The organism is Paenibacillus sp. OSY-SE, from assembly GCF_000283315.1.
Classification (GTDB): Bacteria; Bacillota; Bacilli; order Paenibacillales; family Paenibacillaceae; genus Paenibacillus_B; species Paenibacillus_B profundus.
In genome coordinates this window covers 115,343-171,609 of record NZ_ALKF01000201.1, presented here as the reverse complement: position 1 = coordinate 171,609, position 56,267 = coordinate 115,343, and the positions used below count along the sequence as shown (strand labels likewise).

Genomic DNA, 56,267 nt, shown 5'->3' with positions numbered 1-56,267 from the left:
AAGCTGAGCAAGTCGGCGTTATCAATCATTGGAAAGAGGCGGACGTCTCGTTCCGCAAGAATGAACATCTTATGATTTTTCCGGTAGGCGAAGCACAGGCGCATATTTTCGAAAAGATAAGAGACAAGGTCGAACAGTGGATTACGGTGACCTTTCACACCAATCATGATGAACGGCTCAGGCCGATTACGGTCGTTATTCATCCGGGCAGCGGGGAGGTCGTCGGATACGTAGCACGTTTTTGACCACTCAAAGTGCATGTTCAAAAAGGACTTGTTGAACAATCATCGGAGGTTGACGGAGATGCATGTCATATTGGAAGCATTGGCAAAGGACATGGAATTTACAGGGGATACGGAGCGCGATATGCGTCTTTTTCTAGAGCTGCATGGCTGCCTGCAGACAGCTGACCATTGCTTCGACGTGGCGCAGGAAGCACAGCGGATTGCGCACTTATATGGCGCGGACCCACAGGCCGCCCTGCTGTCAGGTTATTTGCACGATATTAGTGCGGTCATTCCCAACCACGAACGCATCGCTGTGTCGCGCAGCTTAGGTCTTGAAGTGCTGCCAGAGGAAGAGACGTTCCCAATGATTATTCATCAGAAGCTGTCACGGGTTATAGCGGAGGAGCTATTCGGCATTCGTGACGTGAACGTATTAAGTGCCATCGAATGTCATACGACGTTGAAGTCGGGCGCCTCCTTGATGGATAAAATCTTGTTCGTTGCGGATAAGCTGGCGTGGGATCAACCTGGAGCTCCACCGTATCGGGAGGCAATGCTCAACCAGCTTGATGTATCATTGGATGATGCGGCCTTCGCATATATTCATCATCTATGGCAGCAGCGAGAGCAGTTAAAGGTTGTTCATCCATGGCTTAAAGCTGCTTACGATGATCTGGCACATCAATTTAAGGCTACTGGAAGCCTGGAAAGCTTCAATTTATAGGGAGTGAAGGTATGAACAGTATGGACAGCGTCATTACGATTGTTCCTTTTCACGAGGAAGCGCAGATTCAACAGCTTCAAGATGCGTTTGCGGGCAGAGGCATAAGCCGGCCGGAAGGATATTTCGAGAAGTGCTTCCGCGAAAATCAGAACGAAACCCGTTACTCTTTCATCGGTTATGTGGACGGACAGGTGGCTGGGTGCGCGCACTTGAAGATTCAGTCCGATTACCCGCCTTTTCAGGAGCGGGAGATTCCCGAAATCAACGACTTAAATGTGTTCCCGGACTATCAGAGAAGGGGCATAGCAAGCAAGCTGTTCGATGAATTCGAATCTGTCGCTGCCTCTCGCACGGGACGCATCGGCGTCGGTGTAGGATTATTCCAGGATTACGGGAAAGCGCAGATCATGTACTGCAAGCGCGGATATGTGCTGGACGGCAATGGCGTCCATTATGATAATGTTCGGGTCGAGCCGGGGGAGATGGTGCGGGTGGATGATGATTTGGTGCTTTATTTAGTGAAGGAATTGAATAAAGATTAACATAGGAGGATCTGAGCCTAATGAAGCCGATTCAAGCGGTATTCCTTGACAGAGACGGTACGATTGGCGGAACGGGTCATTTCGTTCACCCGAATGACTTTCAGCTATACCCGAATTCAGCCGCAGCGCTCCGGCTGCTGCGGGAAGCGGGGCTGCTTGTGTTTGCGTTTACGAATCAACACCGAATAGCGCAAGGACAGGCCAGCGTGGAGCAATTCGAGCAGCAGTTCGCTTCCTACGGGTTCCACCAAGCTTATATTTGCCCCCACGAGGCAAATGATGAATGTGAGTGCCGCAAACCGCTCCCGGGTATGCTGCTGCAAGCGGCCGCCGACTATAGGGTGGATTTGACCCGTTGCGTCGTTATCGGCGATGTGGGGGATAGTGATTGGAAAGGCCGAATGGATAGAATAGCGTCTCTCCAACCTCTCCAATATTCTGGGGGAAGTAACGAAGCCGTATCAAACTCGAATTAAGAAATTCAATAGTTCACGAGACGGCTTTAATTCTGCTGTCTGCGCCCGAGGCGACGCAGTTCTATCCGAAGCTGGGATTCGAACGGTAAGAACGCGCCTATATCATTCCGCGTAAACGATAAATACCGATGTGCATGTACACGAAGGAGGGGGAGTATGTCTTTTTCCTATTCAGGCATCCACCATGTCCAATTGGCGGCGCCTGCAAATTGCGAAGACACAGCACGGCATTTCTATGGGCATGTGCTGTGCATGACGGAGATCGAGAAGCCTAGTAATTTGAAAAAACGGGGCGGCGTCTGGTTCGTTTGCGGCAGCCAGCAGGTCCATATCGGTGTGCAGGAGCCATTCGTGCCTGCGAAGAAAGCGCATCCCGCTTTTGAAGTGAAGGGGTTGAGGGCGCTGCGCGAGCATGTGCTTGCGAACACTATCGGCATTGTAGAAGATGAGCCTCTGGAGGGATACCATCGCTTCTACTTGCTGGATCCGTTCGGAAATCGGTTGGAATTTCTCGAAAGAGCGTGATGCTATGAGATTGTGACGGATCTTGAAGTCCGCAACCGGGGATTTGGAGAACATGTCGTGCTCAACCTGCTGCACTGAGTCTGAGGCAAGCGGCACGGCGCCGAATATAGCTATTTGCTCGTCGTGCTGGGTAATGCGCCGGCTATCAAACTATATGACAAGATCGGTTATGAAGAGATTTATCAGTATTGGTATCGTGTGTAGGATTGAAATCGGTGAAATCGGGATAAATAGCTACTCACATCATGGAAAGCATTGTAGAGGGATGGGACATGAGAATTATTTATTGCAGCGATCCGCTGGATAGCAATCGAGTGGATGCAGACTATGAAACGGAATACGAGGCGGCGCGCAAGCTTGGCTTTTCTGTCGGGCTCATGTCATTGGAGCTGTTGCTTGCCGATGAACCTGAACAGGCTATACGCAAAGTGAATTGGGCTTCCGATACAGAAGTCGCCATTTACCGGGGATGGATGATCAAGCCTCGTTATTACGCGATGCTGTACGATGCGCTGAAGCAGAAAGGCATCACATTAATTAACACGCCGGAGCAATATAGGCATTGCCATCACTTTCCTTGTTCCTATGACATTATTAAGGAGCATACACCAGCAAGCATCTGGTTTCCAGAGGAACAGGTACGTGATCAATTCGACAGTGTGCTTGAAGGGCTGCAGGTGTTCGGCGATCAGCCCGTCATTGTCAAGGATTATGTCAAGTCGCGCAAGCATGAATGGGAGGACGCCTGTTATATTCCCAATGCGGCTGACAAGGATCATGCTCGGCAAGTCGTCAGCAATTTCGTGACCAGACAGGGTGATGACCTGAATGAAGGCATCGTGTTCCGAAAATTTGTGCGGCTCGAATTTCTGAACCATCACCCGAAAAGTGATATGCCGCTGTCGAAAGAATACCGGGTGTTTTTCCTGGATCATCAGCCTGTTCTAGTGCTTCATTATTGGGATGAGGCGGAGTATGACGAGGACCGGCCGGATATGGAGTTCTTCATGGAAATTGCACGACGGGTGGAGAGCCGCTTTTTCACGATGGATATCGCGAAGCTGGAAGCAGGAAGTTGGACCATCGTGGAACTGGGTGACGGACAAGTGTCGGGATTACCGGATCTGGCTGATATCGAAGGATTTTATCGTTCGCTCCATCGCGATGATACAATGGCTGGAAAGGAGATGGATTGAACAATGAGTATACCCAAATTGAAACGGGGAGACGAAATCCGGGTTATCGCTCCTTCTAGAAGCTTGTCGCTCATCTCTGTGCCACAGCGAGAGTTGGCGAAGAGCCGCTTGGAACAGATGGGGTTTACTGTGACATATTCTACGCATGTGGAAGAGACGGATGATTTTTGTTCTTCGTCGATTGTATCCAGAGTGGAGGATGTGCATGAAGCATTCCGCGACCCGAACGTGAAAGCCATCTTGACGGTAATTGGCGGCTATAACAGCAATCAGTTGCTCCGTTATTTGGATTATGAACTGATTGGGCGCAATCCGAAATTGTTCTGCGGATATTCGGACATCACCGCGTTAAGCAACGCGATGTATGCCAAGGCAGGGCTTGTCACTTATTCCGGAGCTCATTTTTCCACCTTTGGCATGGAGCACGGCATCGAATATACGGCGGAACATTTCCGCAAAATGGTGACGACGAACGAGATTATGACGGTCACGCCGTCGGCACAATGGAGCGACGACGCGTGGTATCTCGATCAGGAACGGCGGGAATTCATTCCGAACGAAGGCTGGTCGATTATTCACGCAGGCACTTGTGAAGGAACGATAATCGGCGGCAATTTGTGCACATTGAATTTACTGCAAGGCACGGAGTATATGCCGGATCTGCGCGGGGCCGTTTTGTTTCTAGAGGATGACGAGTTAACTAGTCCAGAAACGTTCGACAGAGATTTGCAGTCGCTTCTTCACCAACCTGGCGCCGATGAGGTGCGCGGATTGGTCATCGGCCGTTTCCAGAAGTCGTCCCGTATGACGTTGGCATTGTTGACAAAGATCATTGCCACCAAGCAGGAGCTGCAAGGGATGGCGGTCATTGCCAACGTCGATTTCGGCCACACGACGCCGATATTCACGTTTCCGATCGGAGGATATGCCAAGCTGGATGCCAATCGAGAGGCTCCGCCGCAGCTGCAGTTCCGGGAAGAGCCGTTTTAGGAGCAGCAGGGTGAAGTTGCTAGGTTGATATAGAAGGCCGTGTTGCAAGCTCGTAAAGCAGCTTGCGGCAGGGTCCTTTTCTGTGGCTACGCAGCCAACTCTGATGCGGCAACTGCAAAAGTGCATCTAAAATCGCGATTTCAGCCGATTTTTGAGTTGCGACAGGTCCATCGCGGACACACATCCCCGTTAATTAAAGCTCTTTTCGCAAAAATTGCTGCTTTATCTTTCGGTATCCAACCAGCATCTCTGTTTCTTAAACAAAAGGTTGAATCTGTCCGCCTTAGAAAATTAATCGAACAACAAGGCGCAGTTAAGGAAAAGGCAAAATGGCTTATAGATTATTGGGGCAGTAAAACCATTGCCGGTTTAGTGCTAATGCCTGCTACAAGACACAATTACCTTCACTTGAATCGATCCATACGTATAAAAAATAAGTGCCAGAAATAATATACGATGGGTGCTTGCCCTCAACTAGCGGAAAACGATAGTACAATAAGCTCTTATCATGGCGATTTTTCTTTTGTTCAAAAATCAACAATAAACGATAACAAAGCCCGGCTGAGTGATTCAGATGTCCATTGAATGATTAAAAAACAGCATTGGAGTGGTGTAGAAGGAAGATCGTGGTGAGCGCCATTGGATAATATGCAGTCAAATGTACGGACTCGGCTGCAAATCGGCATGTAGACTGTAAATTGTCCAATGGATTGGGCTGTTTTCAGCCATTAGAGCGGATGGAGTGTCAAACTATTGGATGAAATCCAATAGAATCGGCCGTAAAGAGATATACTCTACTGTTTCATTGGAGCAAATCCAATGGATTAGACAATTGTGAGCTCGAATGCTTGCGAGGAGAACGGAAGCAGTAATCGTAAGAGAGTAGGGGAACGGGACGGGCTAATAATGCATTCAGTCAGGAACGATTGAACCGGAGCAAAAGGTGCGATATTCGTTATTCTTGCTCATCTTCTAATCTTCTGAATAATTGGGATAGTGGGCAAAAGGGCTATTTGGCGTACCTGCCGTAGAGGAGAAAGCGAATTCGCACGATGGTTGGAGCCGAACTCCTTAACATTGGTGTGCAGGAATAGTATGGTATAAGGACAAGAGACATCTAATCGGAGGGGATTCATCTTATGGAACATGATTCAAAGTTTGGGGAAATGATCACATCGGAGGCCGAGATCCGCACGCTGATTGGAAATCCAAGCGAATTGGTCAAGCGCAAGGTCATCGCAAGGCTTGACGACAATTGCATCCGATTCCTATCGCAATCGCCGCTGTTGTTCCTTGCGACATCCGACGAGACGGGACATTGCGACGTGTCGCCGCGGGGTGATGCTCCCGGCTTCGTGCACGTGCTGGACGCGCGCCGCTTCATCATTCCGGAACGTCCGGGTAACCGCCGCATCGATTCGTTGCGCAACATACTGGCGAACGGTCATGCGGGAGTAATCTTCATCATTCCCGGGTTAGAGGAGACGCTGCGTGTGAACGGGAGGGCTTGCATCGTCAAGGACCGCGCGCTGCTTGAGCCGATGAAGGCGAACGGGAATAGCCCCGTTCTCGGCATCGGCATCACAGTGGAAGAATGCTTCATCCACTGCGCCAAGGCGTTCAAGCGCTCCACCCTGTGGAACCCGGATTCCTGGCCCGCGGAGGAAGAGCTGCCGTCCGCAGCGCAGATGCTGGCCGCTCACGCCCGGGGCAATGCGGACGACATTGCCCGCAGCCTGCAGGAAAGCTATACGAAGCGATTGTATTAGCCGAGCCGCATTTCTGCTGCATACGAACGGCGCCCACGCCCCGCTATGGGATTCTCCATGCGGGGCGCTTCGCTTTTTTTACCTCAAAATCCTCGTACTCATGTAAAGATTTTCTGTATTTCGGGCAGACGTTCCTTCTTATGATAAAGGTACATCGTATGGCGCCGCATGACAAACTCCGGATGGATAAGGTCGCTGCGCCATTACGGTGAATTATACTATCCAGTGGCTGAAGTGTCCTGTCGTCACGATCCTACGGGGCTTACAGCGTTACGCTCAACTGCTTCATTGTCTCGTTCCACTCTAACGTACAGGGCAGCGCATCACGGAAGAGCTGCAGCGGCACCATCAATTTTCCTCCGTAAATGATCATCGGGGTGGATAGCTTCACTGCTTGTCCATCCACTTGTATGTTTAATTCGTTATGTTGGATAGGAATAATGACGGTTCGGTCGTCCAGCTGAATGTGCACGCTTTTATCGCTAATCGTGTAAGGAATATCGAATGCGCTCAACGTATCTATGAGCGGAAGCAGTACTTGGCCCTCATGGCGAACCGGCTTCGATGGAAGCTGAACTGATTCCTTGTTGAGCAATACCGAAATATTCAGTTGTTGTGGAACGGGCTTTTTAGGTGCAGCCTTTGAATTGGCGTTGGACTTGGCTTTATTCGATGATTTGCTTTTGCTCGGTTTTGACTTTGCTTTTGACCCTGACGATTTTGCTTTGTTCGAAGCTTTTGACGAACTGCTCCCCTTTGAACTGCTTGACCCGCCATTATGGTAATGGTATTCCCCGTATTCGAGCCCCCATTTCTCACAATTGGTGCGGCAGTAATGTCCGCCGTTGCTGTCCGTTCTTCCCGGGTGCGCGCCAGCGGCGGGAGTGAATGCCGATATGACCATGACGACAGTGATGCCTGAGACGAGCCATGTTTTCAACCATTGCTTCATATTCAGTTCCTCCTTGGTCTATACACGTTGGTTCCCATGTATTATAGTTAAAATATTCCTGGAAGTATAGGGCATGTCTCACGGATTTAGAGGTCAATTTTCTAAAAAACGCAAATTTCATACTACGAGCAAAGACGAGGTGCATCATGGACAGAACGATTCTGCACGCTGCCAGAGATGTGGCAGTTTCGGCCGTGAAAGCCGCAGGCGATATAACAAAACAACGTTTCGCTACCTATCACCAATGTGAAGACAAGGGGGTCTTCGGAGATGTAGTGACCGAAGTCGATCATCTTGCAGAGCAGGTCATTGTGGAGGCTATCGGACACACCTTTCCCGAACACCTTATCCGAAGTGAGGAAGCCGGACAGCTGGGGAAGGAGAGCGACTGGCTGTGGCTAGTGGACCCGCTCGACGGCACAAATAATTATGTAATCGGTCTGCCGGTTTTTGCGGTATCTATTACTTTGCTATTTAAGGAAGAGCCTGTGCTAGGTGTTATCTATGAGCCTATGACTGACCGCCTCTACATATCTATCAAGGATGAAGGATTTTTTTGCAACGGAGTCCAGATGCAGATGAAGAAGAAGCCGCAGCTGCAACTGCAGCGGGCGACATTGGGCTGGATTCAGGGGCATCTTGTTCAGCATGATGAACAGGCCGTTCAATTGCGGCAGCATTTGGACTTGAAGTGCAAGCGAATGCTGAGGGTGTGGGCTCCAACTCTAGTCTGGTGCATGCTCGCGAAGGGCGATGCCGAGGCAATCGTGCTCTACAACTCGGAAGGTGAGGATTTGTATTCGGGCGTGCTTATGGTTCAAGAAGCGGGCGGACACGTGATGGATTTCCAAGGCAGACCATTTCAAGGCATGTGCGAGGAACCTTATTTAATTGCGTGTCATCCCGACTATAAAGAAGAGTGGCTGCAGATCGTCAAGCAAGGCTTGCGCGCATGACAATGAATCCATGTTTGATGCGTCGGCTTGCCCTGCTTCCGTTATCTAGTTGAAGATTTGCACATGACAACTAGTGAACTAGGAAAGCCGGTCTCTTTGTGAGACAATAGTAAAAAGTGGCAGCGGTTGCCGAAATTGTTTCGTTGCAAGGCTGATGGATGAAGAAATTTTGCATCGCTCTTGAGGGATTAAGGGGATGCGAAGGAGATTAAGCGAACATGACACACATGAACGAAAGACTATTGAAGCAAATCGAATTCATTAAGGAGATAGATAAGCTGAAATCTATTTTTCGCAAGTCCTATCTGCTTGATCGCAGCCGGTACGAAAATGATGCCGAACACACTTGGCATTTGACGGTCATGGCCATCCTGCTTCAAGAGTATGCGAATGAACGGAATTTGAATCTGCTTCGCGTGCTTAAAATGCTCATCATTCACGATATCGTCGAGATCGATGCAGGAGATACTTTCGCCTACGACGCGAAAGGGAACGAGGACAAGTTCGAACGAGAATCGCAAGCGGCCAAACGTATCTTCGGTCTGCTTCCGGAAGACCAGCAGCACGAGATGAATCAACTCTGGGTGGAATACGAGCAGCGGCAGACGCCGGAAGCTCAGTTCGCATCCGCCCTGGATCGGCTTCAGCCGCTGCTTCACAATTATGTGACTGAAGGGAAGTCATGGCAGGAGAATGGCATTACGAGCGATAAGGTGCTGGCTCGCATCCGTGGCATCCGGGAAGGGTCTGCAGAACTCGGCAAGCTGGCGGAAACGATCGTGCGCAGCGCCGTAGAGAAAGGCTATCTTTCTAAATAGCAACAATTCATCATCGAAAAAATAACGAAATTGCGTGCATCCCGTGAGGAACAGGCCGCAAAATAACGTTTGGCAGCTTCGTGGACTGTACAATGAGGCTGTCTCGTTGCATTCATGATATAGGAGAATAGAATGACGACATTGAACTGGAATTTATCTGAATATGAAGATCCGCAATGGTATGATATCGAAAATAAGGGCAACCCTGAACTTCCGCTGCTGCTCGCTTGGGCGGAGAAGCTGGGCGTACGGGATGATTCTGTGCTGGATTTGGCCTGCACGGGAAGAACTGCAATTCCGATGTCGGAGGGAAGTATGACCAGGTAACTCAGGTCCAACATTATACGACCATCCGGCGGTTCCGCGAAGGAGGTATGATATGACGACTGGCATTGTGCTTATATTCGGCATGTTCATCTTGTTCATCGGCGGAGTGTATGGCGTGTCAATGTTTCTTAACTTGGGGGAGCCGCAACTTCTCATTTTCGTCGTATTTGCTGGATTTACATTAATCGGCATTGCCAAAATCATTACTTACCTCAAAGGAATCTATTACATACAGCTAGGCATTCCGCTAGATCGCGATCTGGTGAAGGATAAAATCGCGCGCTGGCCGATCTATCACATCCGCTCTCATCATTTCCCGCTGGAAGGAGATTCCCGCCATTCGCTGGTGCAGCTGGACGACGAATGGTATGTGCGGACCACTGTATTCGCCCAATACGTCTCCCATAGCGGTTTTACGCATACGTTTCGATTTCCCGGGAAAGAAGAGATCGTCCTGAGCAGCTCGACACATTATATAAAAGGAATCAGCATGTTTGATATTAACGATACCGTATTCGTCAAGCTGTCTGCGCTTGGATATGAGCTGTATTTCGACGAGAATACCGCCTATATCGTTTAGGAGAAACAGGGCTCGAGGTTCCATATATAGAGAGGAGGATTTGTCGTGGCGTATATAAAAGGCCTGAATCACTTATGCTTCTCCGTCTCCAATTTGGACTCCTCCATCGCCTTTTATCGTGATATCCTGGAAGGGAAGCTCCTTGCTCTCGGAAGAAAGTTGGCATACTTCGATTGCCAGGGACTATGGATCGCGCTCAATCAGGAGGATGTTGATCGCTCCAATCGAGACGTGACGTATACGCACATCGCATTCAGCATAGATGAGAGGGACTATGACGCCGTGAAGCAGAGGCTGCTCGATTATGGGGTGACTGTGCTTGAGGGAAGGGAACGGGCGCAAGAAGACAAACGTTCCATCTATTTTTTGGATCCCGACCATCATTGCTTCGAGTTTCATACGGGAACACTGGAGGCTCGTCTGCAATATTACCGTTCTTCCAAGCGGCATATCCAATTTTTCGAGAGAGTGGATAGACATGACTGACTTTTCACGTATGAAGCGTACAATCACGATGCCTATGAACGGAAGCAAGCCTTTGACGATGCACCAAGCCCGGTATGCTCTGCAGATTGGACTCTAGCATCTATATGCCGAAGTCAATACGACCGACAAATGGGCGCTGGACATGCTGAATCATTATCCGATCGACGCTGTCCCGGCTTGGGTGACGTATCAGCGAGGAACTCCGTGTTGAATGAGCTGCCTTAATCGAATGGGATTTAGAGGAGGAGAAGTCAGTGGAACAGGTTCAAGAAAGAAGCGGTATATTGCAGCAATTTAGTGAGTGGATGGCATTTGTGAACGATTTGAATAATAGGAATGAAGAAGTATGGGAGATACGCGAGGAAGGGAAAATGTCCATACGTGAAATCGTATCCCACATTATGCGTTGGGATGAATATTTCTATCAGCATGCGATTGCGAAAATCGTGCAGGGACAGCCATTGACAGTACAGCATTTGAACTTCAACGAGTTTAACCGTGAAGCCGCTGCATACGCCCATACGATTCCGCTCGACCAGTTGGTGCGAGAGACGCTGCAGTGTAGGCAGAACGTCATTGACGCGATTGCGGAGATGTCTGAAGAGGACTATTTGCAATCCTATGTGGACGGTGACGGCAATCCATTTTCAACACCGCAATATTTGCAGGATTTCCTGTGGCATGATCGGCATCATATGGAACCGATGAGAGGTTTGTTAGATAAGGGGGAACAAGAGACAACATGTTAATACGCAAGCTGAAAGTAGAAGATGTAACACAATTGGCAGTACTTTACGCAGAGCTGGATGACCGCCCCATTAACGTAGAGAAGATGACGACCCGACTGACTCGATTGAACGATGATCCGGATTATTTGTTCTTGGGTGCGGCGGGCGAGAACGGCAAGTTGCTCGGTTCGGTGATGGGCATTATTTGCGAAGATTTGACAGGGGATTGTCAGCCTTTTATGGTGGTTGAAAATGTAATTGTCACGGCGGAGGCTCATGGCCAAGGCATCGGGATGAAGCTGATGAGTCGATTGGAAGAGTTCGCTCGTGAACGGAACTGCCATGTCATGATGCTGATGTCGAATGTAAAGCGCGAGGGCGCACACCGGTTCTATGAACGCCTCGGCTTCAGCAGGGAAGTTGGGTACGGGTTTGTGAAAGATTTGTAACGGAGGTTGCGGGATGAGGATCGGACCTATCCAACCAACTGATGCGGAAGCGTTTTTGACATTAAACAAAACGCTAGATGAAGAAACGTCGTTCATGCTGTATGAGCCGGGAGAGCGGAATACGACGGTTGAAGCGCAGCGTGATCGCATACAAGGAATGCTTCAGTCTGGACGCTCCATCATATATGTTGCCGAAGAGCATGACACACTGGTTGGGTACATTGCCGGTCTCGGTTCAGATATTCAGCGGACGAAGCATGTCTTATATATCGTTATCGGCATTCTGCAGGACTATGCTGGTCAAGGGATTGGCACCCAATTGTTCAATGAGCTGTTGGACTGGGCCAATGAGAAGGATATCGTTCGTTTGGAACTGACGGTAATGGCCCACAATGAACGGGCGATTGCTCTGTACCGCAAAATAGGTTTCACGATTGAGGGAGTCAAGAAGTGTTCCATCCTTGTGAAAGAACAATATATTGATGAATATATGATGTCACGGTTGCTTCACGATGGACAGGGAACCGTGGAAGGAGATTAATCTATATTGTGTCACCAGCAACGACTAAAGCTCCGAACGTTCCGGTTGCCGGATTGCTCGGAGTTTGTTGTCGTATCGTTGTAGAATAACCGCCGAGCTCACACTGTGGATGGTGACATCATGTGGCGCCAACCAGGTTGAACACGCACTTTAAGCGTTCAGCACCCAGCGATTGCATCTGGCCGTCTGGCCTGCTAAGGTCCAGCCGGTCTTGTCATAATAAGCATTGAAGCTGGCGTTAAGCGGACAAGTCACATCTACCGGAATCGGGAAGGCTGTCTGCAGCATGCGGTTCAGCAGGCGTTGTCCGCGGTAATTCTCCGCTACGGCGAATTGGTAAAGAGAGATGCGTTCACTTTCTTTTTTTGGATAGAAGCGCAGCGCGCCGGCAATTCTATGATGCTCGACAGCTATAAGTATTTGATTCCGCTTCACAGCAGCACGCGCTCCGTCCGGACAGAAAAATTCTTCGTTCGGAATCCCGTCGTGTCCCCGAATGATATTAGTATCGAAGAACGTAACGATTGCGGAAGCTTCGGCTGGGCGTGCCAATCGTATTTCCATGATGTCTCCTTTCTGCTCGTGAATTTATCTATTTGCCGACAAGCACAAATACGTTTTGATCGGGCGCTTCCATGACAGCGACGTGGCCGGATTCCGTCGGAAAGGGTTCACGTATCCACTGGATATCGGATCTGTCGGATAAGGCTTGGTATACGTCACGCACGTCCTCCACGTATAATTCAATATCGGTAACATTGAGCTCCGGATTGTTCTGCAACACGAGCTCAGAGCTCTTCTCATCAGGGAATTTCAACCCGACGAGGGTCCATGTTCTGCCTTCTCCGATGTTTCGTTCAATGCGCCAATTTTCCGTCAATCCAAGCGTTGTATAGAATTCCACGGATGCCTCTATGTTTGGGGTATACAGTGCCACACATTCCAGTCTTTTAAGCATATTAGTTCCTCCTAAAGTAATTTTCAAGCCTGTATATACTGTAGCATCTATATACGTCAATATTTGTCGTAGATATAAAATAGTTATACAATAGATTACAAAACCTGACGGATTAACGTACCGGGAAATAAAAGAGGGACAATGGATGCAGAAATCGAAACGACTGATTGAATTAATGATGTTAATCAACAAAAAGCAGCACTTCACGGCGCGTGAATTAGCTGAAGAATGCGGTGTTTCGCTGCGTACTATCCAAAGGGACCTGGCCGATTTAGAGGAACTAGGTGTGCCGTTATATACGGAATTCGGCCCCAAGGGCGGGTACCGACTGCTGAAGGAGAAGCTTCTGCCTCCGCTTACTTTTACCGAGAACGAAGCAATTGCGATGTTTTTTGCCTATGAATCGCTGCAGAACTATACCTCCGTTCCGTTCGGGAAGGAGGCGACTTCGGCATTAACCAAGTTCTATAGCGTTCTGCCTCCGAACACGAAGCGAAAGATTGATGAGCTGAAGCATCGCATCCTATTCTGGGTTCCGATGAGAGAGCAGGACGTTCCTTTTTTATATCTTATATTGGAGGCAGCTGTAGAACGGAAGGTAATCACGATTCGCTATGATTCGGCGAAGGGAGAGGGGGACAGAGATATTTTGCCGATTGGCTTATATTCACATAACGGGTATTGGTACTGTCCTGCCTATTGCTTCAATAAACAGGCTTACCGGTTGTTCCGAGCGGACAATATCCGTTCGCTTCAGCTGCGGGAGGAGTTGGAGCCCGCAATGAAAGAGAAAATCGGCAAATCGATGACGCTCGAGGAATGGTTTCTGCCGCCCACACCCCAGCATACCGTACCGCTGCGGGTTGAATTAACCCGGTTAGGAGTAAGGAAATGTCAGGCTGATCCTTGGCTGGACAAGGCAATTACTTTACGTGAAGACGGATCAGGCTTTATTAATAGTAAAATAGAAAAACGGGAGATTGCATACTATGCCGATTTTGTGTTTGGATTGGGTACAGATGCTTTCGTGGAGGAGCCTTCGGAGATGGCCGATCTAATTGTGGATAAGCTGGAGAGTCTTCAAAGTCGCTATCAATTATAGAATAACCGTGGGACGAACAACAGAAGGATATGGTTATAAAAATGGTCGAATTAATCGACGAGACCACTACAAAACAGGAAGGAAAATCGTGTCTATGGACTTGAAAAAACTACGTTACTTTATCGCAGTGGCGGAAGAACTACATTTCAACCGTGCTGCGAAAAAACTGAATATAACCCAACCTCCCTTGAGCCAACAAATCCAGAGTCTTGAGGAAGAACTCGGAGTGAAGCTTTTGGAGCGAACCAAGAGACAGGTTCGACTTACGTCAGCAGGAACGATATTTTTGGAGGAATCCAGAAACATTGTTTCTCAATTGGAACGATCTATTAAGGTAACACAACTTGCAAGTCAAGGAAAAATTGGACATTTGTCCATCGCATTTGTAGATTCGGCAGTTGGCGGAATGATGGTCAACGTTTTAAAGGGATTTCGGGAGCGTTTTCCCGATGTGCAGCTTACTCTATTTGAAATGACATCTGCCGAACAACTGAAAGCTTTACACGATGGGAAAATTCATGTTGGCTTCCTTCGTTCGGTAGATCCGTCAAAACAGATCACCTCTCGACTCTACACCAACGAATCACTCGTTGCCGTATTACCCGAAATGCATCCGTTAGCCATACATCCAACCCTGTCTTTACATTCTTTGGCGGACGAACCTTTTATCTTGTTTCCGCATCATATGGGGGCTTCTTTTCACGACCTCATTATAGACTTTTGCAGGCAGCATGGATTTCAGCCCCACATCGTGCAGGAAGCTGTTCAAATGTATACCATTGTTAATCTGGTAGCTGCCGGTATAGGCGTTTCAATTGTACCCTCTTCGGTTTCTGTTTTCCAACGCAGTGATGTCGTATTCCGATCTTTTAACGAAGATACACCGTCAGTCCCTCTCTATGCAGCCTGGAAAACAGATATGAGTGAAACTGTTCTGACTAATTTTCTAGAAGTGGTGGAAGAAACAGTCAATAGTCAGACAAGCAAACTTGTGTAAACCCTATAATCTTAACCGGTTTTGCTTGGATCAAACTCAACAACGCCATTTAAAATGCTATTTATTTGCTTCATGACCTCAGTATCTAGACAGACACCTGCAGCTTTTACGTTTTCCTTTACCTGCTCGGGCTTCGAGGCGCCAATAATAGCTGAGGACACTTGCGGGTTTTGCAGAACCCATGCTATCGCAAGCTGTGGCAGCGTCAAACCGCATTCCTGTGCGATCGGCTGGATTCTCTCTACTGCCTGAAGGACTTCTTTACGCAACCACTGCCCGGCCAAACGTTCGAAAAATGGTGAACCAGCTGTTGTAGAAGCGCGGGAACCCTTCGGTATTGGCTTGTCTGGTGCATATTTACCGGAAAGAATGCCCTGCGCCAGTGGTGACCAGACAACCTGCCCAATTCCTTCACGCTCACAAGCGGGAATAACTTCGGCTTCAATAACACGCCATAGCATGGAATATTGGGGTTGACTTGCCACGAAGGGAACTCTCAGTTCCCTTGCCAAAGCCGCTCCAAGCTTTATCTGTTCTGCTGTCCACTCACTTACCCCTACATACAGAACTTTTCCCTGCCGAACCAAATCGGAAAAGGCCAAAAATGTTTCTTCAAGCGATACGGTAGAATCAAACCGGTGTGCATAATAGACATCGATATAATCCGTTTGCAATCTTCGAAGCGAAGCATGGCAGGCTTCCATGATATGTTTGCGGGATAGCCCTTTATCGTTATGTCCGGTACCCGTAGGATGAAAGACCTTCGTGCATAACTCAATACTTTCACGACGTATCCCCTTTAAAGACTCACCTAAAATAGATTCCGCTCTCGTCTCTGAATAAACATCAGCTGTATCGAAAGTTGTAATCCCGGAGTCTAGTGCAGCATTTACACAAGCTTGCGCTGTGGTGTCATCCACTTGCGCACCGTGTGTTATCCAGTTTCCTAATGCCATCTCGCTTACCGACAAGCCGCTTTTGCCAAGTTTCCGATATTTCATTCTTAATTCCTCCCTTCAATATGAATCTGATTATAACAAGTGATTTTTAATATTTAAAATATATAATACACTCGTTATTGATATGAAATATGTATTAATCTAAAAAAATCCCTATTATTTCCAATGCAAAAGAGCCATCGGTATCTAGCCAGGGGGCCTCAATTTACCCGGTGGAGTAGGGCTCACCGTTCCACCTCTTCCCTCACTATCCCTTTCATTCAGAGCAGAACCTCCTAGTATCTTTTAAGCGAGGATATATTGTCGGTTTTCGACGGTTCTTACGTCCATTCTCCCAGACATTCAGGAAGGAGAACATCCGACAGCAAGACAGCATCGAGGAAAAGTATTTACCGCGTTAACCATACATACAGCAATCGCTATAAAGGTGGTGAATCAAAATTATTATTAGCATGCTGTCTTTCTGAAGGAAGGGGAGAATGGAGCAAAGGGTGGTTGAAGCAGCCCATTTGGTCAATTATACTGAGGTAAATAGAATCTCGAGATAGATTGACGGAAAAGGAGAAAGCGCATTCAAGGTCTTCATGGAAAAGAGAAGATGGACGTTGTAAATCATCATCCTAATCGGTGTAATAGGAAGCGTACAACTGATGTAGCACATCATTGACAATGGAGGCGGCAGGGTGAGAAGTGAAGGCGGTATCATAATCGACGTAGGCAAAATGGAGAAGAACATCGTCATTGGCATCGAAGGCGGCGGTACGAAGACACGCGCAATGGCGGCGCGAGTAGATGGCAGCAGTATCGGTTATGCGGAGACTGGCTGCAGCAATCCGAACAAAGATGATCGCGCGCAAGAGAATGTGAGAGAGGTTATTGAGAAGGTGCTGCAAGCAGCGGGAGCGGGGCCAGATGAGGTTATCGGCTTATGTGCGGGATTGTCTGGCTTGGAATCGGAGCAAGACTTGGCATGGGCTGCTGATTTTACGGATGTTCCGGGAATTTCTTGCCCGAAGCGGCACGTGAACGATTCCACTGTCGCCCATGCGGGAGCTTTCGTAGGAGAGCCGGGTATTATCGCGATATCTGGAACCGGATCGGTCGTATTCGGAATCAATGAATACGGACGGCTGCTGCGAAATCAAGATTATAAGCACTATGCAGGGGCGGCGCGTCATTTGTCGTATGAGTGCGTGCATCGCATTATCGCAGGCTGCGCGGAACGAGGCGATGGGAGTCTCTTGGAAGAGGTGCTCTCATACTGGGGAGTAAGCAGCATCGGGCAACTGAACGAATTGGGAGCCGGGGGATTCGCGAAGAGCAAGTATGAACAGATGCGGCTGTTCGGGCAGATGGCTCCTATGGTGACGCGTGCGGCGGCCGAAGGCAGCCCATTGGCCGCTGGCGTATGTATGCAGCTCGTGCAAGCTCTCGATGTGGGGGTTCGCCTTATCGGAGCTGGATTCGAAGCGGACAACGTGCAGGTGGCCTTCATGGGCAGTGTCATTCGCGACCCGTTCGTCAGCCATTTGCTTACGGAGCGTCTACAAAGAAATGGTGCCAAGCGATATCGCATTATCGAGCCCCGGCTCTCGCCGCCAGCGGGCGCTGTGTTGCTGGCGTTGCGGGAATGCGGCGCGCCTGCCGATGAACAGGTTCTGGCACGTCTCGCGATGGAGTAGGCAACGTATACATTACATAACGATTGAATCGACATAAATTGCATGAAGGAGCTGCAGCAGCATGACAATGCACATTAAACAAGAACTGAAGAAGATCTATAACGAACACGCCCATGAGCGCAATGCTTCCTCGAAGCAGGAATGGAAGATTCAGAGCCGGTCCCGATTTCTCGAGCAGTTGAAGGCGAATCATACCCGCACTCTTTTGGAGATTGGAGCAGGCACTGGACAGGATAGCTTGTACTTCATGGAGCACGGCCTCGATGTGACGGCCATTGACCTGTCGGAGGAACATGTTTCTTATTGCAACCAGCGCGGTATTCGAGCCCTTGTCATGGACTTATATCAATTGGATTTTCCGGATAACAGCTTTGATAGTATATATTCGTTAAACTGCCTGCTCCATGTGCCTAAGGCCGACCTGAATGCGGTGCTCATCGAGCTCAAGCGTGTGCTTGCGCCTGACGGACTGTTCTACTTAGGTCTGTATGGCGGTTACGAATTCGAGGGCATCAACGAACGCGACAACTTTATAGAGAAGCGTTTCTTTTCGTTTCATCGGTTTGAAGCATATCAGAATCTGCTGCTAGAACAATTCGAAGTGATCGAAGGTGAGCGGATCGTCATAGAAAAGGACTTTGAGTATCATTCGTTTCTGCTGCGGAAGAAGACGGAGTGAAGCACACTACTAGTGATAAGTGGTGAAAGAAGGAGGGTAACATGCTCGAGCAATTGTTTCCTTTGTTGGAGCAAAACTATCGTTTTAGCGCAAGGGGATTGAAGCTGCTCGGAGGTTATTACAATCATGTCTACGAGACGGCGGACGGGACGCTTGTCGTCAAGCTCTTCCGCTTCGACCGCGACGATCCGCGCCGTGTTCTATCCGAGTTGCATTGGATGAGGCACTTGCATGAACACGGCGTGCCGGTTGCCTCCCCCATTGCTGCGAGGAATGGGGAATGGATAGCACGGTTGAATGAGAGGTACTTTGTCTCCGTTACGACAAAGTTGGAGGGGATAGCGATCGATCCCAAGGACGAATCGGTCTGGAACGATAGCTTCTTCCATCGCTGGGGCGCGACGATGGGCCGGATTCACTCCGCCGGGAAGGATTATCAGTCTTTGCAGGACGAGGAACTGCCTGACTGGTCCGATGAGACGATTGTGCGCATTGGAGATCCTTCTGGGTCTAATACTCTAGTGGACACTGAACTGGATGCGGTTGTGGCGGCCAAATGGTCGGAGGCGGTGGAGCGGCTGCGCGGGTTCCAGAGAGACGAAGCACGCTTCGGCCTCATCCATCATGATATGCATCTGGATAACTTAATGCTATGCAATCATGGCTTGGCTGTTCTGGACTTCGGCGACAGCTTGCAGCACTGGTTCGTCTATGATGCGGCCATCGCTGTCTTTTTCGCCGCTCTGACAATCGATTCACAGGAGCAGCAGGCGCGAAGCGAATTTGCAGCCCGCTTCCTGCATTCGTTTGCGGAAGGCTACGAAAGCGTGCACGTCCTGCCAGCGGAAGAGTGGCGGCACATCCCATTCTTCTTATGGTACCGTCAACTGTACTCGTATCTGTATCATCATATACACAAGCCCCCCCATCAGCGGACGGAGCGGGAAACCGTAATTCTTAATCTGATGCGGGAACGAATTATACATGAGGTGCCAGTGGTCCAGCTACCCCGATAAGGACGCAAGAAGCATGAACGTAATAACATAATATAAAAGTGGAATTTCTTGATTGCATCGGAAGGAAAAAAAGGAGCGATGGCTAGTGATGATGAACTCCAGAGACTGGATGGATGAGGCTTTTGCCAACTATGAAAAGCAGGGCGGCCTGAAGGAGCTTTCTGGCAAAGGCAAGCCCCTCGATGTGCCAAGCGGCGATGCGTTGAGCGGGGTGCTGAAAGAAGCGAACTATTTGCCGGCTTGGCTGGAGCTGCAGCATACGATCCGGAATCAAATCCGGGCACTTGTGCAGCAGATCGATCAGGACAAGCAAGAGATCGGAGAAGATAAGTTCGAACAAATCAATCGCAATATTCGGAAATACAATCAAATGGTGCCCCACCCTCTGCTTCAGAAAGGGTTCGTAAGCAAAGAACATATCAAGGACCAATTGGCAAGATGGGAATAGCTTGACGACTTCCGCTTTCGTGGCGGTAGTTTTTTTGTGACTGGTAGTTGAAGGAGTGTATGTGCTCGAAGTTATGGGGCTGAAGGCTCAGCCGTGCGCCCCTTAATCTCATGTTCCATTGGATTTGATCCAATGGAACAGCGAATATATCTATTTACGATATGGTTACATTGGAGTTTATCCAGTGTTTTGGGTCCTGTCCCGCAGCAATCGCTGAAACACAGCCCAATCCACTGGACGAAATACAGTCTACTTGCCAATTAGGTGCTCGATCCATGGATTCTACTGTACGTTTTCCAATGGGACTTACTTCCATCGCAGAAAACAAGGTAGTTGACACTCAACTTGATAAAAGAGGGGCCTGTAGTCTTTAATGACACTGAGCCCCTCAACGGGAGCCGGAGCTCAACAATACTATCAACTAATCAGCTTGACATTGTGTGCTATAAAGACGCTAATTCTGCAATCAGGAATCGTCGCCTTCATTCTGTTGTTTGACGAATACAATCTCGCTGACGGTCGGTTCCAACGGCAGTTGAAGGCTCTGAATGTCTCCCTCCTCATTCCGTGCGAACGTCACATCCATGGCTCCATCTTCGGTGCGGAACTTAGTCTGATCAAGCGGGATCAATCCCGACATAAGAGTACGATATTCCATAGACAATTCCTGCCCCAATCGGTGAATGGTTATGCCGCCATAGGCAGGATGATGGTAATGACCTGTGTAATCATCGAATGGGAAAAGAGGATCATAACTGGGCTTAGGCTCCGCAGGTTCTGAGGGAGCGTTCATGTCGTCTATCATTTTTCTCATTTTCGCTTCCTCCTGCTTAAACCTTCCCGTCCAGTCAATAGGCTCCTTGGCTAGTAATTGATCATAAAGCGTATACGCGAGGCAATCCGGCAAATAGGAACTGTCCCGGTTGGCCAGCACAACGATCCCAATCTCATCTGCGGGCATAAACGATACATGAGCGGTAAAGCCATTATTCTTTCCGCCATGATGGACAAGCTTATGCCCGCGGTAAGTGTCAATGATCCATCCAAGACCATAAGCGGAATAGGGCATCTCTGGAAAATGGAGAAGGTGACCTGGGCCTATAACAACCTGCGGCTGATGCAATTCCTGGACCAGTTCCTCCGACAAAAGTCGATGGCCTTGAAAGCTTCCCTGATTAAGCTGCAGAGAAACCCAAGCTGCCAAATCCGCAACGCATGTGTTGATGTCTCCCGCAGCGCCCGCTCGGTCTGCCGTAAACGGAATTTCTGCGATTCCATCCTTTGCAATATCATACGGCAATGAATAGTTGGCTCCTGCCGTTGTATGCGCAACAGAAAAATTGCTGTTCTTCATGCTAAGCGGCGTAAAAATGTTGCTCTGCACCCATTGTTCCCAAGGCGTTCCTGTGATGGACTCGATCAAGCAGCCCGCAATAAAAAACATGGCGTTGGAATATTGCCACGCTTGACGAAAAGGCAAACTGGGCTCTAAATACCGAAGCCGTTCAAGCAATTGCCGGCCTGTCAGTTCGGGCTTATAAAACAAAAATTGGTGGTTAGGAATCCCGGAACGATGACAAGCGATATCCCGGAATGTAATAAGTTCTGTCGCAACCGCGTCATGCATGCGGAAGTCCGGCCAATACTGCTTCACCGGCGCATCCCACTCAAGTTTGCCTTCTTGCACAAGCATCGCCAACACCATTGCGGTAAAGGATTTGGCTGAAGAGCCAATCGCAAATATCGTTTCCGTGTTTACCGGCAGTTGCCGGGCAACATCCCTCAACCCGAATCCGGAACGGAACAATACATCCTGCTTATGTATAACGGCGACAGCAAGTCCGGGGACTTCGAATTCCCGCATCGCTTCTTCAATGTGAGCCGCGATTCCAGACATTCGTTCTAAGTAAACCGACTTCTCCATGTTAATCACTCCATTTCATAGTTTACAAACCGAACGACCGGTCTGTTTTTGTGTGAAAAAAATTTATTGTTTCTCTTTTTTTGCGATACCATGTAAAAAAACGGAAATCGCCGTATGATGCAACGCGCGAAGCTCATTGAGCTCCAACTCGTAGCGTGCCGCGCCCAGACCGGCAACGAGTGCGAATAAAATATAAGTGATTTGTTTTCCGTCACATTCCTCGAATTCCCTGTTGGCGATGCCTTCCTGGATGACGCTTTGGAACACATCGCGCTGTTTGTTCGTGGCGACTACGATCTGTTCTACGATAACGGGATCTGCTGTTTGGCTGCCGCTAAATTCTTCTGCCGCTTGAATAAGCGGATTTTGAAAATCATCGACACTATGATCAGCTAACCCATGCAATTTCTCCGCTGCTGTCGCGTATAAGTGTTCTTTTTTGGCCCAATGCTCAATCCATTCGTCCACCTGCTCTTCAATTAAATAAAGAAACAACCCTTCCTTGCTTTTAAAATGATGATATAAATTACCTTTGCTGCTTCCAGATGCGGCGATAATATCTTCTATGGATGTCGCAAGGTAGCCTTTTTGTGAAAATAATTCCTTTGAGACTGCCGCTATCCGCTTTTTTGTCTCTGATGTTCTCCGTTGACTCACTTTCATCTTAATAAGTTGACTCCTTTATCATATTACTCGAACAAACAGAACGTTCGGTCTGATAAAAGAATAACATTCTTTTTTTATTAACGCAATTGGTTCCTCATAAAGTTTTCCATACCCAATGGAAACTATAATCTAAAATGTTGTTTTTGGAACAAGTTAAACCAGATTCTTATCGCGATTTTAGCGTACAACAAATAATAATCAAAATAATAATGTATTAATCAACACAAAACAATATAAAACAATAAATTTTCATTGCGATCTGGGTATGAAGGTGGTAGTATTTAATCAACAACAGGTTTTATGACTTCTTACATAGGACCTGCGGATTTATCTACTACGTTATAAGGGGTGCAGGAGATGAAATTCAAAGTTTTTACTAGGTTTGTCGTAACATTGATGGCCGTAATGCTTGTCGCTGCCGGCTGTTCTACCGGGGGAGACTCTTCGCAAAGCAAACCGAACGTGGATAAAAGCAAAATTGAAAATCTTCCTCAGCCTATCGCCAGCAAAGATGTGAAAGTGATGGTCATCCGCAAAATCGGAGGCGACGATCATACGGCACAATATTTAGCCGGCGCGAAACAAGAGGGGGAATCGATGGGATTTACGGTGGACACGTTCTCCGCCAACGGCGATACAGCCAAATTCCACGATGCGATCGCCCAAGCATTGGAGAAGAAATACGACGGAGTCATTATCTCCCACGGGGATGACGCTGCAACGTTGGATGATGTCAAGAAGTTGACGGATAAGGGGATTCCTGTCGTCACGTTTGACTCTAATCCGGATCTGGCTGCGCTCAACGGTGTCACGTTGACGTCGCAAGATGATGCACAGCTTGCTCAGTTAGCGCTGGAAAGCATGAATCAGCAGCTAAATGGAAGCGGTAACATTGTGTATTTATGGGTGGACGGGTTCCCGCCGATGGTAAGCCGCAATGGCGTGTACCAAGACTTTATGAAGAAGAACACAGGCATCAAGGAAGTAGAACGCTTCGGTGTAGCGGCATCCGACACATCTGTACAGACGCAGAACGCTGTATCCGCGATGCTGACCAAGCACGGAAAAGGTGAAATTGACGCTATCTTCGCTACATGGGACGCATTCGCTATCGGAGCGGCACGGGCCGTGAAGGAAGCAGGGCGGGACGAAATCAAAATATACGGCATTGACGTCTCGAACGCCGATTTGCAGCTGATGCAAGAAGAGAAGAGTCCGTGGGTAGCGACTGCTGCCGTGGATCCGAAAGTCATTGGTGCCGTCAACATGCGTCTTATCGCCAAGAAGATTGCAGGCGAGGAAACACCACAAAAGTTTGATTTGAAGCCGACGATGATTACGCAAGTGCAATTGAACTCCGCAGGGGAAACAGTGAACATGGAAAGCCTTAGCACGATTATCCCGGGCTGGGGAGTAAGCAAAGATTTTGACGAAAGCTGGATGCAAGCGCTTAAGGAAGCGTACATATCCAAATAGAAAGGTGACGGAGGGAAGCGTTCAAGCGTGCACAATCGTTAGATACGTAATTGACAACGCTTACCCTCCCGAATCCGTACAGGAGGTGGAGAGATGATTGAGCAGCAAGCGATTCGCCTGGATATGAAGCAGGTTACCATCGAGTTCCCGGGTGTGAAAGCGCTAAACAACGTAGATTTTACAACGGAGAGCGGAACCTCCCATGCTCTCATCGGTGCGAACGGGGCGGGTAAGTCGACGTTGATGAAGGTGTTGTCTGGAGCTTATAACCATTACACGGGAGCAATATGGATCGACGGCCAAGCGGTGCATATCCGTTCGCCGAAAGATGCCAAAGACTTGGGAATCCAAATCGTGTATCAGGAAGTAGATACGGCACTTATTCCTTATTTGACCGTTGGCGAAAATATTATGCTAGACGATACGGTCAACGATATGGGGAAAAGGCAATGGATGAACTGGAAACGCATACACAGCAATGCCAAGGCGACACTCGAGCGCATGAACGTAAAGGTATCGACGAAAAAACTAGTCAGTGAGCTGACGCTGGCAGAGAAACAAATGATTTTGATCGCGCGAGCGATAACGAAGGAGTGCCGATTCCTTATTCTAGACGAGCCGACCGCTCCACTCAGCCATGCTGAAACGGAAGAGCTATTCCGCATTGTGAGAGATTTGAAGAAAAATAATGTCGGCGTCATTTTTATTTCGCACCGTCTGCCAGAGTTGTTTGAAATATGCGATGACATTACGGTAATGCGGGATGGAGAATTCGTCATTAAAAAGCGGATTGCAGACACAAATCAAAACGACATTGTGGAGTACATGCTCGGTAAAAAATTAGATGATCAATTTCCGAAAGTACCGATTGAAATCGGAGAAACGAACTTTGAAGTGAAAGGCCTGTCGGACAGCGATAAGCTCAGAAACATCGATTTTTATGTACGGAAAGGTGAAATCATCGGTCTCGCAGGACTTGTAGGGGCCGGCAAGACGGAACTGTGCAAAGCGCTCTTCGGTGCGTCGCGCGTCGTGTCTGGCGAGCGCGTGCTTCAGAAGCGGAAGCTTTCCATTCGAAATTGTAATGATGCCGTGAAGCAAGGTCTTGCCCTCGTGCCGGAGGAACGGCGCAAGGAAGGCATACTCGTGCTTGAATCGGTTGTTAGCAATTTGACGGTTGCCAATCTGTCGAAGTTTTGCGCTTACAGCACATTTCTGCAGTTCGGTAAAGAAAAAAAAGAGGCTCAGCAGCTCATTCAAGGTCTGGGCATCAAGACACCGAACGAACAGGCAAAAGTTAAAAATTTGTCGGGCGGAAATCAACAAAAAGTGGCGATTGGAAAATGGCTGACGACCGAAGCGGAAGTTTACATTTTCGATGAACCGACCAAAGGCGTTGACGTCGGGGCGAAAAAAGACATTTTTAAACTCATTTCACAATTGGCGCAGCAGGGGAAAAGCATTATTTATGCTTCCTGCGAGCTGTCGGAAATCGTCGGCATTACCGATCGCGTATACGTGCTGTACGATGGCGAGATCGTGAAGGAGCTCCAGACGAGCGCTACCAACGAAGAAGAATTATTGTTCTACTCGACGGGAGGAAAGTAGCATGAGCACAGGTCAACAGCGTCAATTGAAGGCGGCCAAGTCTTTCGATTTCTTTGATTTTTTATATAAATACGGGACGATTGTAACGATTTTAATTCTAATCGCCGTGTTCGGCACGATGTCCAGCAGCTTTCTAATGCCTTCTAATATCATTAACATTTTGCGTTCGATATCTATTGTTACGATCATTTCCATCGGGATCACGATTTCATTGTCAGTGGGCGGCTTCGACTTGTCGGTCGGCTCCGTAGCTTCACTGGCTAACGCTGTCGTCATCTCCATGTTTGTCTGGCATTCGCAAAATTCATTCATCGGCATTATTATTGCCATTGCGGTCTGTCTCCTTGCGGGGCTTCTGAACTCTTTCATGATTGTCAAAATGAAAATTCCGGATATGCTGATGACTCTGGCGACGATGTTCATCATTCAAGGGGTTGCGCTCACCTATACGAGAGGGGCGACGGTATCGCAGAACATGGTTATGCCGGATGGCACCTTCGCTCAAGGGCAAATCAGTGCGTTCTTCTCGAAAATCGGCCAAGTGCCGTGGATTATTATCATTATGCTAGTCGTCGTTGTCGTCGTTCATATTTTCCTGAATTACACGAAGCACGGCCGTTACATGTATGTAATCGGAGGAAATATGGAGGCAGCCAAGCTGTCAGGGATTCCTGTCAACAAATATCGTGTGCTTGCTTATGTGCTATCGGCCGGCTTTGCGGCGGTTGGCGGCATTATGTTGGCATCACGTGTCATGACGGCTGAGGTCAATGCGGGCGCGCCGTATTTGATGGATGCAGTTGCGGCGGCATACATCGGTTTTTCCGTAGCCGGCGCAGGCAGACCGAATGCGTTCGGAACATTCGTCGGGGCGATTCTCATCGGTATACTGCAGAACGGTCTCGTTATGATGTCTGTTCCTTATTATGCAATGGACATCGTGAAGGGAACCGTACTTGCATTTGCGCTAGCTTTAACCTATTACAAACAGAAATAACGGTTGTAGGAGGAGATAGAGATGAACGATTTCAATAATTATTTCACGATGAAAGAAAGCAATGTTATTAATTATGCGATGAGCCAGCTGGATTACTTTGCTCAGGATGCCGTACTGTCATGCAAGGAAATCGGGGACGGAAACTTGAATTACGTATTCCGGGTCGTCGATGAAAATACGCAGCAGTCGCTTATCATTAAGCAGGCCGGTCCGGTCGCCCGCATCTCGGATGAGTTCAAAGTATCGCCAGACCGCAACCGGATAGAGAGCGAGATTTTGAAAATCGAATATGATCTGGCTCCTGGGCTTGTGCCGCAAATATACAAATATGATGCCGTCATGAACTGCTGCGTCATGGAGGACTTGTCCGACCATGAAATATTGCGCACCGCTTTGCTGAAGCATAAGCAGTTCCCGCTTCTTGCGGAGCATATCTCGACCTTTATGGTCAATACGCTGCTGCTGACGACGGACGTTGTCCTGAATCATAAAGCGAAGAAACAGCAAGTCAAAGATTTCATTAATCCGGATTTGTGTGAAATTACCGAAGATTTAGTATATACGGAGCCATTCTATGATTGTCCGCGGAATGATGTGTTTGCGCCGTTGCTCCCGTTTGTAAAGGAATACCTATGGGAGGACGAAGCGCTGCTCCTGGAGACGGCGAAGCTGAAGTTCGAATTCATGAGCAACGCCCAGTCACTCATTCATGGCGACTTGCATACGGGTTCCATCTTTGTGAAGCCAGATTCGACCAAAGTCATTGATCCTGAATTCGCTTTCTACGGACCGGCTGGCTATGATGTGGGTAATGTCATTGCCAATCTTATCTTTGCCTATGTCAATGCGGACAGCGTGATGGAGGAAGGGGCGGAGAAGGAACGGCAAAAAGACTGGCTCATTTCCACAATTCAAGATATTATTGATTTATTTAAAGAGAAGTTTCTGGAAACGTGGGCAGCTTCCGCAACGGACAAATGCGCTGCTTACAAAGGCTTTGATCAATATTATCTCGAAATGATCTTGCGGGATACGGCAGGCGTTGCAGGGCTAGAGTTGTGCCGCAGGACGTTGGGTCTTGCTCATGTGAAGGACATCACCTCCATTGCGGACCATGCCGCGAGAGCGCGGGCGGAGAAGATGTGCATCGTCATGGGCAAGCGGTTCATTATGGAGAGAAACAACATGAAAGGCGGAGCTGACTTTGTTAAGGTGATTGCAGCAGCCGGCGAGGTTTACAGCAGATAAGGAGGTTATGAGACGATGGGAGATAACAACATGACTGCCACAATGATTCAATCGGTAACTTTGGATGATGCGAACGACACGCTGGTCATCTTGGACCAGACCTTATTGCCCAATGAGAAAGTATTTTTGCAACTGAAAGAATTGAAGGATATTTGGGACGCGATCTACCATTTGAAGGTGCGCGGCGCTCCGGCCATTGGCATTGCGGCAGGATACGGCATGTATTTGGGCGTCAAGGCTTCGGCTGCGGCGACATATGAAGAAATGGCTGACGATTTTAAACGGGTAAAAGAGTATTTGGGATCGTCCCGTCCGACGGCTGTAAACTTGTTCTGGGCGTTGGATAGGATGGAAGCACGCTTCAAGCAAGAGCAAGGCAAAAGTGTAAGCGAGATTAAAGAAGCGCTGAGACAGGAATCGGAAGCGATTCGTGCTGAAGATGAGCAGGTGTGCGAGCAAATTGGCGAATACGCCTTGTCACTGCTGCAGCCGGGATGGGGCATACTGACCCATTGCAACGCGGGGGCGATCGCTACGGCAAAATACGGCACCGCGCTGGCGCCCATCTATTTGGGAGAAGAGCAAGGATACCGTTTTAAGGTGTATGCCGATGAGACGAGACCTTTGCTGCAAGGCGCGCGCTTGACAGCGTGGGAGCTTCATGAAGCGGGCATCGATGTGACGCTCATCTGCGACAATATGTCTTCCATTGTCATGAAAGAAGGCAAGATTCAGGCCGTTCTGGTCGGCTGTGACCGGGTAGCTGCTAATGGAGACACCGCGAATAAGATCGGGACGTCGGCGGTGGCGATTTTGGCGAAGCATTACGGCATCCCGTTCTACGTCTGTGCGCCGTTGTCTACGGTCGATTTGCAGTGCGCTACGGGCGACGATATCCATATCGAATTAAGACCGGATGAAGAAATAACGAGCAAATGGTATGAAAAACCGATGGCGCCGGAAGGTGTCAACGTATATAACCCGTGCTTTGATGTGACGGATCACGAGCATATTACGGCGATCATTACGCAGAACGGCATTGCTTATCCGCCGTTCGCGGATAGCCTCCTTGCCATGTTCGCGAAGAAAGACAAAGAATAGGACGAATCAGCGCATCATACGAACAAAGCCCGGCTCACTGCAAATGAGCTGGGCTTCTTTGCAGTGAACCGGGCTGAAAGTTGGGAAGTTATCCTTATCCTTTTGTTTCAACCAGCTTTTAAATGAAAATATATCATTTTACCATGTCAAATATAGTGACATCTCTTAAAGTATTTGCATTTAATATAACATACAAGTCGTCAGATAATTGATGATTTGTGTAGAGCTAAAATAGTAAATAGGAGTTGTTATGATATGGCAATTATCAAACCGTTTATTGCGGGCAGAAGATTTGTATCCACTATAGGAGCAGGTACGGGAGCGGGGGCCACATTTGCGATTGCAGCTACAGCATTTACAGATGATACAGGCGCGGCTGCAACTGCATTCCCTGCCTCACCTGCCTTCTACAACCTTAGTATTAATGGTGTGCTCCAATTAGCTAGTACTTCAACAGCAACCGCAACAACGTTGACAATACCGGGTGGAGATGTACTTGACCCTGCTACCCCAGTTACTGTGGAATTTGTTGTAACGTAATCGTGTTGAAAATATCGTTGGAATAGGATGTGGCACTCCCGTAATCGTTGTTGTGTGAATTACTGTTGGACAAGGGCTGTACTAGAGGTAGGCTTCTACTCTAGGGCAGCCTTTTTATTTATAAACCTGCATACAGGCGGGAACAGAACAGTTGAACGTGCATATCATGAAGTGCTATGAGAAATTGAATTGGTCAATAAACAATTTAGTGACTGGTAGGAGGTGAATCTTAAAGGTGAATGAGGTAAGCAATGTGATTCGGATAACGGCGAAACCGTGGGATCGCAATCTAAAGTTCAGCTATGTTGAAACGTCTTCCACACTGCCATGCAATACAATTTTCCCTCCACAGGATTGCTCCGTCCTCTTTCCCGTCCCTCCACCTCCACCCCCACCTACAACCGGGGTTCTTAAGGTCGAAACCTTCCAATACATTACGGTTTCAGATGGCGTTAAGAATACTTACACGAATCAGGATGAGCTAATTCAATTCGGGAGCACAGGGATACTGAATCCAGCCACTGTATCTTACGTGAATCTATTTATAAACGGAATGTTACAACCGCTTATTGTGTATAAAGTATCCGAAGGAGTCCTCACAATAGATGAAGCTCCAGAAAAAGGTGTTCCCATAACTCTTCAATTTATTAAAATTTTCTCCTATAGCTAAAATGCTCTGTAAATGGACATCCCAATCATTAATAAAAAAGGCTGCTCGCCCGTGAATTGCGGCGATGCAGCCTTTGTCGTGTTGCTCAGGCAATCAGATGCACTCGTGCAGGGCAATGTTGTGCGTATTCAAAAATTCATGCCATGCTTCTCCCAGCTTCTTGTCGGTAACGATCGTATGAATATTATCGAGGTCGCAGATGCTGGCAAAGGAAGTGCGGTCGAACTTCGTAATATCCGCCACGAGATGGACTTTGTTGGCGCGCTCGACGGCCAGCCGGCGCACCTCCGCCTGCTGCTCGTTCGAATCGGTAATGCCATGCTGCATGCTGACGGATCGGCAGGAGATAAAGGCCAAATCGAAAAAATAACTGTTCATGTTCAATTCGGCGTTGCGTCCGAGAGCGGACATGGAACTGGAGGAGATGCCGCCGCCGATGATGACCAAATGGACATTCTTGTTGTCGATTAGAGCGTTGACAATCTTAATCGAATTGGTGACGACGGTTATCCGCTTATCCTCCAATTGCTGCGCAATATACAACGACGTGGTGGAAGCATCCAAGAAGATAGAGTCGCCGTTGCCGATGAATTCAGCGCATTTTGCGGCAATGCGCTTCTTGCCGTCGACATGGATGTGCTCCCGCAAATTCACGTTCACATCATTTTGCACCCCGTCTGGAACATAGGCTCCGCCATAAGTGCGTGTCAGGATGCCTTCGTCCTCTAACTGCTTCAGGTCGCGGCGGATCGTTTCCTCCGTCACGCTGAACAAAGAAGTAAGCGCGGCAACGGTCACGCTTTTCTCTTCCATAATAATCTCTTTAATTTTGGCTTTTCTCGCTACTGGTAACATTGCACAAATTCGCTCCTAAAACACATACATTTTATTGGTTTTAATAAGTATATCACACTTCACTACCAAAAATAGATGTGGTTTTTGTGGTTTGGATGTTGTTTATACACTAATAGTATAACATTCAAACTTAAAAATAACAAAAAAGAGATAGTTCTTAAAAGTTTATTCAACAAAACAAACAAGAAACAATAAAAGTCAAAATAAATCATTGACAAACAACGTAACAAGTAGGAAAATAAATGACATAAAGACACACATATAAGGCATCACACAGGAGGTGACATCGTGCTTAAAAAGACAACGTACTATTCTGATTTTGAAGCGAAAAAGATGATATGCGAAATGGGCAGAAGAATGTACCTCAAAAATTTCGTGGCCGCTAACGACGGGAACATTACCGTAAAAACAGGCCCCAACACGATATGGGCCACGCCGACTGGGGTGAGCAAAGGGTTCATGACGCCGGACATGCTCGTCAAGATGGATTTGAACGGCAAGGTGCTAGCCGGCAACCGCAAGCCTTCCTCCGAGATCAAGATGCATCTGCGGGTATACGCAGAAAATCCTGACGTTCAGGCTGTTACTCACGCACACCCGCCAGTGGCGACATCGTTTGCGATTGCGGGCATCGATTTGGATCAGGCCGTTTCGCCAGAGGCAGTTGTTATTCTGGGGAAAGTTCCGGTCGCTCCATATGCGACACCGGGAACGCAGGAAGTGCCGGACTCGATTGCTCCGTACTGCAAGGACTACAACGCGGTGTTGTTGGCGAATCACGGCGCGCTGACTTGGGGCAAAGATATTGTGGAAGCTTATTACCGCCTCGAGTCGTTGGAACATTACGCGCTCATGCTGATGTATTCCGGAAAAATCATTGAACAAGCGAATGAATTGAATTGCAGCCAAGTATCCGATTTAATCGAAATTCGCAAGAAGATGGGAATTCATAGCGGGGGAACGCCAAGCTGCAAGCCGGTTCGGACCGATGTGCGCAGCCGTGAGGAAACACAAATTCCGAGCGAAGCGGATAAAGCGGACCTCGTCAATCAAATTGTTGCTAAAGTGACGGAACAAGTGTTGCAGAAGCTGCAATTGAAGGGGTGAACGAGATTGAGCATCAAGTTGACGGAAACGGACATCCAGAACATTATTCAGGGCGTGTTGAAAAATATCGAGCAAAATCTGCCCGGCGCGCAAGCTGCAGATGACGCGGCAACCGGACAGGCAAAGCCTGAATCAGCACCTGTGGCCGCTGCGCCTGTGCGGAGCAACGGCGATTACGGAGTGTTCGATGAGGCGGAAGCGGCGATAGCTGCTGCTTATCAGGCTCAGAGAGCATACGCTCACCATTTCAGTATGCAGGATCGGGAGCGCTTTATTGCCGCCATTCGCAAAGCGACGCTCGAGCATAAGGAAACATTGGCAAGCATGGTATTGAAAGAAACGAAGCTCGGACGTTATGAGGATAAAATCGCCAAGTTAGAGTTAACCGCTCTCAAAACGCCTGGCACAGAGGATTTGGAAACGAAAGCGTTTTCTGGAGATAATGGGCTTACGTTGGTGAAGGATGGGCCGTTTGGCGTAATCGGGGCCGTAACTCCAGTGACGAACTCAGTAGAGACGGTTATCAATAACGCCATCGGGATGCTTGCTGCGGGCAATGCAGTCGTATACAATGTCCACCCATCCTCCAAAGCTTGTTGCGCTTACGCGGTAAAAATGATAAACCGGGCGGTCCAGGAAGCAGGCGGACCGGAGCATCTGGTGACGATGGTGAAGGAGCCGACCAAAGAAACGCTGGATGCGATCACACAATCGCCGAAGGTTCAACTGCTCGTCGGCACGGGAGGTCCCGGGTTGGTAAGAGCGTTGCTTCGTTCCGGCAAAAAAGCGATTGGCGCAGGCGCAGGCAATCCTCCTGTTATTGTTGATGAAACCGCTAACATAGAACGGGCGGCGAAAGAGATTATTGCAGGGGCGTCCTTCGAGAACAACATTTTATGCATTGCGGAGAAGGAAGTGTTCGTCGTTGACAAAGTGGCTGACGATCTCCTATTCCACATGTTGAATCACGGGGCATATCGATTGGACGACCGCGAGCTCGAACAGGTGATGAGCTTCGCATTGGAAGCGAACGTGAACGAGACGGCAGGCGGCTGCTCACTGGATATGAAGCGTGAATACCACACCGTGAAAGAGTGGATCGGTAAGGATGCGGCTTTATTTTTAGAGAAAATCGGCGTTACACCTGAAAAAGAAGTGAAGCTCCTTATTTGCGAAGTCGACTTCGACCATCCGTTCGTGCAATTGGAGCAGATGATGCCGGTATTGCCAATCGTACGGGTGAGTGATCTGGATGAAGCGATTCGCTTGGCTGTAGAGGCGGAGCATGGCAATCGGCATACCGCGCTGATGCATTCCACCAATGTAGCTAACTTCGCTGCATTTGAGCGCGCGATCGGCACGACGATCTTTGTGAAGAACGCTTCGTCTCTGGCTGGTGTCGGCGCTGGCGGAGAGGGCTGTACGACGATGACGATCGCAGGTCCGACGGGCGAAGGTCTGACATCAGCTCGTACCTTCACGAGAAAGAAGCGGTGCGTTCTTGCGGAACGTTGAATCCGGCAAGAGAGGTAGATGACGATGACAGACGGCAAAGCATTGGGATTTTTAGAGGTTCAGGGGTACAGCGTAGCCTTGGCCGTTATGGACAAAGCTTGCAAGGCGGCCGATGTGCACATTCACGGTATTGATGCGAACAACCCGCCCGATGACATGCCGGCTTCCATTCCGGTCATGATTCAAGTGAAGTTCAGCGGAACCGTCAGTCACGTGCAGACGGCGCTCGCTGTAGCGCGGGAAGAGGCGTTGTCATATTTGCGCGATGACCAAGTAATCACGAAATGCATTACGTCGGGCAGCGCGGGAATTGCCTCTTTAATGACGCAAGGCAAAATATCCGTGAAATAGAGTGTGTGAAGAAGCACTATTGGGGGGGCGGCATGAAAGAATCCCTTGGCATGATTGAAACGATCGGCATGACACCGGCCTTTCGCGCTGCGGATATGATGGTGAAATGCGCTTATGTAACCGTATTAGGCTTTGAAAAATCAGGATCGGGCATAGTGACGGTGCTCATTCAAGGAAAGCTGGATTCCGTTCAAGCCGCACTCGACATCGGAGCGCTTGAAGCCCAGAATACGGGGGAGCTTGTAGCCGTCCATATCATCAACAATCCTGACGATGGAATCGGGCAGCTGTTGCCGCGTGATGGAACGGAGGGAACACCATGATGTCTTACGATGCGATAGGCGTGATTGAAGCCCGTTATTTTGCGACCGCACTGGAAATGACCGATGCGATGAGCAAAGCGGCCCAGGTGGAGTGGTTGGCAAGTGAGAACTATTTGGGCGGGAAGCTGGTAACGGTCGTAGTAGGCGGCGATATTGCCAATGTGAAGGCGGCGGTGGAAGCGGCCGAGGCGGTATGCGCCGGCAAAGCCGACAATCCGCTTGCTAACGCAGCCGTCATATTGAAGCCTCACGCTGAAATTATGAAGTTTATCGTGCCTTCTTCGGGGCAGGAGCTGGATAAGATGGCAGCTGAAGAGATGGCGCTGCCGAAGGAACAGAAGATGGCGGTGGAGCGGCAGCAAGCGCAGCCGGACGTTGCTGGCAACGAGAATATTACGGCTTCGTCCAGCAAGACGGATGAGATGGATGCGAAACCAAACACGAAATCAAAAGCTTCCCGGCCGGCTGCGTCGGAGAAGAAGAACATGAAGGAGGAAAAATGAAATGAACCAGTCATTAGCTATTGTAGAAACAAGAGGATTAACGGCGGCGATTGAAGCGGCAGATGCGATGCTGAAAGCGGCGAATGTGGAAATTGTGGGCACCGAGAAAATCGGTTCCGGACTCGTATCCGTTATGGTGCAAGGAGATGTAGGTGCGGTTAAGGCAGCGGCTGAAGTCGGAGCAGAAGCGGCGCAGCGTGTAGGTGAATTGGTAGCAGTTCATGTTATTCCACGCCCGCATAGCGATGTGGCCAAGCTTCTCTCTACAGTCAAATAAGGAAATCGAAACTCAACTTCCGAAGGAGGTTTTTCAGATGAACGAATCATTGGGAATCATTGAGACAAGAGGGTTAACGGCGGCGATTGAAGCGGCGGATGCGATGCTGAAGGCGGCCAATGTGGAAATCGTCGGTACGGAGAAAATCGGTTCTGGACTCGTTACGATTATTGTCCGGGGAGATGTCGGAGCAGTCAAAGCCGCTACGGAAGTCGGCGCGGAAGCCGTACAGCGGCTAGGGGAGCTGGTGGCAGCGCACGTCATTCCGAGACCGCATAGCGATGTGGCCAAAATACTGCCCTGCTTGAAATAATCAGGAACGAACCGTTCATCCTAACCAATCTCGTAGAGGAGGAAGCCGCACATGAATGAATCACTGGGCATGATTGAAACAAGAGGATTGACGGCGGCCATTGAGGCGGCGGACGCGATGCTAAAAGCGGCCAACGTGGAAATCGTCGGTACAGAGAAAATTGGCTCCGGACTGGTAACCATCATGGTTAAAGGGGAAGTCGGCGCCGTCAAAGCGGCGATAGAGGTCGGAGCGGAAGCGGTACAAAGAGTTGGGGAGCTGGTGGCCGTTCACGTCATCCCGAGGCCACACGAAGATATTGCTAAGATTCTGCCATCAATGAAATGACAGCGGTGATGAACATGACGGAACAGGTTAATAAGGAATTAACGGACTACATTACTCAATTAATAATGGAAGAATTGCAACGGTACGACTTGGCTCCCGCCCGGGAGCCTCTGAATCTCGTACCGGTCGGCGTCTCTGCGAGACATGTGCACGTGTCGGCAGAGCATATGGAACTGCTGTTTGGCAAAGACAAGCCGTTAACCAAATTTAAAGATATATCCCAGCCGGGGCAATTTGCAGCGAACGAGAAAGTTACGCTCATCGGTCCAAAAGGAATGATCGAGAATGTGCGCATCTTGGGCCCGTTCCGTAAAAACACGCAAATTGAAATTGCGGCAAGTGAAGCGCGCAAGTTGGGCGTTCATCCGCCGGTAAGGGAATCGGGCCGGATTGAAGGCTCTCCCGGCCTGCAGCTTGCCGGTCCGAACGGCACTGTCACACTGGAGCAAGGATGCATTGTAGCCGAACGCCATATTCATATGACGCCTGATGATGCCAGAGCATACGGTGTTACGCATGGACAGAAGGTTCAAGTGAAGGTAACCGGTGAAAAGGGCGGGATTATGGACTGTGTCTCGATTAAAGTGCGCGCTGATTATGCATTGGAAATGCACATCGATACAGATGATTCTAACGCTTTTGGCATCAAGCAGGGGGATACACTCGAAATCCTACGGTGAAAGTGAGGCTCATGGCGATGAAGATAGGCAAAGTGGTGGGGAACATGGTATCCACTCGCAAATATGATGGGCTTCAAGGATACAAACTTCTTATCATTGAACTGTGTTATACCGAGCAAAAAACGTATATTGTCGCTGCCGATACGATCGGAGCGGGCACGGACCAACTGGTGCTCGTGTCTGAGGGCGCCAATATACAGCAAGCGCTCGCAAAGCCTGCGCCGATTGACGCGCTTGTCGTCGGCATTATTGACAACGAGCCTGTATTTTCCGCCACACGGCACTTGTGATCAAGAACGGAGGGGAAAGATGAGCGAATCTTTGAAAGTGTTGAAGCAGGACGAAGCCAATGCGCTGCTGCGGTATCTTTCCTCCAAGGAAGCGGATCGGATTATCGGCACCTATGCGGGATCGCCTGTGCGGCAATCCACGTACGATAGTGATGGAGACAAGCATTCGTGGTACGATGCTCATCTCAGTATGCTGCAGCAATATGCGCAGCCTCTGCCCTCGCTGGTGCGGGCAGGCGAAGTGATGGGCGTGCTGTATCAGGAGATATTTGAAGCGTTTCAAGGGCTGCGGAGCGCAGAAGCGGCTCTGAAGCGAGCCGAGGCGAGGATTATTGCCTTGCAGGAAGGAGGAAGCTGATATGAAAATCATCATTATCGGCGGTGTTGCGGCAGGCATGTCGGCCGCATCCAAAATTAAACGCACCGATCCGGATGCGGAAGTCATTGTGTATGAAAAAGGCCGCTTTTTGTCTTACGGCGCTTGTGGCCTGCCTTACTACGTGTCGGGCGCCAACGATGATTACCGGAAAATGATTGCGCGTACACGCGAACAATTCGAGCAAGCAGGAATTCACACCCGCCTGCGGCACGAGGTGATTAAGCTCGTTCCCGAGTCCAAGCGGATTATGGTCAAGGATTTAGAAAAGAACAAAGTGTTTTTGGACCATTACGACAAATTGATGATTGCAACCGGAACTGTCCCTGTCGTGCCACCGCTGCCAGGCAAGGAACTGCCAGGCGTGCATGTGCTGAAGACACTGGAAGACGGCATTGCGTTGAAGGAAAAGATAACTTCGCCGGACATTCAGGATGTGGTTATCGTTGGCGGTGGTTATATTGGCATCGAAGTGGCCGAGGCGATGGTCGAGCTCGGTAAACGGGTTCGGGTCGTCGAGCTTGGCGACCGCATTCTCAAGACGTTTGATCAAGAACTTACCGATATCGCTTCTCAGGAATTACTGGCGAAAGGCGTTAGCTTGAATACTGGGGAAAAAGTAGAAGAAATTACCGGGACGGATCGAGTCTCAGGCATATGCACGGATAAAGGGACGTATCCTGCGGACTTGGTCATTCTATCCGTCGGCGTCAAGCCGGCGACCGGATTTGTCAAAGGTACGGATATACGTGTGGCCCGCAACGGCGCTGTCATCATCGATCGCGAGATGAGAACGAGCGTGGAAGACATTTATGCAGCGGGGGATTGCGCTGAAGTATACAGCCGCGTCATGGAAGAGAACACATATATTCCGCTCGGCACGACGGCGAACAAATGCGGACGCATTACCGGAGTGAACCTGCTCGGCAAGCACGAGAAGTTCATTGGCACGCTCGGCAGCGCCGCAATTAAAGTGCTTGGTCTAGAGCTCGGCCGCACCGGCATGGCGGAAGAGGATGCGAAGCGGCTTGCGATTGACTATGGCACAGTATGGGTAAGTGCTGCCGACCATCCCAAATATTACCCTGACCCGACGCCGATCCACTTGAAGCTCATCTATGAGAAGAGAACGGGCGTTTTGCTCGGAGCACAAGGCATCGGTGAGAAAGGGGTCGTGCTCCGCATCGATATTTTGGCCGTTGCTATCCATAACCGTATGACTGCAGCTGAGATGGGAATGGTTGACTTGTGTTATGCGCCGCCGTTCGCTGGAGTATGGGATGCTGTTCATATTGCGTGTAATGCTATCAAATAGGTGGTGACAGAATGAATCGAAAATTAATGAATCTTCAAGAAGCTTCCGCCCTAGTGCGCGACGGCGCCACCGTAGCTCTCGGCGGCAATGTGCTCCACCGTGCGCCGATGGCGATGGTCCGCGAGCTGGTCAGACAAAAAAAACGCCGCTTGCGTCTCGTGAAGACAGCGGGTGCGCATGACATCGATTTGCTGTGTGCAGCAGGCTGCGTTCAGTCGGTCGATGCGGGATTTGTCAGCTATGAAACCGAATTCGGTCTGGCCATGCATTACCGTAAAGCTGTGGAAAGAGGCGAAGTGCAAGGCCATGAGCATGCTTGCTATACGGTCATCTGCGCGCTGCGGGCCGCAGCCTCAGGCGCGCCTTTTATGCCTGTGGCGGGATTGAAAACGGGAGATTTAATCGAGGCTAACGATTACTTTCAAGTCATCGCGAATCCGTTCGGCGATGAGCCGGTTACGGTAGTACGCGCCATCGTTCCAGATGTGGCAGTGCTGCATGTACAGGAATGCGATGAGGATGGCAATGCCATTATTACCGGCCCGAAGTTCGAGGATGTACTGATGAGTCGAGCAGCCAAGAAAGTCATTTTGACGACCGAGAAAATTGTTCCGAAGAGCAAAATGAGAATGCGTCCCGACAATGTGGACATTCCCCATTTTCTGGTGCAAGCGGTCGTTCCGGTTCCGCGGGGTGCCGCACCGTGCTCCTGCGAGAAGAGCTATGAAGCAGACTTCAAAATGCTGGAACAGTTTGTGAAAATGAAGACGGCAGACGAAATTGAACAGTATGTGCAAGCTTACGAAAGTAAGGATCGAAGCGGGACAAGGGCAGGTGGTAATTGGTGAACACGGCGAATCAAGCAAGAGTGAGTGACATTATGATATGTGCGATTGCCCGTATGCTCCAAGACGGAGAGACGGTGTTTCACGGCGTCTCTTCGCAAATGCCGATGGTAGCAATGATGCTGGCCCGGCATTTGCATGCGCCGAATCTGGTCCATCTTAACATTCCGGGAGGTGTCAACCCTTCCTCGATCAAGAAAGCATCGTATTCTTCTGCGGGCGCGGATTTGCTTGCCAGCGCAGAAGCTTATTTTCCTCTTGAGCAGGTGTTCGACCTGTCGATGCGCGGAGGGCTGGATGTTGCCTTTCTGGGCGGCGTGCAGTTCGATGCGCGGGGCAATGTGAATGCCTCCGTCATTGGAGACTACCATAAGCCGAAGGTCAGATTGCCCGGCGGAGCCGGAAGCGCCGTGCTCATACCGACCGCGAAGAAAGCGATTATTTGGCGGACGAAGCACGACCGGCGCACTTTTGTGGAAAAGGTTGATTTTGTGACGACACGGGGCAATGTGTGGAGGATTGTAACCCCTCTGTGCGTATTCGCGATGAAGGACGGAGCATTGATGCTGGAAAGTATTCATCCGACCTCCTCATTGGAGGTGGTTGTGCAGAACACCGGCTTCGAAGTGAAGTACGACGACATTCGCTTCACCCCTATGCCGACTGCGCGGGAATTAAGCGTGCTGAAACAGATTGATCCGTTCGATTACCGCTCAAGTGAATTTTAAAAAGGTTGTTCAAAAAGCCCCCTTTTAGTGACCTTTGAATTACGAACTTTAAATGAAAAGCAAGCATGCCGATGTAAAAGCTGTGTTTCGGCCAACCACACCTCTGGGTTCCCTGAAGCGGGAAATCTGGGGGTGTGGTGTTTTGCTGTTTGTAAGAAAATTGTGACTTCCGGCACAAACAAGCCTCAAGACATATTGAAAAGGACCAATTCCAATATATACAATATAGGAGTACAGCTCGTTTCACTTCTGTTACAATCGTAAGAAGACGAGAAGCCGTCTCGTATTGATATAAGCAATCAAACAGTGCTAAAGTATTTCATAGAAAATAGTACACTCGCTCTACGATCATCATCATAAGTCAGACATGGAAAGGATGGGAAGGGTCGATGATGCTGACGGTCACCGCCGGAAGGCAGGGGCAAGAGTGGTTTGACATCGAGGTGCCGGATGAAAGCACGGGACTTCAATTGAAAGCAATCCTCGGATTGAAGCTATATGGGGAAGCCCCTAAGAATCATGTACAATACATATTGGAAGCGAAGCAACCGGAAGGGTTATGGTTCGTCGTCCAAGAACAACAGCGTCTTATGGAAGCGGGACTTCGGGAAGGCGCATTTGTCCGCTTACAGCGTGCTTTCTCTACCACGGCAGAATCTGTGCCCGCATATGGGCGGAGGTTGCTGTTTCAAGATGAGAAGGGGCAGGTAAGCGAATAATTAGTGATTGAAACGAGGAGTTGTTCTTAGTGAACGTGATGTATCAGAGGTCACCTAGAATTAAACCTACGTTACCTAAAGAGAAACTCGAAATATTAAGACCGCCTGCTGAGCCGTCACGCCCGACGTTTGCGATGATCACGATTATTATCCCTATTGTCATGACGGTCGTCAGCATCGGATTTTACATATATATGTCGATGTCCGGCAAGTTGGGCAACAGCAATTATTTGATGTTTCAGATGATTACTATCATCATGATGTTAACTTCGTATACTCTCCCATTCTTTATGTACTTAAGCAATAAGAAGGGGTATGAACGCAGAAAGTTCGAACGGAACCAGATGTACCGCGCACAGTTGGATAAGCACCGTTCCGAATTGACAGAGAAGCAGCACGAGCAGTTGAAGGCGATGCATGGAATCCATGGAGACCCGGATGTATGCTATCAAATCGTGAAGAACCGCAATAGCAGTCTGTGGGAACGCGGGCCTCTGGATGATGATTTCATGCATGTTCGCATCGGCACTGGAGATGTACCCTTTCATATTGAAATTGAAGTGCCGCGGATTGACGGCTACGAACGGGATCCGCTTATTGAAGCTGCGCATGAGGTGGAATCTGAGTTCAATACGGTGGCCGATGCGCCGATCGCCTTGCCGTTATATCAGTCTAAGGTAGTCGGTGTTGTCGGTGATAGAGAATCTGTCCTGAATGCGATTCGCGTCATCGTAGCGCAGTTGACGACCCGGCATTCGCCGGACGAAGTGAAGCTGGCCGCATTTTATGACGAACGGGAAGCAGAAGAATGGAACGGGATGCGCTGGTTGCCGCATACGTGGGACGATGACCGAACGCAGCGTTATATGGCTGACCGCCGCAGTACGGCGCATCAGCTTGCTGATCAACTATTCAGTCTGCTCAATCGGCGCAAGAGCTTCCAGACCTCCGGACAGAAGAAGATGGAAATTCCCTGTTATGTTGTGCTGCTCTCAGACTCTCAATTGATTGAAGAAGAGCCGTTATTTCCGCTGCTATTGGAAGAAGCGGGACGTGTCGACTGCTGCACGATCGTGCTATCAGATTGCAAGGAGCGCTTGCCTATGCAGTGTCAGCTCATCGTAGAGGTAGGGCCGGACAGAGGCGCCTCCACCCATAAGACAGAAGAAGAAGGGATTCTGCATCAAGTCTATGCGATAGATCGTATGACTCGCGACAGGGCCGATGCGTTTGCGCGCCTAATGGCGCCTATCCGGTTAAAGCGATCGTCCGCATCGGACATACCGACTGTGCTGACGCTGTTCGATATGCTCGGCATTAAGGAAATCGAACAATTGGATGCAGCAGGCCGTTGGCGTCTCAACCGGTATCCCGATACTTTACCGGTTCCGGTCGGCGTTCGGGCCGGCGGGAAGAAGATTATGCTCAACTTGCATGATAAAATAGAGCGCAAAGGACATGGACCGCACGGATTGATCGCTGGAACGACCGGGTCGGGGAAGAGCGAGGTGCTCCAATCGCTTGTGGCATCGCTATCTGCCGAGTTCCATCCACATGAGCTGGCGTTCATGCTGATTGACTATAAAGGTGGCGGTATGTCGAATACGTTCGTTGATCTCCCGCATGTCGTGGGGACGATAACGAATCTGGAAGGAAGCTTGATCGAGCGTGCCAAAGTATCGCTGCGGGCCGAGCTGATCCGGAGGCAGCGCATCTTGAACGATGCAGGCAACCTGCAGCATATTGACGAGTATTACAAGACGGCCGACCGGGCGGAGAAGCCGCTGCCCCATCTCGTGATTATTATTGACGAGTTCGCGCAATTGAAAAAAGACCAGCCTGAATTCATGGATGAATTGATAAGCATCGCGACGATTGGGCGGACGTTGGGCGTTCATTTGATTTTGGCGACACAGAAGCCGGGCGGTGTCGTTGACGAGAAAATTTGGAGCAACACCCGCTTCCGCATCTGTCTGCGCGTGCAGAGCGAAGGCGACAGCCGAGACATGCTGAAAATACCGAATGCCGCTTGGATTACCCATCCCGGCAGAGGTTATTTCCAAGTCGGCAGCGATGAGGTATTTGAAGAGATGCAGTTTGCCTGGAGCGGGGCTCCTTACTTGGTCAAGAGAGAAGATGAGCAGTCGCTTCGCATTCATGCGAACGAAGTGCGTCTCAACGGGAAGCAAGAGCCGCTCCTTCCAGGAGACACGATGGCGACTGCCTTCATGGATAAGGAGCCGCCGAAGCAGCTGCAAGTATTTATCGAGCATGTGGCGGAAGCGGCGAAGCGAGCTGGCATTCCACGCCTGCAGGGACCATGGCTGCCGCCGCTGCCGGAGCATCTCGAACTGGCAGATGTGCTTGCCATGCAGAAGGATACTCCGTCCAGCTGGATGCCAGAGTCCGAACTGCGTCCAGTCGTCGGTTTGGTAGACGATTTGATGAATCAGAGGCAAGAAGCGTTAACCATAAATTTAGACCAAGGACATATAGCGGTATACGGTATGCCAGGCACCGGGAAGACCACGTTCGTGCAGACGTTGTTGATGTCGCTCGCAACACAGTTGTCTCCGGATGAGTGGCATGGTTATGTGGTAGATATGGGCAGAATAATGAAGGACTTTGCCCATCTGCCCCATGTTGGCTCGGTGATGTTGATGGAAGAGGACGACCGGATCAACCGACTGTTCCGTTATCTTGTTAATCAAGTGAAAGAACGGAAGGAAATGATATCGGAGTCGGGCGTCAAGACGATTGCTTCCTACCGGAAAGTGACGCGAGAATCGGTTCCGAACATCGTAGTCGTTATCGACGGGTATTTGACCTTCCGCACGACATACCCGGAAGAAAATGATATATTGGAATACTTGCTGCGAGAAGGCGGCAGTCTGGCGATTACGTTCGTCATTACAGCCAACCGGGTTACCGATATTTTCGAGAAGGTGCGCAGCAATATTCCGAACGCCGTGTCCTTCGAACTGGCCGATCCGAGCGATTATTATTTTGCCGTTGGCCGGCCGATGAAGGCGCCATCGCAGCTGCCTCCCGGCAGAGGGCTGGTCAAGGGTGCGCTTCCGCCGCTAGAGTTCCAGACGGCGCTGCCTTCTGGCGGATTGGATGAGACGGAGCGCATCGTGGAGCTTCGCAACCAGATGAAAGCATTGAAAGCGATGTGGCATGGCAAAGAGGCACCGCCGATTCGCCCGCTTCCTGAATTCGTGAAGCTGTCTGAGCTGGTACATCCTGCTGATAGACCAAGCGATAAGGAAGAAGATGAACCATTCAACGTGCCTGTAGGTATACGTTCTGATGATTTGGAGCCTTTCTGCATTGACCTGAAGGAAGGACCACACTTTGTAGTAGCCAGTCCGATGGAAAGCGGCAAGACATCCTTTCTCGCGAGCTGGATGCTCTCGCTGGCCTACCATGCTTCACCGGAACAGGTGCACATTTATGCAGTGGATACGCGATACGGAAGCGAAGGGCTTCGTGCGCTGCAAGATTTGCCGCATATGAGAGGCTGTGCGACTCGAGAAGAAGAGATCCCGTTGCTGATCCAGACGGTGCACGAGCAAGTGCAGACTCGAACTCAAGACGGTCAAGAGCCTGCGCTGCTGTTCGTCATGGATGATGCCGATTATTTATGCAAACAAATTACGGATTTTGCAGTCAAGAATCAACTGTCTGACATCGTGCGGCAGGGCCGTGATAAAAATGTGCATGTCATCTTGGTCGGCGTGCCATCCGATTTCCCGACCTTCGGTGTCGATTGGTTCAATGATGTGAAGGCGACGCAATCCGGATTTTTATTTGGTACGATAGATGCGAATGACTTGTCTTTCCTGCGTATTCCGATATCGGAATCACAATCGGCAGGTACGGGAGGAACGAAGATGCTGCCTCCGGGTCAAGGATACTTTATGCGACGCAAATTTACAAAGATAAAAGCCGCTTTTCCATATGACGAGTTGTGGACTCCAGTAACATGGTCAGAACGAATTCGCGAGCGATGGAATGTACGGGTCTGATGGGGGGTGCATGGATTGATAACAACAGACGAAGCTCACAGAGAAGGAATTACGCTAGATTCCAAAGAGTTGTATTTTTTAACGGGAATTATCGGTTCAGACCGATTGCTCGGAATCGAAGATCCCTTCCGCGGGTACTTATCAGAAGAGATAGCTGATGAATGGGATAAAGCCAAGGCGACATTGCTTCAAAAAGGGTATTTGATCGAAGAGCAGGATGGCGTGGAATATGCGATGCCGCCGCATGTATTCTCAAGTATTGCGGTGACCGGGCTTGCGGAACGATCCTGCTGGGTGAAATTCGCGAATGAAAGCGAGACATTTGAGGGTTACTTTCATTTTACCGACGATTTGGTCATTGAACGTGTTCATCTGCAGGAACATCCAGCTACGTATACCCTGTACGAGATCAAGTCGGTGGAAGAGGCATGCCGCAACTTGATGGAACGGATGCGGTGGGTTGAACAGCCTGAAAGTCATATTACTTCGGTGATGCTTTCCAAACGACATTTTCATAAATTGTATGAGCAAGCACCGAATTTAACGGTCGAACAGATGACAAGCCAGCTCATGACCTTTGACGGAGAAGAAGAGGGCGCGCGAGCGCTGGCTCATTCTTTGAAGCAGCGATCCTCGGAGGGCGAATTTTTGTTTTTGGTATGGAATAAGAAAAACTGGGAGGTTCAGGGCGTAGCATTTATTGCAGGCGGATCTTCGAATTGGCTTATCCGGAAAAGCTCCAAGGGAGATGAGGACTGGCTGACAGCTACCCCTACGACGAAAGAACAATTCCAGAACATGTTCTTGGAGTGGGACAGGCAGCTATCGAAAGATGAAGGAAGGTGACAACCGTGCGCATTATTGTTCAACCGGATGCTCTTCGCGCTTTAAGCCGTCAGTTACAGATTGCAGCGGAGCAGCTAAATCAAATTCAATCCACTTTGAGTCAAGCATTACAATCATTGGCGTGGGAGACTTCCGTTAGAGAGGCCATCATGCAACAATGGCAGCAAGCCGCTCGGTTATCGTCTCAGATCCATGCGATGCTGTTTGAACTGAGCAGACAAGTGCAGATAAAAGCAGATCAATTCCAGACTGCGGATCAGCAGACCAATTCGATATTAGGCAGCGCCTATGGAATTGGATCGGCGACCGCTTTATATGCAGGTATGGGATTGGCCGGAACATCCCTTATCCTGCCCGGTGCCGGTGCAGGCATCGGTGCCATCTCCAATCCGAATTCTGCCGTTCGAGCTATGGGCGGCAGCGGAGGAGCGGACATCGGCTTGAACTGGAAGCCTACGACATCAGAACTGTACGGTTACGGAAAAGACGGATATCGGATGTTGAATATGTACCAGAGCAACTTCAATGTGAATCTGCGCGGCAATGGTTATGCGACCATTACCGGTGCGCGTTCCAAGTTCGCTCTATCCGAAGGCATTCTAGGAACACGATACGCAGCTAGCAATGCTGCTAACAATACGAGTGTATGGAAATTCGTCGATCCGAAGATTGCGGTGCAAGAGGCGTTCTCGTTGAAGGGCATGGCCGCCAAGTTGGGATATGCTGGCCTTGCCTATGATACCGGAACGGCTGTCGTTACTGATTATGAGACAGGCGGAACAAGCCGTGCCGTAGCGAGCGCCGTCGTCAATGGCTCCGTAGGAGTCGGAACAATGGCGGCCAGTGCGGCAGTAGGCGCTTGGGTCGGATCTGTCGTGCCAGGGGCCGGGACGATCATCGGCGCCGGCGTCGGCTTAGCTACTGGGGCAGTCATCTCGCTTGTATCCGAGGTGACGATTAACGGGAAATCGTTGAAGACACATGCTATCGATGCCGTGGATACCGTTATCGATTCGGTGACTGATAAAGTGTCCGAAGGAGCGAAAGCAGTCTCTGGCACCGTCCAGGATAGTGTGAAGGCGGTGAAGAGCGGTACGACGAAGACGGTAAAGAAAATCACCGATAAAGTATCTGAAACATTCGGCGGTTTAGGTAAGCTGCTTCCAGGATGAGGACTCTATTATACAGCGGTCGATTATTTCCAGGCTAACCCGATGGGTCTGAAGACTCACTTTCATTCTAATTATACACTATTTTTATTAGTTTGCACGATGACGCGACCTTGGTGACGAGGTGCAACAGAACGCGGAAAGGGAAGGTGCGATATGGAGAAACATACAGAACAACATGAACAGTTACATAATGAGAAGACATTGCTTCCTTTAGGCTCTATCGTCTTGCTCCGTGAGGGCAGCAAGAAGCTTATGATATACGGTCGCAAGCAGTTGCAAATCAACACGAATCGTTTGTTCGACTATTTAGGCGTGGTGTATCCGGAAGGCTATATTGATGAGAATTTTTCATTTCTCTTCAATCATGAAGATATTGACGTAGTCGCTCACGTTGGATTTTCCAACTATGAAGAAGAAGAATTTCAAAACATTTTACAAGATGTTTCATTGCCGGCAGAGAAGGTGAAACAGAATTAGGACCGTAGCCTCTTACGAAATAGGAATAGCAATCATGTAAAATAGTTCCTAGTAAATATTTCATATTACTGCATATGGAAATAGAGGAGGGATAAATTATGGCAGGTCGCATTTTAGTTACGCCGGAACAGATTGACCAGGTAGCGAATCAATTCAGACAAAGCGGAGACCAAAGTCAACAAATTGTATCTACTTTGACGCAATCGATCCAAGGTATGGAAGGACAATGGGAAGGGATGACGAAGCAGCGTTTCTTCCAAGAGTTCCAAGAAGCGAACAAGCAAATGCAATCGTTCGTTCAAACGTTGAACACCATCAGCGAAGAACTGAAAGCCATTGCTCAGAAATTCCGTACGGTGGATGAGCAGCGCTAATTATAGATTTATGGCGATGTACAGACGAGCTGAATAGACAAGAGCAACCGGGCGTTGAACGACTCCCGGTTTTCTTACCGCTAAGGAATGTTTAAATTCTGTGTTAACCGATTAAGCGAAACCAACATTCCTTATGGCGATAAAACGTACCTTTTAACGCGTTCGCTCATCGTCGAATGGCCTTGATAGAGGTTTTCTCACAGTAGAGCTCGTTTTGTAGACGGGAGGATGGAAGGGATGGCATTTCAGCCGAATCCAGGAGACACATACATCATTAACGAAACCGAATATCGAGTCGGCGAGCATCCAGCCGCCCCTGGTCTGGCTTATGCGCAGGCGGGGAGGCAAGGGATGGTGTATCAGCTCTTTCTGAAGCACGGCGATGTGCTTGATGCCAAAGCGCTGAAGGTGTTTTTTCCGAAGTATCGGATTCCTGCAATGGTGTATCAGTCCGAACAGTTGGAGGCTTACAGCGGGCTACAAGGGCTTAAGGTATGTAAACGCAACGTATTGACCCCCGAAAAAAACGGAGGAATCATTCAAGCGCATACGGATTTGCTTTACGCGGTGCTGATGCCTTGGGTACACGGTCCCACTTGGCTGGATATCGTCGCGGATCAGCGCGTGCTTACCCGCAAAGACAGCCTGCATCTTGCCAAATCCCTCGCTCAGATTTGTTCGGGTATGGAGCAAAAGGGGCTGGCGCATTGCGATTTGTCGGCACCGAACTTACTGCTTCCGTTTTTTTCGGAAGTTAAACGGTCGTCAGAAACTTCTCCAATCGAATTGGTTGATGTGGAACAGCTATACAGTCCGAAAATGGACCGCCCGGACGTCCTGCTTGCGGGTTCTCCGGGATATGCTGCGCATCGCACGATACATAGCGGATTGTGGAGCGCTTATGCGGATCGGTTCGCTGGCGCGGTTATCCTTGCGGAGATGCTCGGCTGGTCGGACTCGAAATTGGTGCAGCGCGCGTGGGGCGAAAGTTACTTTGATCAACATGAAATGCAAACGGTATGTGAACGGTATGGCGTAATGAAGCGGTCGCTGGACGAATGGTGGGGTTCCAAAGTGACTGAACTGTTTGTTCGTGCTTGGGAAAGTCACGACTTGAGCAGTTGTCCAACTTTCGGAGAATGGCTTATCGTCTTGTCCGGAGTGGCGGATGAAGAACCGATTGCGGTCAAACCTGCAAGTGCAGGTGCCTTGGAGGCGAGCTCATCCATTCCCACAGCTGCTGATTCAAAATCCTCGGTGAACACTGGGAAGCCAGCGAAGGCTTCTGTGCAAGCGGAGCAAGTATCCGGGCAGCAATCGCCAACTCAGGAGAGCGGTGTGTCAGCTGCGGCGGTGACAGTGTCTGACCCGAATGTGGTCAACCGCTTGTTTAATCAAGCGCGGGAATTGGAGCAGAAGGAGCAACTGCAAGGCGCGCTAGAGGTATATCGTTCTGCTCACCATTTCGTACCGCATGGAAGTCCGCTTGAAGTCGAGCTTGCGGCGGCGATTGGCGGATTGGAGCAGAAGCTTGCCGCTGATGCTGCTCCGGCACACACCAAGAAGCCAAAACTCCGCAAGCGCACTGCCATTCTGCTTACATCTGCCCTCGCCGTGCTGCTGCTAGGGGCAAGCCCGTTCATGGTTAGCATGCTGCAGGCCGATTCGCAGGCTGCAGCGGAGCAGGCTGAAGCCGAGCGGCTTCAGGCGAAGCAGCGCGAAGAGGAAGCTGCCAGACAGAAGGCAGAGGCGGAACGCAAGCAAGCGGAAGAAGAGCGGTTAATGCTTGAAGAAGAGAAGAAGCAAGAAGAGATCAAGCGCAAAGAAGCGGAGCAGCAGCGTCTTGCGGCAGAGAAACAGAAGCAAGAGGAGCAGAAAAAGAAGGAAGCCGAGCACAAGCAGTTGCAGCAAAAGTACGATGCACAAGCGAAGTACGAGAAGTATGTGCAGTGGAAAAAAGAGAAGGATGAGCGGCTGCGCCGTCAACAGGAGTTGGAGCGCCAGCGGAAGCAGAAGGAAGCGGCCGAGCTGAAGAAGATTCGCAGCCGGGATGTCGTTTTGCTTATCGCATCATACAACATGACCTATAATGCGATTGCACAGGATAATCTGAAAAATGCGAAAACAAACGCGCTCGAATTCGCCAAACGGTATGAAAAAGATCCAAGTTATTTCAAGAAAGTCGGGAAAATGGGCGAACGGGCAGATCATATTTATAAATTTTTAAGTAATACCAAGCATGCATTGCCGGATATTTAACGGTTGACGATATGAGTAGCAGAGGTGAAACGGACGGATGAACTACACGATTCAAGCATCACAGAGAACGCCTGCTCTTATCATTTATTTAATCGACATCAGCGCCTCCATGAATATGTTGATGGAGAACAAGCGCCGGATTGATATCGTGTACGATGCACTCTCCTTGGCCATTCGTCAGATGGTATTCCGTTCAACGAAAGGGAACCGGCTGACACCGCGTTACCGCATCGCTATACTGGCTTATAGCGATGATGTGTACGACCTGCTGAACGGAATTAAAGGCATTGACGAGATTGCAAGTCTCGGTTCATTGCCGGACTTGACCCCGGTCCGATTCTCGGATTCGGCCAAGGCGTTCCAGCAAGCCGAGAAAATACTTGAAGCGGAGCTGCCGTATATGCAGGATTGCCCTGCACCGCTCGTCTGCCATATGACGGATGGCGTAGCAACCGGAGACGATCCCGAGCCGATAGCGAAGCGTATTATGCAGATGAGCATTCCTGACGGCAATGTGCTGGTGGAAAATATATTTATTTCAGACCATACGCTTGAGGGCCCGATAGCTGAACCCCGTCGCTGGAAAGGCATATTGGCAGATACAGCGCTCAAGGATGAGCATGCAATCAAATTGCGGAGCATGTCATCCGTCCTGCCGGAAAGCTATCGCGAGCTGCTCGTGGAAGCAGATTATCATTTAGCGTCAGGGGCGTATATGATGCTCCCAGGGAACTGTCCGGAGCTGGTATCCATCGGGTTCCAGATGTCTGCCGCTACACCGGTTCGATAAGGATGACGTCGCCGCGCTTCATGAGTGAATCATATACGTGCGTATTCAAAAAGGTGACTTTTTGAGCAACCTCATATACGAACGAACATCAGGGGAAGGCAGGGGACATATGTGAAGCAGACGGAATACCGCTACGTTTGCTCCCAACAGGCGGAGCAGCCGGTGACGACAATCGAGAGGACGTTCCGCTGCCGGCATGCTTATGCACGTGCAGAAGAGACGGCGCGGCTGCAGGAAAACGGCCAGGACTTCATCGCCCTGCATATGCAGGGCGACACGCTTAGCTTTGTTCTGTGTGACGGTGTCAGCATGAGTTATCAAGGGGACTTCGCTGCGCGCTTTCTGGGCGAACGTCTGCTGGATTGGCTTGTTAGTCAAGCCGTATTGAAAGAACCGCTGTTTCATGAATATGTATCGGCGCTTACGGGACCAGCAACGACAGAGGTTGAACAACTGGCTGTTCCGGCAGGGGCCCCGCGGCTCCTGCGCGAGGTGTTGGAGGATAAGAAGCGACAGGGGAGTGAAGCGATGTTCGTATGCGGCCGCATCGATGGCATCAACCGGAGCAGGCGGTTCCGCAAAGGACGGCTGTGGTTGGCCTGGCAGGGAGACTGTCGTCTGCGATTGTGGCACAACGAGTCGGAATATCGCCAACCGTTCGCAGATAAATGCCGAACCAGCGAAAGATGGTCGTCTTTATATGGTCCTGTCGGCGACCGCCCCCATGTGTTACAGATGGATTGCCAGCAGTCAGGCTCACATCGTTACAGGCTCTTATTGTATACGGACGGACTGCATGAGCTGGATGCTTACAGCGAACGGGTGTCAGACAAGGAACTGCAGCGCATGTTGGATCAGCCGCAAGAAGGTGTGCTGGCCGACGATGCTTCCTTGATAGAAATACAATGGTAGGATTCTATACAGGGGCTGTCCCAAAAGTCTCCTCCTTAACTAACGCGCCAAAATAGACGGGTCCATGGTTATCATCCTCGGCCCGTCTATTTGTATTTGTTGTTAGCAGTCCTGCTGCTTGAGACGCGATACTCTCTCCGTTCGGCGCTTCCGATCACTCTCCCCTTCGATCAGTAACAACGATTCCCGTATGTTCAGGCGCTAGGCGGTGTGAGCTAACGGTGATGTTGCTGCATCGTCTGAGAAGCAATCTGGAGACATATACATCAAAGTTAACCTCACCCTACAGAGGGATGCCCCTTCTGAACGAGAGGGAGAATGGAGAGAGGTACTTGGCAGCGTATCGTTATTGGCTGGAAATGTGATCTTTTTTTACGGATTTTTGCTGAATAAAGCGTTATAATAGAAAGGAATTAATTGGTTGAAGTTGATTGTTCACAAAATGAAACGTTCGCGCAGCAAGGACTGAATCAAGCGTAAAGAAGGGCTGGCCGTATGAAGAGAAAATATGCAGATCGCGGTGATTGGAAACGAATTTTATCTAAAGACTTTGCATTGACCTATGTTGAGGACACCCATTTCACCGGCTATGTCTCTCTCATTAAATTCAATTCCGTTCGGGCACCGCTTGTTAAGGAAATGGGCGGAACAAAGATACCTCTCGTGAACACAGGATATTATTGGATGCAGCATTTCCCTCTGCACGCCCACTATTCGGTCACGACTATGTTCAATGATCAGGAAAAAATCGTGCAATGGTATATTGATATATGCGAACATGTCGACGTGGATCAACGCGGGATTCCGTATTATGATGACTTGTATTTGGATGTGGTATTGTTGCCCTCTGGACAAGTTTTCCTGCTGGATGAGAATGAATTGGAGGAGGCCCTCGAATGGGGCCGAATTTCGAAGTCGCAATATGACCTAGCAGTTGCCGAGGCGAGCCGTTTCATATCTCGTGTGAAGGAACATCCAGTCATCCTTAAAGGGATGGATTATTTCCGTATGATGAAGCCGCGTCTTCGTACTTCTCAAGAAGGGTGATGCTTCCACTTTCTCCAACCGCCTCATTCTGTCGCTGATGCGATATCATTTTCTATATTCTATTCATCCGCGACATTGCTCATCCTGCTGTCTTTGATCAGCGTTTACATGTCAGGATGCTCCCCCAATAAGAAACGGCGCGATTATGAAACATTTTCCTGCTTTATTTCGTACAGGTTAACATAGGTAAAACTCCAGGAGGGATATTCGTTGAAGCGTACCCCGACAAGATTACCGTTCGCCTGCATTTTAATGATGACTGTCGTCATGTTTGGGCTCTCGTTTCTATTTGCGGCTCCCGTCTCCGCCTGCTCCTGCGCGGCGAGCCCGAGCATCGAGGATGCCAAGCGAGATGCAGCGGCTGTGTTCGCTGGCAAGGTGACCCATGTGAGCCGCAGTTGGACCAAAATGACTTTTTCTACTGCAGATCCTGTGAAAGTTTCTTTTCAAGTGAAGCGCGTATGGAAAGGAAATGTTCCATCCAATGCCAAAGTCGTCACCGCGCTGTCCTTAGCAAGCTGCGGATACGAATTTGAACCCGGAAAAGAGTATCTTGTATATGCTTATCATAGTGATGGGAAATACATGACGCATCTGTGCACTCGTACTGCTCCGCTTGAAGATGCAGCGGAGGATATTCAAGTGCTTGGCAAAGGAAGGAACGTCAACTCCTCTTATTCTGCTCTTCTGTTCATTGCGGCGGTTGCTATTGGAATCAATTGTATGACTACGATTCGAAGGAAGAACAGGAATGAGGAATAAATGTAAGGAGGGAGATCATGGAACAAAAAAATATATCATTAGTGGATGTGACGGTGGACAACTGGAAGAACTGCATTCAGCTTTCTCCGAAAGAGGAGCAGAGAAACTTCGTTGCTTCGAATCTGTATTCCATCGCTCAATCGAAGGTGGAACCTAATTTGAAGCCGTGTGCAATCTATGCAGAAGATACGATGACAGGCTTCGTCATGTTCGATACGGTTCCGTACCCTGATGATGGCTGCCATTGGATTATGCGCTTCATGATCGATGCCGCTTACCAAGGACAAGGCTATGGAACAGCGGCATTGCAAACCGTAATCGACACGCTGAAGCAGGATTACAAGGCGACCGCCATTCGCATTTCATACGTGCCGGATAATACGGTGGCCCGTGAGTTGTATGTGAAGCTAGGCTTTCGTGATACCGGAGAGAAGGATGGGGAGGAAATTATACTGCAGTTGGGGGCGCAAATCTAGTGAATGCGTATGAAGTGCAGATTATGCCTTATCAGACACAGTGGCCCGCCCAATTTGAACGCATTGCTGCTCCGATACGCAGGTCGTTGCAGGATATTGCTGTCCGGGTGGAGCATATCGGTTCCACCTCCATACCGGGATGTGCGGCGAAGCCTATCATCGACATTCAAATCTCGGTAACCGATTTACAATCACTAGAGGGCTATGTCCATCCTCTACGGGAGCTGGGGTGGATGCATCGGGCGGACAATCCGGATTTGACCAAGCGCTATTTTAGAGAATCACCCGGATGCGAGCGCACGCACATCCATGTCAGACAAGCGGGGAGCTGGTCTGAGCAGTTCGCCTTGCTGTTCCGCGATTATCTTCGCTGCCATCCTGAAGAGCGCGATGCCTATGCGGATATAAAGCTGCGTCTGGCGGAGCAGTACCGTCACGATCGCCACGGCTACACAGATGCCAAGACACCGTTTATATGGAGCGTTATGCAAAGAGCATCCGAGTGGAGCCAGCTTACAGGTTGGAGCACAGGGCGGGGGACGGAGCAAGGAAGGAGCTGATATTCATGAATCACATGAGCTATATGCTTATGTCATTGTTCATTCAACTGTTCTATGTTGTCACCATTATTGTAGGGATCTACATCGCCTATTTGGTTATCAAGCTGCTGCGACGGGCTATACAAGCGTTGGACTTATATATTATGGATAAAAAACGTACGCTGATGACTCGCTAAAGTAAGGGAGAAAGGGGGCCCGACATGGAATGGCTTATGATATTTCACACAAATTCGTCGTCGCGGTCGCTTCGAGCGCGTTATTCGATTTGAGTCAGGCGGATCAAGTATTTCGGGCTCAGGGAGAAGAAGAGTACCGCAAATATCAGCGGGAACATGAGCAAGAGCCGTTCCTTCCAGGCGTAGCCTTTCCGCTCGTGCGGAGACTGCTTGGGATTAACGGAAATTCATCGAATGATCAGCATGTTGAAGTAGTGCTATTATCCCGGAACGATCCGGATACCGGACTCCGTGTATTTAAATCGATTGAGCACCATGGCTTGCCCATTTCACGGGCGGCATTTGTCACGGGAAGCAATCCGTTCGTTTACATGGAAGCATTCAATGCATCGCTCTTTCTGTCAGGCAATCCTGAGGATGTACGGGAAGCGGTTGCTAGCGGGCTCCCTGCGGGATGTGTATATCCGACCGAGTACATAGATGATGAGGAAGAACCCGAGCTGCGCATCGCTTTTGATTTCGATGGCATTATTGCCGATGATTCCGCAGAAGCGGTCTATCAGAAGGGCGGTAAGCTCCAGGCGTTCCATCGGCATGAGCAGCAGTTCGCGAATGAGCCGCTTCCACCAGGACCGTTATTGAAATTTTTCAAGGAAATTGCAAGGTTGCAGCAATTTGAGCGTAATAAGAGAGAGCAGGATGCGGAATACCGGCCGCGCATTCGCATAGCAATCGTAACCGCGCGCAATGCGCCTGCCCATGAGCGTGTTATTTCTACGTTGCGGCAGCTGGGAATTCAAGTGGATGAAGCTTTCTTTCTAGGTGGCATTGACAAAGGACGCGTCCTCAAAATATTCAAGCCGCACATTTTCTTTGATGATCAACTGGGACATATCGAAGGCGTCGCTCGAATTGCTCCGTCTGTTCATGTTCCGTTTGGTGTGGCCAATCAAGAACTGACAATGACTACATCCTAACTTAGAAAAGAGGAAAGTCATGTTACGGTGCTGTCCGAATCGACGTGGACGATATACCGGGATTTCAAGGGGGATTATTTCGATATTACCGATTGACCTGTGATGGCTGTAGATAATGAAGGCACATATAATACCTGCAGTTCCACCGAGCAGATCGAAATACGTATCTTGATCTACACTTAAAGTTAGATTGTCAAGAAGGTTGTCACGATGGTTCTCGTAAATTCAAACGTGTGTCTTGTTGGGAGAAGGAGACATAATGACAAGTTTTCAATTGTATAGACAAGTGTATGTTTGTCGATTGAAGAATGTATCACGGCGCGATGTTGTGTTATTCTCGCTGATCCTTTTCTTACTCCCTAAAGGAGCAGATCAAATAACTGCACTGTTGTACTCCAATTACATAGAAAATGTTGACATGCTGCTCGGATACTGGCTTATTGGTTTTTTTTCAGGGCTGAGTCTGTTTGCTTCTAGTTATAAAGTAGAGGAAGTACGATTTTTATGGTCATTAGGGCAGAAGCATA

The 56,267-nt window shown here is 49.4% G+C and carries 68 protein-coding genes (2 of these 68 running past the window's edge); 61 read left to right on the top strand and 7 right to left on the bottom strand.

From position 1 onward, the window contains the following. The 10 genes from A372_RS0127760 to A372_RS0127720 form a co-directional block, all read left to right on the top strand. A protein-coding gene (locus A372_RS0127760) for a hypothetical protein (protein ID WP_157259751.1) crosses the window boundary here: on the top strand, positions 1 to 245 show its 3' portion. Its footprint begins 151 nt before the window's first position; 245 of the gene's 396 nt are visible here — the last part of the coding sequence; the start codon falls outside the window, past its left edge; its stop codon occupies positions 243 to 245. 58 nt (positions 246 to 303) lie between these two features. Then, positions 304 to 951, top strand: a complete 648-nt coding sequence (gene yqeK / locus A372_RS0127755) for a bis(5'-nucleosyl)-tetraphosphatase (symmetrical) YqeK (protein WP_019424199.1) — start codon at positions 304 to 306, stop codon at positions 949 to 951. A gap of 11 nt (positions 952 to 962) precedes the next feature. Continuing rightward, the gene (locus tag A372_RS0127750) at positions 963 to 1,493 is read left to right on the top strand and encodes a GNAT family N-acetyltransferase (protein ID WP_019424198.1); all 531 of its coding nucleotides are present in this window, start codon (positions 963 to 965) and stop codon (positions 1,491 to 1,493) included. Positions 1,494 to 1,513: 20 nt separating this feature from the next. Then, a complete protein-coding gene (locus A372_RS34855; protein ID WP_019424197.1) occupies positions 1,514 to 1,969 on the top strand; it encodes an HAD-IIIA family hydrolase in 456 nt (151 codons plus the stop codon). Between the two features lie 156 nt (positions 1,970 to 2,125). Then, a complete protein-coding gene (locus tag A372_RS0127740; RefSeq protein WP_019424196.1) occupies positions 2,126 to 2,494 on the top strand; it encodes a VOC family protein in 369 nt (122 codons plus the stop codon). Between the two features lie 114 nt (positions 2,495 to 2,608). Next, positions 2,609 to 2,698 carry a GNAT family N-acetyltransferase gene (locus A372_RS38860; RefSeq protein WP_267934093.1) on the top strand — a complete coding sequence of 30 codons (90 nt, stop codon included), beginning with the start codon at positions 2,609 to 2,611 and terminating at the stop codon, positions 2,696 to 2,698. Positions 2,699 to 2,766: 68 nt separating this feature from the next. After that, a complete protein-coding gene (locus A372_RS0127735; protein ID WP_019424195.1) occupies positions 2,767 to 3,690 on the top strand; it encodes an ATP-grasp domain-containing protein in 924 nt (307 codons plus the stop codon). A gap of 3 nt (positions 3,691 to 3,693) precedes the next feature. Beyond that, on the top strand, positions 3,694 to 4,680 hold the full coding sequence (locus A372_RS0127730; RefSeq protein WP_019424194.1) for a S66 family peptidase: 987 nt from the start codon (positions 3,694 to 3,696) through the stop codon (positions 4,678 to 4,680). A 42-nt stretch (positions 4,681 to 4,722) separates the two neighbouring features. Then, on the top strand, positions 4,723 to 5,130 hold the full coding sequence (locus A372_RS38065) for a hypothetical protein (protein WP_019424193.1): 408 nt from the start codon (positions 4,723 to 4,725) through the stop codon (positions 5,128 to 5,130). A gap of 689 nt (positions 5,131 to 5,819) precedes the next feature. Then, positions 5,820 to 6,449 (top strand): pyridoxamine 5'-phosphate oxidase family protein, encoded by a 630-nt coding sequence (locus A372_RS0127720; RefSeq protein WP_019424192.1) that lies wholly within the window; start codon positions 5,820 to 5,822, stop codon positions 6,447 to 6,449. A gap of 262 nt (positions 6,450 to 6,711) precedes the next feature. Here A372_RS0127720 and A372_RS35655 read toward each other — a convergent pair whose 3' ends face one another. Beyond that, positions 6,712 to 7,401 (bottom strand): stalk domain-containing protein, encoded by a 690-nt coding sequence (locus A372_RS35655; protein WP_019424191.1) that lies wholly within the window; start codon positions 7,399 to 7,401, stop codon positions 6,712 to 6,714. A gap of 146 nt (positions 7,402 to 7,547) precedes the next feature. On the opposite strand from A372_RS35655, the gene A372_RS0127710 reads away from it, so the two are divergent. The 8 genes from A372_RS0127710 to A372_RS0127675 all read left to right on the top strand — a co-directional run bounded on the left by A372_RS0127710 (position 7,548) and on the right by A372_RS0127675 (position 12,286). After that, a complete protein-coding gene (locus tag A372_RS0127710) occupies positions 7,548 to 8,357 on the top strand; it encodes an inositol monophosphatase family protein (RefSeq protein WP_019424190.1) in 810 nt (269 codons plus the stop codon). A 218-nt stretch (positions 8,358 to 8,575) separates the two neighbouring features. After that, entirely contained in the window at positions 8,576 to 9,175 is a 600-nt protein-coding gene (locus tag A372_RS0127705; protein WP_019424189.1) for an HD domain-containing protein, read from the top strand. A 132-nt stretch (positions 9,176 to 9,307) separates the two neighbouring features. Next, positions 9,308 to 9,502, top strand: a complete 195-nt coding sequence (locus A372_RS0127700) for a hypothetical protein (protein WP_019424188.1) — start codon at positions 9,308 to 9,310, stop codon at positions 9,500 to 9,502. A 52-nt stretch (positions 9,503 to 9,554) separates the two neighbouring features. Next, complete coding sequence (locus A372_RS0127695) at positions 9,555 to 10,082, top strand: hypothetical protein (RefSeq protein ID WP_019424187.1); 528 nt, start codon at positions 9,555 to 9,557, stop codon at positions 10,080 to 10,082. A gap of 54 nt (positions 10,083 to 10,136) precedes the next feature. Next, positions 10,137 to 10,568, top strand: a complete 432-nt coding sequence (gene fosB, locus A372_RS0127690) for a metallothiol transferase FosB (RefSeq protein WP_443146850.1) — start codon at positions 10,137 to 10,139, stop codon at positions 10,566 to 10,568. Positions 10,569 to 10,822: 254 nt separating this feature from the next. Next, a complete protein-coding gene (locus tag A372_RS0127685) occupies positions 10,823 to 11,317 on the top strand; it encodes a DinB family protein (RefSeq protein WP_019424185.1) in 495 nt (164 codons plus the stop codon). Then, complete coding sequence (locus tag A372_RS0127680) at positions 11,311 to 11,745, top strand: GNAT family N-acetyltransferase (protein WP_019424184.1); 435 nt, start codon at positions 11,311 to 11,313, stop codon at positions 11,743 to 11,745. The genes A372_RS0127685 and A372_RS0127680 overlap by 7 nt, the downstream gene beginning before the upstream one ends. Before the next feature lie 13 nt (positions 11,746 to 11,758). Next, positions 11,759 to 12,286, top strand: a complete 528-nt coding sequence (locus tag A372_RS0127675; protein WP_019424183.1) for a GNAT family N-acetyltransferase — start codon at positions 11,759 to 11,761, stop codon at positions 12,284 to 12,286. 150 nt (positions 12,287 to 12,436) lie between these two features. Here the strand turns inward: A372_RS0127675 and A372_RS0127670 are convergent, their stop codons facing one another. Both A372_RS0127670 and A372_RS0127665 read right to left on the bottom strand, forming a co-directional pair. Next, positions 12,437 to 12,850 carry a GNAT family N-acetyltransferase gene (locus A372_RS0127670; RefSeq protein ID WP_019424182.1) on the bottom strand — a complete coding sequence of 138 codons (414 nt, stop codon included), beginning with the start codon at positions 12,848 to 12,850 and terminating at the stop codon, positions 12,437 to 12,439. Between the two features lie 28 nt (positions 12,851 to 12,878). Then, complete coding sequence (locus A372_RS0127665; protein WP_019424181.1) at positions 12,879 to 13,244, bottom strand: VOC family protein; 366 nt, start codon at positions 13,242 to 13,244, stop codon at positions 12,879 to 12,881. 145 nt (positions 13,245 to 13,389) lie between these two features. On the opposite strand from A372_RS0127665, the gene A372_RS0127660 reads away from it, so the two are divergent. Next, positions 13,390 to 14,346 (top strand): helix-turn-helix transcriptional regulator, encoded by a 957-nt coding sequence (locus tag A372_RS0127660; RefSeq protein ID WP_019424180.1) that lies wholly within the window; start codon positions 13,390 to 13,392, stop codon positions 14,344 to 14,346. A 94-nt stretch (positions 14,347 to 14,440) separates the two neighbouring features. Further along, positions 14,441 to 15,343 carry a LysR substrate-binding domain-containing protein gene (locus A372_RS0127655; protein ID WP_019424179.1) on the top strand — a complete coding sequence of 301 codons (903 nt, stop codon included), beginning with the start codon at positions 14,441 to 14,443 and terminating at the stop codon, positions 15,341 to 15,343. Between the two features lie 11 nt (positions 15,344 to 15,354). Here the strand turns inward: A372_RS0127655 and A372_RS0127650 are convergent, their stop codons facing one another. Next, the gene (locus A372_RS0127650) at positions 15,355 to 16,344 is read right to left on the bottom strand and encodes an aldo/keto reductase family protein (RefSeq protein ID WP_019424178.1); all 990 of its coding nucleotides are present in this window, start codon (positions 16,342 to 16,344) and stop codon (positions 15,355 to 15,357) included. Positions 16,345 to 16,985: 641 nt separating this feature from the next. Between A372_RS0127650 and A372_RS0127645 the strand changes: the two genes are divergently transcribed. The 4 genes from A372_RS0127645 (at position 16,986) to A372_RS0127630 (ending at position 20,127) form a co-directional block, all read left to right on the top strand. After that, on the top strand, positions 16,986 to 17,984 hold the full coding sequence (locus A372_RS0127645) for a BadF/BadG/BcrA/BcrD ATPase family protein (RefSeq protein WP_019424177.1): 999 nt from the start codon (positions 16,986 to 16,988) through the stop codon (positions 17,982 to 17,984). Between the two features lie 61 nt (positions 17,985 to 18,045). Further along, positions 18,046 to 18,663, top strand: a complete 618-nt coding sequence (locus A372_RS0127640) for a class I SAM-dependent methyltransferase (protein WP_019424176.1) — start codon at positions 18,046 to 18,048, stop codon at positions 18,661 to 18,663. Positions 18,664 to 18,704: 41 nt separating this feature from the next. Next, positions 18,705 to 19,679: a phosphotransferase enzyme family protein gene (locus tag A372_RS0127635; RefSeq protein ID WP_019424175.1), complete on the top strand. Its 975-nt coding sequence runs from the start codon at positions 18,705 to 18,707 to the stop codon at positions 19,677 to 19,679. Between the two features lie 88 nt (positions 19,680 to 19,767). After that, a complete protein-coding gene (locus A372_RS0127630; protein ID WP_019424174.1) occupies positions 19,768 to 20,127 on the top strand; it encodes a DnaJ family domain-containing protein in 360 nt (119 codons plus the stop codon). A 466-nt stretch (positions 20,128 to 20,593) separates the two neighbouring features. Here A372_RS0127630 and A372_RS34845 read toward each other — a convergent pair whose 3' ends face one another. Next, on the bottom strand, positions 20,594 to 22,051 hold the full coding sequence (locus A372_RS34845) for a serine hydrolase (RefSeq protein ID WP_019424173.1): 1,458 nt from the start codon (positions 22,049 to 22,051) through the stop codon (positions 20,594 to 20,596). Between the two features lie 63 nt (positions 22,052 to 22,114). Further along, on the bottom strand, positions 22,115 to 22,714 hold the full coding sequence (locus A372_RS0127620) for a TetR/AcrR family transcriptional regulator (RefSeq protein WP_019424172.1): 600 nt from the start codon (positions 22,712 to 22,714) through the stop codon (positions 22,115 to 22,117). A 360-nt stretch (positions 22,715 to 23,074) separates the two neighbouring features. Here A372_RS0127620 and A372_RS0127615 point away from each other — a divergent pair, with 360 nt between their 5' ends. The 7 genes from A372_RS0127615 to A372_RS0127585 all read left to right on the top strand — a co-directional run bounded on the left by A372_RS0127615 (position 23,075) and on the right by A372_RS0127585 (position 30,357). Continuing rightward, complete coding sequence (locus tag A372_RS0127615; protein WP_019424171.1) at positions 23,075 to 24,193, top strand: sugar ABC transporter substrate-binding protein; 1,119 nt, start codon at positions 23,075 to 23,077, stop codon at positions 24,191 to 24,193. Between the two features lie 93 nt (positions 24,194 to 24,286). Then, a complete protein-coding gene (locus tag A372_RS0127610; protein WP_019424170.1) occupies positions 24,287 to 25,801 on the top strand; it encodes a sugar ABC transporter ATP-binding protein in 1,515 nt (504 codons plus the stop codon). Between the two features lies 1 nt (position 25,802). Then, positions 25,803 to 26,798 carry an ABC transporter permease gene (locus tag A372_RS0127605; RefSeq protein ID WP_019424169.1) on the top strand — a complete coding sequence of 332 codons (996 nt, stop codon included), beginning with the start codon at positions 25,803 to 25,805 and terminating at the stop codon, positions 26,796 to 26,798. A gap of 21 nt (positions 26,799 to 26,819) precedes the next feature. After that, positions 26,820 to 28,046, top strand: a complete 1,227-nt coding sequence (gene mtnK / locus A372_RS0127600) for an S-methyl-5-thioribose kinase (RefSeq protein WP_019424168.1) — start codon at positions 26,820 to 26,822, stop codon at positions 28,044 to 28,046. Positions 28,047 to 28,061: 15 nt separating this feature from the next. Then, positions 28,062 to 29,147, top strand: a complete 1,086-nt coding sequence (mtnA, locus tag A372_RS0127595) for an S-methyl-5-thioribose-1-phosphate isomerase (protein ID WP_019424167.1) — start codon at positions 28,062 to 28,064, stop codon at positions 29,145 to 29,147. Between the two features lie 255 nt (positions 29,148 to 29,402). Further along, complete coding sequence (locus tag A372_RS0127590) at positions 29,403 to 29,687, top strand: DUF4183 domain-containing protein (protein WP_019424166.1); 285 nt, start codon at positions 29,403 to 29,405, stop codon at positions 29,685 to 29,687. 235 nt (positions 29,688 to 29,922) lie between these two features. Further along, a complete protein-coding gene (locus tag A372_RS0127585) occupies positions 29,923 to 30,357 on the top strand; it encodes a DUF4183 domain-containing protein (protein WP_019424165.1) in 435 nt (144 codons plus the stop codon). 93 nt (positions 30,358 to 30,450) lie between these two features. On the opposite strand, the gene A372_RS0127580 is transcribed toward A372_RS0127585, so the two are convergent. Then, complete coding sequence (locus tag A372_RS0127580) at positions 30,451 to 31,212, bottom strand: DeoR/GlpR family DNA-binding transcription regulator (protein WP_019424164.1); 762 nt, start codon at positions 31,210 to 31,212, stop codon at positions 30,451 to 30,453. A gap of 333 nt (positions 31,213 to 31,545) precedes the next feature. On the opposite strand from A372_RS0127580, the gene A372_RS0127575 reads away from it, so the two are divergent. From A372_RS0127575 to A372_RS0127430, 30 genes are all read left to right on the top strand, one after another. Further along, positions 31,546 to 32,319: a class II aldolase/adducin family protein gene (locus tag A372_RS0127575; protein ID WP_051004552.1), complete on the top strand. Its 774-nt coding sequence runs from the start codon at positions 31,546 to 31,548 to the stop codon at positions 32,317 to 32,319. A 6-nt stretch (positions 32,320 to 32,325) separates the two neighbouring features. Further along, entirely contained in the window at positions 32,326 to 33,834 is a 1,509-nt protein-coding gene (locus A372_RS0127570) for an aldehyde dehydrogenase family protein (RefSeq protein WP_019424162.1), read from the top strand. Positions 33,835 to 33,858: 24 nt separating this feature from the next. Continuing rightward, complete coding sequence (locus A372_RS0127565) at positions 33,859 to 34,185, top strand: BMC domain-containing protein (RefSeq protein WP_019424161.1); 327 nt, start codon at positions 33,859 to 33,861, stop codon at positions 34,183 to 34,185. Positions 34,186 to 34,217: 32 nt separating this feature from the next. Beyond that, the gene (locus A372_RS0127560; RefSeq protein WP_019424160.1) at positions 34,218 to 34,508 is read left to right on the top strand and encodes a BMC domain-containing protein; all 291 of its coding nucleotides are present in this window, start codon (positions 34,218 to 34,220) and stop codon (positions 34,506 to 34,508) included. After that, entirely contained in the window at positions 34,505 to 35,011 is a 507-nt protein-coding gene (locus tag A372_RS35650) for a BMC domain-containing protein (protein ID WP_019424159.1), read from the top strand. Before A372_RS0127560 ends, A372_RS35650 begins: the two co-directional genes overlap by 4 nt. A gap of 1 nt (position 35,012) precedes the next feature. Continuing rightward, on the top strand, positions 35,013 to 35,288 hold the full coding sequence (locus A372_RS0127550; protein ID WP_019424158.1) for a BMC domain-containing protein: 276 nt from the start codon (positions 35,013 to 35,015) through the stop codon (positions 35,286 to 35,288). A 37-nt stretch (positions 35,289 to 35,325) separates the two neighbouring features. Then, positions 35,326 to 35,601 carry a BMC domain-containing protein gene (locus A372_RS0127545; protein ID WP_019424157.1) on the top strand — a complete coding sequence of 92 codons (276 nt, stop codon included), beginning with the start codon at positions 35,326 to 35,328 and terminating at the stop codon, positions 35,599 to 35,601. Between the two features lie 51 nt (positions 35,602 to 35,652). Then, the gene (locus A372_RS0127540) at positions 35,653 to 35,928 is read left to right on the top strand and encodes a BMC domain-containing protein (protein WP_019424156.1); all 276 of its coding nucleotides are present in this window, start codon (positions 35,653 to 35,655) and stop codon (positions 35,926 to 35,928) included. A 14-nt stretch (positions 35,929 to 35,942) separates the two neighbouring features. Further along, a complete protein-coding gene (pduL, locus tag A372_RS0127535) occupies positions 35,943 to 36,608 on the top strand; it encodes a phosphate propanoyltransferase (RefSeq protein ID WP_202803276.1) in 666 nt (221 codons plus the stop codon). Between the two features lie 17 nt (positions 36,609 to 36,625). Then, positions 36,626 to 36,898, top strand: coding sequence for a EutN/CcmL family microcompartment protein (locus tag A372_RS0127530; RefSeq protein WP_036705509.1), 273 nt, complete (start codon positions 36,626 to 36,628; stop codon positions 36,896 to 36,898). Positions 36,899 to 36,917: 19 nt separating this feature from the next. Next, a complete protein-coding gene (locus tag A372_RS0127525) occupies positions 36,918 to 37,256 on the top strand; it encodes a hypothetical protein (RefSeq protein WP_019424153.1) in 339 nt (112 codons plus the stop codon). Between the two features lies 1 nt (position 37,257). Continuing rightward, positions 37,258 to 38,589, top strand: coding sequence for a CoA-disulfide reductase (locus A372_RS0127520; RefSeq protein WP_019424152.1), 1,332 nt, complete (start codon positions 37,258 to 37,260; stop codon positions 38,587 to 38,589). A gap of 11 nt (positions 38,590 to 38,600) precedes the next feature. Continuing rightward, positions 38,601 to 39,437: a CoA transferase subunit A gene (locus tag A372_RS0127515; protein ID WP_019424151.1), complete on the top strand. Its 837-nt coding sequence runs from the start codon at positions 38,601 to 38,603 to the stop codon at positions 39,435 to 39,437. Continuing rightward, the gene (locus A372_RS0127510) at positions 39,434 to 40,162 is read left to right on the top strand and encodes a CoA-transferase subunit beta (protein ID WP_019424150.1); all 729 of its coding nucleotides are present in this window, start codon (positions 39,434 to 39,436) and stop codon (positions 40,160 to 40,162) included. The genes A372_RS0127515 and A372_RS0127510 overlap by 4 nt, the downstream gene beginning before the upstream one ends. A gap of 389 nt (positions 40,163 to 40,551) precedes the next feature. Next, positions 40,552 to 40,881 carry a hypothetical protein gene (locus tag A372_RS0127505; RefSeq protein ID WP_019424149.1) on the top strand — a complete coding sequence of 110 codons (330 nt, stop codon included), beginning with the start codon at positions 40,552 to 40,554 and terminating at the stop codon, positions 40,879 to 40,881. Positions 40,882 to 40,910: 29 nt separating this feature from the next. Continuing rightward, positions 40,911 to 44,912, top strand: a complete 4,002-nt coding sequence (gene essC, locus A372_RS0127500) for a type VII secretion protein EssC (protein WP_019424148.1) — start codon at positions 40,911 to 40,913, stop codon at positions 44,910 to 44,912. Positions 44,913 to 44,927: 15 nt separating this feature from the next. Then, positions 44,928 to 45,758 (top strand): hypothetical protein, encoded by an 831-nt coding sequence (locus A372_RS0127495; RefSeq protein ID WP_019424147.1) that lies wholly within the window; start codon positions 44,928 to 44,930, stop codon positions 45,756 to 45,758. Continuing rightward, positions 45,755 to 46,930, top strand: a complete 1,176-nt coding sequence (locus A372_RS0127490) for a WXG100 family type VII secretion target (RefSeq protein WP_237728629.1) — start codon at positions 45,755 to 45,757, stop codon at positions 46,928 to 46,930. Before A372_RS0127495 ends, A372_RS0127490 begins: the two co-directional genes overlap by 4 nt. Before the next feature lie 153 nt (positions 46,931 to 47,083). Continuing rightward, positions 47,084 to 47,407 (top strand): DUF4176 domain-containing protein, encoded by a 324-nt coding sequence (locus A372_RS0127485; protein WP_019424145.1) that lies wholly within the window; start codon positions 47,084 to 47,086, stop codon positions 47,405 to 47,407. 98 nt (positions 47,408 to 47,505) lie between these two features. Next, positions 47,506 to 47,781, top strand: a complete 276-nt coding sequence (locus tag A372_RS0127480; protein ID WP_019424144.1) for a WXG100 family type VII secretion target — start codon at positions 47,506 to 47,508, stop codon at positions 47,779 to 47,781. A 237-nt stretch (positions 47,782 to 48,018) separates the two neighbouring features. After that, entirely contained in the window at positions 48,019 to 50,040 is a 2,022-nt protein-coding gene (locus A372_RS0127475; protein WP_019424143.1) for a serine/threonine-protein kinase, read from the top strand. A 37-nt stretch (positions 50,041 to 50,077) separates the two neighbouring features. After that, positions 50,078 to 50,830: a vWA domain-containing protein gene (locus tag A372_RS0127470; RefSeq protein ID WP_019424142.1), complete on the top strand. Its 753-nt coding sequence runs from the start codon at positions 50,078 to 50,080 to the stop codon at positions 50,828 to 50,830. 111 nt (positions 50,831 to 50,941) lie between these two features. After that, complete coding sequence (locus A372_RS0127465) at positions 50,942 to 51,742, top strand: hypothetical protein (RefSeq protein ID WP_019424141.1); 801 nt, start codon at positions 50,942 to 50,944, stop codon at positions 51,740 to 51,742. A 495-nt stretch (positions 51,743 to 52,237) separates the two neighbouring features. After that, complete coding sequence (locus A372_RS0127460; RefSeq protein ID WP_019424140.1) at positions 52,238 to 52,789, top strand: DUF402 domain-containing protein; 552 nt, start codon at positions 52,238 to 52,240, stop codon at positions 52,787 to 52,789. Positions 52,790 to 52,999: 210 nt separating this feature from the next. After that, positions 53,000 to 53,551: a hypothetical protein gene (locus A372_RS34835; protein WP_019424139.1), complete on the top strand. Its 552-nt coding sequence runs from the start codon at positions 53,000 to 53,002 to the stop codon at positions 53,549 to 53,551. Between the two features lie 17 nt (positions 53,552 to 53,568). Then, complete coding sequence (locus tag A372_RS0127450; protein WP_019424138.1) at positions 53,569 to 54,027, top strand: GNAT family N-acetyltransferase; 459 nt, start codon at positions 53,569 to 53,571, stop codon at positions 54,025 to 54,027. After that, the gene (locus A372_RS0127445; RefSeq protein ID WP_019424137.1) at positions 54,027 to 54,587 is read left to right on the top strand and encodes a GrpB family protein; all 561 of its coding nucleotides are present in this window, start codon (positions 54,027 to 54,029) and stop codon (positions 54,585 to 54,587) included. Before A372_RS0127450 ends, A372_RS0127445 begins: the two co-directional genes overlap by 1 nt. Positions 54,588 to 54,592: 5 nt before the next feature. Continuing rightward, positions 54,593 to 54,763, top strand: a complete 171-nt coding sequence (locus tag A372_RS37695) for a hypothetical protein (protein WP_019424136.1) — start codon at positions 54,593 to 54,595, stop codon at positions 54,761 to 54,763. A gap of 29 nt (positions 54,764 to 54,792) precedes the next feature. After that, positions 54,793 to 55,740, top strand: coding sequence for a 5'-nucleotidase (locus A372_RS0127435; protein WP_019424135.1), 948 nt, complete (start codon positions 54,793 to 54,795; stop codon positions 55,738 to 55,740). Positions 55,741 to 55,999: 259 nt separating this feature from the next. Next, positions 56,000 to 56,267 carry the beginning of a hypothetical protein gene (locus tag A372_RS0127430; RefSeq protein ID WP_019424134.1) on the top strand. Its footprint extends 983 nt past the window's final position, so the window shows 268 of its 1,251 coding nt (coding positions 1-268); the start codon lies at positions 56,000 to 56,002; its stop codon lies off the right edge, out of view.

Bases quoted from the DNA above. Each gene is read 5' to 3' on its own strand.
- A372_RS0127750 (WP_019424198.1), top strand. From the start codon at position 963: ATGAACAGTATGGACAGCGTCATTACGATTGTTCCTTTTCACGAGGAA.
- A372_RS0127520 (WP_019424152.1), top strand. From the start codon at position 37,258: ATGAAAATCATCATTATCGGCGGTGTTGCGGCAGGCATGTCGGCCGCA.
- A372_RS0127730 (WP_019424194.1), top strand. From the start codon at position 3,694: ATGAGTATACCCAAATTGAAACGGGGAGACGAAATCCGGGTTATCGCT.
- A372_RS0127460 (WP_019424140.1), top strand. From the start codon at position 52,238: ATGAAGAGAAAATATGCAGATCGCGGTGATTGGAAACGAATTTTATCT.
- A372_RS0127655 (WP_019424179.1), top strand. From the start codon at position 14,441: ATGGACTTGAAAAAACTACGTTACTTTATCGCAGTGGCGGAAGAACTA.
- A372_RS0127550 (WP_019424158.1), top strand. From the start codon at position 35,013: ATGAACCAGTCATTAGCTATTGTAGAAACAAGAGGATTAACGGCGGCG.
- A372_RS0127590 (WP_019424166.1), top strand. From the start codon at position 29,403: ATGGCAATTATCAAACCGTTTATTGCGGGCAGAAGATTTGTATCCACT.
- A372_RS0127680 (WP_019424184.1), top strand. From the start codon at position 11,311: ATGTTAATACGCAAGCTGAAAGTAGAAGATGTAACACAATTGGCAGTA.
- yqeK (WP_019424199.1), top strand. From the start codon at position 304: ATGCATGTCATATTGGAAGCATTGGCAAAGGACATGGAATTTACAGGG.
- A372_RS0127525 (WP_019424153.1), top strand. From the start codon at position 36,918: ATGAGCGAATCTTTGAAAGTGTTGAAGCAGGACGAAGCCAATGCGCTG.
- A372_RS0127530 (WP_036705509.1), top strand. From the start codon at position 36,626: ATGAAGATAGGCAAAGTGGTGGGGAACATGGTATCCACTCGCAAATAT.
- A372_RS0127650 (WP_019424178.1), bottom strand. From the start codon at position 16,344: ATGAAATATCGGAAACTTGGCAAAAGCGGCTTGTCGGTAAGCGAGATG.
- A372_RS0127660 (WP_019424180.1), top strand. From the start codon at position 13,390: ATGCAGAAATCGAAACGACTGATTGAATTAATGATGTTAATCAACAAA.
- A372_RS34855 (WP_019424197.1), top strand. From the start codon at position 1,514: ATGAAGCCGATTCAAGCGGTATTCCTTGACAGAGACGGTACGATTGGC.
- A372_RS0127720 (WP_019424192.1), top strand. From the start codon at position 5,820: ATGGAACATGATTCAAAGTTTGGGGAAATGATCACATCGGAGGCCGAG.
- A372_RS35655 (WP_019424191.1), bottom strand. From the start codon at position 7,401: ATGAAGCAATGGTTGAAAACATGGCTCGTCTCAGGCATCACTGTCGTC.
- A372_RS0127630 (WP_019424174.1), top strand. From the start codon at position 19,768: ATGATGAACTCCAGAGACTGGATGGATGAGGCTTTTGCCAACTATGAA.
- A372_RS0127710 (WP_019424190.1), top strand. From the start codon at position 7,548: ATGGACAGAACGATTCTGCACGCTGCCAGAGATGTGGCAGTTTCGGCC.
- A372_RS0127450 (WP_019424138.1), top strand. From the start codon at position 53,569: ATGGAACAAAAAAATATATCATTAGTGGATGTGACGGTGGACAACTGG.
- A372_RS0127620 (WP_019424172.1), bottom strand. From the start codon at position 22,714: ATGAAAGTGAGTCAACGGAGAACATCAGAGACAAAAAAGCGGATAGCG.
- A372_RS0127635 (WP_019424175.1), top strand. From the start codon at position 18,705: ATGCTCGAGCAATTGTTTCCTTTGTTGGAGCAAAACTATCGTTTTAGC.
- A372_RS0127735 (WP_019424195.1), top strand. From the start codon at position 2,767: ATGAGAATTATTTATTGCAGCGATCCGCTGGATAGCAATCGAGTGGAT.
- A372_RS0127640 (WP_019424176.1), top strand. From the start codon at position 18,046: ATGACAATGCACATTAAACAAGAACTGAAGAAGATCTATAACGAACAC.
- A372_RS0127675 (WP_019424183.1), top strand. From the start codon at position 11,759: ATGAGGATCGGACCTATCCAACCAACTGATGCGGAAGCGTTTTTGACA.
- A372_RS0127475 (WP_019424143.1), top strand. From the start codon at position 48,019: ATGGCATTTCAGCCGAATCCAGGAGACACATACATCATTAACGAAACC.
- A372_RS0127435 (WP_019424135.1), top strand. From the start codon at position 54,793: ATGGCTTATGATATTTCACACAAATTCGTCGTCGCGGTCGCTTCGAGC.
- pduL (WP_202803276.1), top strand. From the start codon at position 35,943: ATGACGGAACAGGTTAATAAGGAATTAACGGACTACATTACTCAATTA.
- A372_RS0127670 (WP_019424182.1), bottom strand. From the start codon at position 12,850: ATGGAAATACGATTGGCACGCCCAGCCGAAGCTTCCGCAATCGTTACG.
- mtnK (WP_019424168.1), top strand. From the start codon at position 26,820: ATGAACGATTTCAATAATTATTTCACGATGAAAGAAAGCAATGTTATT.
- A372_RS0127480 (WP_019424144.1), top strand. From the start codon at position 47,506: ATGGCAGGTCGCATTTTAGTTACGCCGGAACAGATTGACCAGGTAGCG.
- A372_RS0127485 (WP_019424145.1), top strand. From the start codon at position 47,084: ATGGAGAAACATACAGAACAACATGAACAGTTACATAATGAGAAGACA.
- A372_RS0127605 (WP_019424169.1), top strand. From the start codon at position 25,803: ATGAGCACAGGTCAACAGCGTCAATTGAAGGCGGCCAAGTCTTTCGAT.
- A372_RS0127700 (WP_019424188.1), top strand. From the start codon at position 9,308: ATGACGACATTGAACTGGAATTTATCTGAATATGAAGATCCGCAATGG.
- A372_RS0127540 (WP_019424156.1), top strand. From the start codon at position 35,653: ATGAATGAATCACTGGGCATGATTGAAACAAGAGGATTGACGGCGGCC.
- A372_RS0127470 (WP_019424142.1), top strand. From the start codon at position 50,078: ATGAACTACACGATTCAAGCATCACAGAGAACGCCTGCTCTTATCATT.
- A372_RS0127580 (WP_019424164.1), bottom strand. From the start codon at position 31,212: ATGTTACCAGTAGCGAGAAAAGCCAAAATTAAAGAGATTATTATGGAA.
- A372_RS0127515 (WP_019424151.1), top strand. From the start codon at position 38,601: ATGAATCGAAAATTAATGAATCTTCAAGAAGCTTCCGCCCTAGTGCGC.
- A372_RS0127565 (WP_019424161.1), top strand. From the start codon at position 33,859: ATGACAGACGGCAAAGCATTGGGATTTTTAGAGGTTCAGGGGTACAGC.
- A372_RS0127740 (WP_019424196.1), top strand. From the start codon at position 2,126: ATGTCTTTTTCCTATTCAGGCATCCACCATGTCCAATTGGCGGCGCCT.
- A372_RS0127505 (WP_019424149.1), top strand. From the start codon at position 40,552: ATGATGCTGACGGTCACCGCCGGAAGGCAGGGGCAAGAGTGGTTTGAC.
- A372_RS0127705 (WP_019424189.1), top strand. From the start codon at position 8,576: ATGACACACATGAACGAAAGACTATTGAAGCAAATCGAATTCATTAAG.
- mtnA (WP_019424167.1), top strand. From the start codon at position 28,062: ATGGGAGATAACAACATGACTGCCACAATGATTCAATCGGTAACTTTG.
- A372_RS0127575 (WP_051004552.1), top strand. From the start codon at position 31,546: ATGATATGCGAAATGGGCAGAAGAATGTACCTCAAAAATTTCGTGGCC.
- A372_RS34845 (WP_019424173.1), bottom strand. From the start codon at position 22,051: ATGGAGAAGTCGGTTTACTTAGAACGAATGTCTGGAATCGCGGCTCAC.
- A372_RS0127665 (WP_019424181.1), bottom strand. From the start codon at position 13,244: ATGCTTAAAAGACTGGAATGTGTGGCACTGTATACCCCAAACATAGAG.
- A372_RS37695 (WP_019424136.1), top strand. From the start codon at position 54,593: ATGAATCACATGAGCTATATGCTTATGTCATTGTTCATTCAACTGTTC.
- A372_RS35650 (WP_019424159.1), top strand. From the start codon at position 34,505: ATGATGTCTTACGATGCGATAGGCGTGATTGAAGCCCGTTATTTTGCG.
- A372_RS0127610 (WP_019424170.1), top strand. From the start codon at position 24,287: ATGATTGAGCAGCAAGCGATTCGCCTGGATATGAAGCAGGTTACCATC.
- A372_RS0127615 (WP_019424171.1), top strand. From the start codon at position 23,075: ATGAAATTCAAAGTTTTTACTAGGTTTGTCGTAACATTGATGGCCGTA.
- A372_RS0127560 (WP_019424160.1), top strand. From the start codon at position 34,218: ATGAAAGAATCCCTTGGCATGATTGAAACGATCGGCATGACACCGGCC.
- A372_RS0127695 (WP_019424187.1), top strand. From the start codon at position 9,555: ATGACGACTGGCATTGTGCTTATATTCGGCATGTTCATCTTGTTCATC.
- A372_RS0127545 (WP_019424157.1), top strand. From the start codon at position 35,326: ATGAACGAATCATTGGGAATCATTGAGACAAGAGGGTTAACGGCGGCG.